This is a genomic window from Clostridium sp. AF19-22AC (assembly GCF_003479085.1).
GTDB classification, from domain to species: domain Bacteria; phylum Bacillota; class Clostridia; order Lachnospirales; family Lachnospiraceae; genus Faecalicatena_A; species Faecalicatena_A orotica.
This window is the reverse complement of sequence record NZ_QUGN01000028.1, coordinates 20,243-75,287: the sequence shown is the minus strand read 5'-3', so window position 1 is coordinate 75,287 and position 55,045 is coordinate 20,243. Positions and strand designations below refer to the sequence as shown.

Annotated in this window: 54 protein-coding genes; 7 read left to right on the top strand and 47 right to left on the bottom strand. The window is 43.0% G+C overall.

Going from position 1 to position 55,045, the window contains the following annotated elements:
• Positions 1 to 30: 30 nt before the first annotated feature.
• The 6 genes from DWX43_RS23190 to DWX43_RS23165 form a co-directional block, all read right to left on the bottom strand.
• Positions 31 to 687 carry a polysaccharide deacetylase family protein gene (locus tag DWX43_RS23190; protein ID WP_118622128.1) on the bottom strand — a complete coding sequence of 219 codons (657 nt, stop codon included), beginning with the start codon at positions 685 to 687 and terminating at the stop codon, positions 31 to 33.
• Between the two features lie 94 nt (positions 688 to 781).
• The gene (locus tag DWX43_RS23185) at positions 782 to 2,617 is read right to left on the bottom strand and encodes an alpha-amylase family protein (RefSeq protein WP_118622126.1); all 1,836 of its coding nucleotides are present in this window, start codon (positions 2,615 to 2,617) and stop codon (positions 782 to 784) included.
• Positions 2,607 to 4,856 carry an alpha-galactosidase gene (locus tag DWX43_RS23180; protein ID WP_330582314.1) on the bottom strand — a complete coding sequence of 750 codons (2,250 nt, stop codon included), beginning with the start codon at positions 4,854 to 4,856 and terminating at the stop codon, positions 2,607 to 2,609. The genes DWX43_RS23185 and DWX43_RS23180 overlap by 11 nt, the downstream gene beginning before the upstream one ends.
• A 45-nt stretch (positions 4,857 to 4,901) precedes the next feature.
• Positions 4,902 to 5,753 carry a carbohydrate ABC transporter permease gene (locus DWX43_RS23175; protein WP_109730906.1) on the bottom strand — a complete coding sequence of 284 codons (852 nt, stop codon included), beginning with the start codon at positions 5,751 to 5,753 and terminating at the stop codon, positions 4,902 to 4,904.
• Positions 5,750 to 6,607 carry a sugar ABC transporter permease gene (locus DWX43_RS23170; protein WP_347559317.1) on the bottom strand — a complete coding sequence of 286 codons (858 nt, stop codon included), beginning with the start codon at positions 6,605 to 6,607 and terminating at the stop codon, positions 5,750 to 5,752. The genes DWX43_RS23175 and DWX43_RS23170 overlap by 4 nt, the downstream gene beginning before the upstream one ends.
• A gap of 24 nt (positions 6,608 to 6,631) precedes the next feature.
• On the bottom strand, positions 6,632 to 7,924 hold the full coding sequence (locus DWX43_RS23165; protein ID WP_118622124.1) for an extracellular solute-binding protein: 1,293 nt from the start codon (positions 7,922 to 7,924) through the stop codon (positions 6,632 to 6,634).
• A 322-nt stretch (positions 7,925 to 8,246) separates the two neighbouring features.
• Here DWX43_RS23165 and DWX43_RS23155 point away from each other — a divergent pair, with 322 nt between their 5' ends.
• On the top strand, positions 8,247 to 9,113 hold the full coding sequence (locus tag DWX43_RS23155; protein ID WP_118622122.1) for an AraC family transcriptional regulator: 867 nt from the start codon (positions 8,247 to 8,249) through the stop codon (positions 9,111 to 9,113).
• 25 nt (positions 9,114 to 9,138) lie between these two features.
• On the opposite strand, the gene DWX43_RS23150 is transcribed toward DWX43_RS23155, so the two are convergent.
• Positions 9,139 to 9,708, bottom strand: coding sequence for a TetR-like C-terminal domain-containing protein (locus DWX43_RS23150; protein WP_118622120.1), 570 nt, complete (start codon positions 9,706 to 9,708; stop codon positions 9,139 to 9,141).
• A 180-nt stretch (positions 9,709 to 9,888) separates the two neighbouring features.
• Here DWX43_RS23150 and DWX43_RS23145 point away from each other — a divergent pair, with 180 nt between their 5' ends.
• Positions 9,889 to 10,920 (top strand): NAD-dependent epimerase/dehydratase family protein, encoded by a 1,032-nt coding sequence (locus DWX43_RS23145; RefSeq protein ID WP_118622118.1) that lies wholly within the window; start codon positions 9,889 to 9,891, stop codon positions 10,918 to 10,920.
• Here DWX43_RS23145 and DWX43_RS23140 read toward each other — a convergent pair.
• Positions 10,917 to 11,750, bottom strand: a complete 834-nt coding sequence (locus DWX43_RS23140) for a C39 family peptidase (RefSeq protein WP_118622116.1) — start codon at positions 11,748 to 11,750, stop codon at positions 10,917 to 10,919. The genes DWX43_RS23145 and DWX43_RS23140 overlap by 4 nt on opposite strands.
• A gap of 139 nt (positions 11,751 to 11,889) precedes the next feature.
• Between DWX43_RS23140 and DWX43_RS23135 the strand changes: the two genes are divergently transcribed.
• The gene (locus DWX43_RS23135) at positions 11,890 to 13,095 is read left to right on the top strand and encodes an MFS transporter (RefSeq protein ID WP_118622114.1); all 1,206 of its coding nucleotides are present in this window, start codon (positions 11,890 to 11,892) and stop codon (positions 13,093 to 13,095) included.
• A gap of 551 nt (positions 13,096 to 13,646) precedes the next feature.
• Here the strand turns inward: DWX43_RS23135 and DWX43_RS23130 are convergent.
• The 12 genes from DWX43_RS23130 to DWX43_RS23080 form a co-directional block, all read right to left on the bottom strand.
• A complete protein-coding gene (locus DWX43_RS23130) occupies positions 13,647 to 13,874 on the bottom strand; it encodes a hypothetical protein (RefSeq protein ID WP_118622112.1) in 228 nt (75 codons plus the stop codon).
• Between the two features lie 346 nt (positions 13,875 to 14,220).
• Complete coding sequence (locus tag DWX43_RS23125; RefSeq protein WP_118622110.1) at positions 14,221 to 14,793, bottom strand: hypothetical protein; 573 nt, start codon at positions 14,791 to 14,793, stop codon at positions 14,221 to 14,223.
• 4 nt (positions 14,794 to 14,797) lie between these two features.
• On the bottom strand, positions 14,798 to 15,433 hold the full coding sequence (locus DWX43_RS23120) for an ATP-binding cassette domain-containing protein (RefSeq protein WP_118622108.1): 636 nt from the start codon (positions 15,431 to 15,433) through the stop codon (positions 14,798 to 14,800).
• A 16-nt stretch (positions 15,434 to 15,449) separates the two neighbouring features.
• Entirely contained in the window at positions 15,450 to 16,283 is an 834-nt protein-coding gene (locus DWX43_RS23115) for a hypothetical protein (protein ID WP_118622106.1), read from the bottom strand.
• Positions 16,284 to 16,320: 37 nt separating this feature from the next.
• Complete coding sequence (locus DWX43_RS23110) at positions 16,321 to 17,124, bottom strand: hypothetical protein (RefSeq protein WP_118622104.1); 804 nt, start codon at positions 17,122 to 17,124, stop codon at positions 16,321 to 16,323.
• A 36-nt stretch (positions 17,125 to 17,160) separates the two neighbouring features.
• Positions 17,161 to 17,913 (bottom strand): hypothetical protein, encoded by a 753-nt coding sequence (locus DWX43_RS23105; protein ID WP_118622102.1) that lies wholly within the window; start codon positions 17,911 to 17,913, stop codon positions 17,161 to 17,163.
• A gap of 52 nt (positions 17,914 to 17,965) precedes the next feature.
• On the bottom strand, positions 17,966 to 18,382 hold the full coding sequence (locus tag DWX43_RS23100) for a hypothetical protein (RefSeq protein WP_118622100.1): 417 nt from the start codon (positions 18,380 to 18,382) through the stop codon (positions 17,966 to 17,968).
• Positions 18,383 to 19,061: 679 nt separating this feature from the next.
• Entirely contained in the window at positions 19,062 to 21,899 is a 2,838-nt protein-coding gene (locus DWX43_RS23095) for a type 2 lanthipeptide synthetase LanM family protein (protein ID WP_243099451.1), read from the bottom strand.
• Between the two features lie 415 nt (positions 21,900 to 22,314).
• The gene (locus DWX43_RS27120; protein WP_182440798.1) at positions 22,315 to 22,464 is read right to left on the bottom strand and encodes a hypothetical protein; all 150 of its coding nucleotides are present in this window, start codon (positions 22,462 to 22,464) and stop codon (positions 22,315 to 22,317) included.
• Positions 22,465 to 22,498: 34 nt separating this feature from the next.
• Complete coding sequence (locus tag DWX43_RS23090) at positions 22,499 to 23,821, bottom strand: sensor histidine kinase (protein ID WP_118622096.1); 1,323 nt, start codon at positions 23,819 to 23,821, stop codon at positions 22,499 to 22,501.
• Positions 23,822 to 24,541: a LytTR family DNA-binding domain-containing protein gene (locus DWX43_RS23085; protein ID WP_118622094.1), complete on the bottom strand. Its 720-nt coding sequence runs from the start codon at positions 24,539 to 24,541 to the stop codon at positions 23,822 to 23,824.
• A 9-nt stretch (positions 24,542 to 24,550) separates the two neighbouring features.
• Positions 24,551 to 25,102, bottom strand: coding sequence for a hypothetical protein (locus DWX43_RS23080; protein WP_118622092.1), 552 nt, complete (start codon positions 25,100 to 25,102; stop codon positions 24,551 to 24,553).
• A 127-nt stretch (positions 25,103 to 25,229) separates the two neighbouring features.
• On the opposite strand from DWX43_RS23080, the gene DWX43_RS23075 reads away from it, so the two are divergent.
• Positions 25,230 to 25,547, top strand: a complete 318-nt coding sequence (locus DWX43_RS23075) for a helix-turn-helix transcriptional regulator (protein ID WP_109730882.1) — start codon at positions 25,230 to 25,232, stop codon at positions 25,545 to 25,547.
• A 197-nt stretch (positions 25,548 to 25,744) separates the two neighbouring features.
• Here DWX43_RS23075 and DWX43_RS23070 read toward each other — a convergent pair whose 3' ends face one another.
• The 11 genes from DWX43_RS23070 to DWX43_RS23020 form a co-directional block, all read right to left on the bottom strand.
• On the bottom strand, positions 25,745 to 26,710 hold the full coding sequence (locus DWX43_RS23070) for a carbohydrate kinase (RefSeq protein WP_118622090.1): 966 nt from the start codon (positions 26,708 to 26,710) through the stop codon (positions 25,745 to 25,747).
• A gap of 107 nt (positions 26,711 to 26,817) precedes the next feature.
• Entirely contained in the window at positions 26,818 to 27,765 is a 948-nt protein-coding gene (locus DWX43_RS23065) for a GTP-binding protein (protein WP_118622088.1), read from the bottom strand.
• Between the two features lie 66 nt (positions 27,766 to 27,831).
• Entirely contained in the window at positions 27,832 to 29,007 is a 1,176-nt protein-coding gene (locus DWX43_RS23060; protein WP_118622086.1) for a CobW family GTP-binding protein, read from the bottom strand.
• A 33-nt stretch (positions 29,008 to 29,040) separates the two neighbouring features.
• Positions 29,041 to 29,793 carry an exodeoxyribonuclease III gene (locus DWX43_RS23055; protein ID WP_109730877.1) on the bottom strand — a complete coding sequence of 251 codons (753 nt, stop codon included), beginning with the start codon at positions 29,791 to 29,793 and terminating at the stop codon, positions 29,041 to 29,043.
• Positions 29,794 to 29,921: 128 nt separating this feature from the next.
• Positions 29,922 to 30,659: a tRNA pseudouridine(38-40) synthase TruA gene (gene truA / locus DWX43_RS23050; protein WP_118622084.1), complete on the bottom strand. Its 738-nt coding sequence runs from the start codon at positions 30,657 to 30,659 to the stop codon at positions 29,922 to 29,924.
• Positions 30,646 to 31,302 carry a dipeptide/oligopeptide/nickel ABC transporter ATP-binding protein gene (locus DWX43_RS23045; protein WP_118622082.1) on the bottom strand — a complete coding sequence of 219 codons (657 nt, stop codon included), beginning with the start codon at positions 31,300 to 31,302 and terminating at the stop codon, positions 30,646 to 30,648. The genes truA and DWX43_RS23045 overlap by 14 nt, the downstream gene beginning before the upstream one ends.
• Positions 31,295 to 32,164 (bottom strand): ABC transporter ATP-binding protein, encoded by an 870-nt coding sequence (locus tag DWX43_RS23040; protein ID WP_118622080.1) that lies wholly within the window; start codon positions 32,162 to 32,164, stop codon positions 31,295 to 31,297. Before DWX43_RS23040 ends, DWX43_RS23045 begins: the two co-directional genes overlap by 8 nt.
• Entirely contained in the window at positions 32,164 to 33,069 is a 906-nt protein-coding gene (locus DWX43_RS23035; RefSeq protein ID WP_330582313.1) for an ABC transporter permease, read from the bottom strand. Before DWX43_RS23035 ends, DWX43_RS23040 begins: the two co-directional genes overlap by 1 nt.
• Before the next feature lie 10 nt (positions 33,070 to 33,079).
• Complete coding sequence (locus tag DWX43_RS23030) at positions 33,080 to 34,018, bottom strand: ABC transporter permease (RefSeq protein ID WP_109730873.1); 939 nt, start codon at positions 34,016 to 34,018, stop codon at positions 33,080 to 33,082.
• A gap of 87 nt (positions 34,019 to 34,105) precedes the next feature.
• A complete protein-coding gene (locus tag DWX43_RS23025) occupies positions 34,106 to 35,650 on the bottom strand; it encodes an ABC transporter substrate-binding protein (RefSeq protein ID WP_118622078.1) in 1,545 nt (514 codons plus the stop codon).
• A gap of 102 nt (positions 35,651 to 35,752) precedes the next feature.
• Positions 35,753 to 36,628, bottom strand: coding sequence for a permease (locus tag DWX43_RS23020; RefSeq protein WP_118622076.1), 876 nt, complete (start codon positions 36,626 to 36,628; stop codon positions 35,753 to 35,755).
• Positions 36,629 to 36,954: 326 nt separating this feature from the next.
• Here DWX43_RS23020 and DWX43_RS23015 point away from each other — a divergent pair, with 326 nt between their 5' ends.
• A complete protein-coding gene (locus DWX43_RS23015) occupies positions 36,955 to 37,485 on the top strand; it encodes a nitroreductase family protein (protein WP_109730870.1) in 531 nt (176 codons plus the stop codon).
• The gene (locus tag DWX43_RS23010) at positions 37,478 to 37,750 is read left to right on the top strand and encodes a DUF6092 family protein (protein WP_118622074.1); all 273 of its coding nucleotides are present in this window, start codon (positions 37,478 to 37,480) and stop codon (positions 37,748 to 37,750) included. Before DWX43_RS23015 ends, DWX43_RS23010 begins: the two co-directional genes overlap by 8 nt.
• A gap of 86 nt (positions 37,751 to 37,836) precedes the next feature.
• Here the strand turns inward: DWX43_RS23010 and DWX43_RS23005 are convergent, their stop codons facing one another.
• From DWX43_RS23005 to DWX43_RS22950, 12 genes are all read right to left on the bottom strand, one after another.
• A complete protein-coding gene (locus DWX43_RS23005) occupies positions 37,837 to 38,280 on the bottom strand; it encodes a hypothetical protein (RefSeq protein ID WP_118622072.1) in 444 nt (147 codons plus the stop codon).
• Positions 38,277 to 41,342, bottom strand: a complete 3,066-nt coding sequence (locus DWX43_RS23000) for a glycoside hydrolase family 3 C-terminal domain-containing protein (protein WP_118622070.1) — start codon at positions 41,340 to 41,342, stop codon at positions 38,277 to 38,279. The genes DWX43_RS23005 and DWX43_RS23000 overlap by 4 nt, the downstream gene beginning before the upstream one ends.
• Positions 41,343 to 41,581: 239 nt before the next feature.
• Positions 41,582 to 42,844 (bottom strand): ATP-binding protein, encoded by a 1,263-nt coding sequence (locus tag DWX43_RS22995; RefSeq protein WP_118622068.1) that lies wholly within the window; start codon positions 42,842 to 42,844, stop codon positions 41,582 to 41,584.
• Positions 42,844 to 43,557, bottom strand: a complete 714-nt coding sequence (locus DWX43_RS22990; RefSeq protein ID WP_118622066.1) for a LytTR family DNA-binding domain-containing protein — start codon at positions 43,555 to 43,557, stop codon at positions 42,844 to 42,846. The genes DWX43_RS22995 and DWX43_RS22990 overlap by 1 nt, the downstream gene beginning before the upstream one ends.
• 79 nt (positions 43,558 to 43,636) lie before the next feature.
• Positions 43,637 to 44,086, bottom strand: a complete 450-nt coding sequence (nrdR, locus tag DWX43_RS22985) for a transcriptional regulator NrdR (protein WP_109731108.1) — start codon at positions 44,084 to 44,086, stop codon at positions 43,637 to 43,639.
• A 116-nt stretch (positions 44,087 to 44,202) separates the two neighbouring features.
• Entirely contained in the window at positions 44,203 to 44,457 is a 255-nt protein-coding gene (locus DWX43_RS22980; RefSeq protein WP_109730864.1) for a YlmC/YmxH family sporulation protein, read from the bottom strand.
• 139 nt (positions 44,458 to 44,596) lie between these two features.
• Complete coding sequence (locus DWX43_RS22975; RefSeq protein WP_118622064.1) at positions 44,597 to 45,802, bottom strand: ABC transporter permease; 1,206 nt, start codon at positions 45,800 to 45,802, stop codon at positions 44,597 to 44,599.
• A 1-nt stretch (position 45,803) separates the two neighbouring features.
• Positions 45,804 to 46,577: an ABC transporter ATP-binding protein gene (locus tag DWX43_RS22970; RefSeq protein WP_109730862.1), complete on the bottom strand. Its 774-nt coding sequence runs from the start codon at positions 46,575 to 46,577 to the stop codon at positions 45,804 to 45,806.
• Positions 46,578 to 46,736: 159 nt separating this feature from the next.
• Complete coding sequence (locus DWX43_RS22965) at positions 46,737 to 47,216, bottom strand: hypothetical protein (protein WP_109730861.1); 480 nt, start codon at positions 47,214 to 47,216, stop codon at positions 46,737 to 46,739.
• A complete protein-coding gene (locus tag DWX43_RS22960; RefSeq protein ID WP_109730860.1) occupies positions 47,213 to 47,422 on the bottom strand; it encodes a helix-turn-helix transcriptional regulator in 210 nt (69 codons plus the stop codon). The genes DWX43_RS22965 and DWX43_RS22960 overlap by 4 nt, the downstream gene beginning before the upstream one ends.
• Before the next feature lie 47 nt (positions 47,423 to 47,469).
• Positions 47,470 to 47,676 carry a hypothetical protein gene (locus DWX43_RS22955; RefSeq protein ID WP_118622062.1) on the bottom strand — a complete coding sequence of 69 codons (207 nt, stop codon included), beginning with the start codon at positions 47,674 to 47,676 and terminating at the stop codon, positions 47,470 to 47,472.
• Between the two features lie 222 nt (positions 47,677 to 47,898).
• Positions 47,899 to 48,816, bottom strand: a complete 918-nt coding sequence (locus DWX43_RS22950) for a class II fructose-bisphosphate aldolase (protein ID WP_118622060.1) — start codon at positions 48,814 to 48,816, stop codon at positions 47,899 to 47,901.
• 236 nt (positions 48,817 to 49,052) lie between these two features.
• On the opposite strand from DWX43_RS22950, the gene DWX43_RS22945 reads away from it, so the two are divergent.
• Positions 49,053 to 49,901: a PocR ligand-binding domain-containing protein gene (locus DWX43_RS22945; RefSeq protein WP_118622058.1), complete on the top strand. Its 849-nt coding sequence runs from the start codon at positions 49,053 to 49,055 to the stop codon at positions 49,899 to 49,901.
• 60 nt (positions 49,902 to 49,961) lie between these two features.
• Here DWX43_RS22945 and DWX43_RS22940 read toward each other — a convergent pair whose 3' ends face one another.
• From DWX43_RS22940 to DWX43_RS22925, 4 genes are all read right to left on the bottom strand, one after another.
• Entirely contained in the window at positions 49,962 to 51,029 is a 1,068-nt protein-coding gene (locus DWX43_RS22940; protein WP_118622056.1) for an alcohol dehydrogenase catalytic domain-containing protein, read from the bottom strand.
• An 11-nt stretch (positions 51,030 to 51,040) separates the two neighbouring features.
• Complete coding sequence (locus tag DWX43_RS22935; RefSeq protein ID WP_118622054.1) at positions 51,041 to 52,009, bottom strand: ABC transporter permease; 969 nt, start codon at positions 52,007 to 52,009, stop codon at positions 51,041 to 51,043.
• A complete protein-coding gene (locus DWX43_RS22930; RefSeq protein WP_118622052.1) occupies positions 52,010 to 53,509 on the bottom strand; it encodes a sugar ABC transporter ATP-binding protein in 1,500 nt (499 codons plus the stop codon).
• Positions 53,510 to 53,585: 76 nt separating this feature from the next.
• Entirely contained in the window at positions 53,586 to 54,707 is a 1,122-nt protein-coding gene (locus DWX43_RS22925; RefSeq protein ID WP_182440797.1) for a substrate-binding domain-containing protein, read from the bottom strand.
• Between the last annotated feature and the right edge of the window lie 338 nt (positions 54,708 to 55,045).

Below are 55,045 nucleotides of genomic sequence, written 5' to 3'. Positions count from 1 at the left end.
GCAATTTTTTCATTTAACTATTGACATTTATTAGCTGGACTCCAGTGCTTCTGCCGTGTATTTTGCCCCATTGTGGCACAGAATAATGGAGCCATTTTGGAGCGCTTTATTGCCAAGTATTGTATCAATGACGCTCTGTCTGCCATAATCCTTCCAGTCAAGACTGTCCACATCCCACTGAATCGGATAATACCCGCATTCCTGCACCGTCTTAATGACAGTATTATCATAATCCCCGTACGGAGGCCGGAAAAGTTTCATTTCATATCCTGTAAGTTCTTTCACCTTATTATGTACTGTCATAATTTCCTTTTTCTGTTCCTCCTTTGACAACTGGCTCATATTCTTATGGCTCTCACTGTGATTGCCCAGATCATGTCCTGCTGCCAGTATAGCCTTCACATCATCCGGATACTGCTCCACCCAGCCGCCGGTTGCGAAAAACGTGACATGGATCTTCTCCTTTTCCAGAATATCCAGAATCTTCTGCGTGTCCTCATTTCCCCATGCTGCATCAAATGTCAGAGCCGCCTTCTTTTCATTCGTCTCTACAGAATAAATAGGGAGTTCCCTGCCGCTGACATTGCTGGATACCGTTACATAGCCGGAAAGATACTTAAATGAACAGCCCAGCAGCATAACCGCCAGAAAAGTTCCCAGACTTACTTTAAAAAATCTTCTTCTCATAAAAACTCCTGAGCATATATCGTTAGTACAGTATATGCGAAAGAGCAAAGGGGTCAGACCCCTTTGCTCTCCATTTTCAGAATTTTCTCAAGTTTTATTCGACTAACTTTGTCCAGACAAACCCGCTTCCGGGCAGTCTGACATCCTGAAGTCCCATGATTTTCCCGTTTAGCAGGTTTCTGTAGGTTCCGGGCAAGATAATATGAACTGTTTTCTCGGTATCATGAAAATTGAAAATTCCAATGATTGTGTCTCTTCCTTTTGTTCTTTGTATACACAATACGGAATCGTCTCCTGTTTCTATCACCTGCATTTCTGCATCTGCACCGAATACGTTTTCTTGTCTGCGTATATGTTCGAGCCTGCTCAGTCCCTGAAATATTTTTCCCTGTATGGTGTCTGTATCCCCGCAGTTTTCCACAAGCTCCCAGTGGAATTTCCCACGGTGTATGTAGCGGGAGTCTTCTCTTTTTGCGGGATCTTCTTTATAGGTGTAGTCGTTGACCTGCCCGATTTCGTCACCGCTGTAAAGCATAGGAATGCCGGACTGCATGAACATATAGGCATGAAGCATCAGGTCTTTTCTGACAGCCTGCTCCATTTTTCCCTCATTCCCCTCGAAACCGGCGCTTTCTATCCCGCACATGGATGCTGTTGTTCCGCAGAATCTTGCATCACCTGTCACAAGGTCTTCGTTATACAATTCCCCCCTGCTTACACTGCCCTCAGTTCTTCCTGTAAAGTAGTCATTCAGGAACTTTTTATGCGGCACCTCTCTCATACCCCAGTATTTTAATGTATCATAGTCCAGCCCCCAGCCTATATCATCGTGGCATCTGAGATAGTTCAGGAAGGTATATTCTTTCGGGAGCCGGCTAATCGTATTTAACTGCATTTTCAGGAGCCTGACATCCCGCGTGGCCACTGAGTTCCAGGTTGTCGCCATTGTCGTTACATTGTACAGCATATGGCATTCCGGCTTATCCACGGTGCCGAAGTAAGGAACCACTTTTTCTGGCTCCATCACGACTTCCCCTAAGAGCACGACACCCGGGCAGACGATCTCGCTTATCATCCGCATCATACGGACAATTGTATGGACCTGCGGCAGATTCCGGCATGATGTCCCAAGTGATTTCCAGATGTACGGCACCGCATCAATCCGTATCACATCCATCCCCCGGTTTGCCAGATACAGGAAATTGTACATCATCTCATTAAACACACGTGGGTTGGAGTAATTCAGGTCCCACTGATACGGATAAAACGTTGTCAGCACATGATGTCCCGTTTCGGGCAGATATGTAAAATTCCCCGGAGCTGTCACCGGAAATACCTGCGGCACTGTCTTTTCATATTCTCGCGGAATCACATAATTATCATAAAAGAAATACCGGCTCATATATTCCCCGTCACCAGAGCGTGCGCGCTGCGCCCAGATATGGTCCTCTGATGTATGGTTCATAACAAAGTCCATGCAAAGGCTTATCTGGTTCTTATGGCACTCATCGGCCAGAATCTCCAGATCTTCCATCGTACCAAGCGATGGTTTTACCCTGCGGAAATCTGCCACTGCATAGCCGCCGTCAGACCTCCCCTCGGGGGAATCCAGAAATGGCATAAGGTGGACACAGCTGACATTACATTCCTTCAGGTAATCCAGCTTCTCCCCCACCCCTTTCAGGTTCCCGGCAAACTGGTCAATATACAGCATCATGCCAAGCATGTCATTTCCCCTATACCAGGAAGGATTGTTTTCCCTCTTCCTGTCGAGCCTTTTCAGGCTTTGCCTCCGGCCCTGGTAAAAGCTGTACATCTGGCTGCATAATTCAAAAAACATATCATCGTTTCCATATAGCTCCATATAAAGCCATTTCAATTCATCATGGTGTCTGTCCATCCGTTGTCTGTATCTTTCATCAACTGTCATGTCCTGCTTCCTCCCGAACCAGATGTATCTGATAAGCTAAATATTCCCCCAATTCCACCGGTAATGGCATCCCGGCTTCTGTCAAGGCGCTTCCACTGTACACTGCCCCGCTGTTTTCGTCTTTGTACATGGCTCCTTCATCCAGCCCGCGCAGCCGTACATAATTGACTGTCATATTGCCGTGTTTCGCCAGCATGACGACATTTACGAGCACCTCACCCTTGTCCTCTGCCAGAAATTCCCATGCCCCAGCCTCTTCTTCGAACGGATTGCTCAGTCTGTAGTATGTTCCATTCTGGATCAATTCTGCATATTTGTGATAATCTTTTATCTGTTCTCTGACTTCCTCTTTTTCTGTTTCCGTCAGTCTGCACAGGTCCAGTTCATAACCGAAGGTTCCGGCCATTGCCGTGACGGCCCTCGTCTTCATGGAAGTATGCCTTCCTGTCTGGTGGTTTGGGCATGCGGATACGTGTGAGCCCACGGCGGATACCGGGTACCCGAATGAGGTTCCGTACTGGATCCTTACTCTGTCAATGGCATCGGTATTATCACTGCACCAGATCTGCGGTGTGTAGTACAGCATTCCTGCGTCAAAACGTCCGCCCCCTCCGCTGCATCCCTCGATCAGAATATCCGGGTACCGGGTGGACAGCCTTTCAAGGAAATCATACAGTCCGAGTATATAGTCATACATTACCTTCCCCTGGTTTTCTGCCGCCGCGGAATAAACATCCGCAATGCTCCGGTTCATATCCCATTTGACATACTCAATATTTCCCTGATCCAGTATCCCGCAGATCTGCCCGTAGACTGCGTCCACGACCTCTTTTCTGGAAAAATCCAGTACCAGCTGGTTTCTGGACCTCTGCGGCTTTCTGCCCGGTACTGTAAAGGCCCAGTCAGGGTGGGTCCTGTACAGCTCGCTGTCCTCATTGACCATCTCCGGCTCGATCCAAATACCAAACTTGACACCCAGCGCGTTTATTTTCCCAATTAACTCTCCCAGCGTGCCGCCAAGCTTATCCTCGTTCACCTTCCAGTCGCCAAGCCCCCTGTTGTCGTCATCACGGCTGCCAAACCAGCCGTCATCCATGACAAGCAGTTCAATTCCCACATCGGCCGCATGTTTTGCCAGCTCACAGATCGTATCGCCGTTAAAATCAAAATACGCTGCCTCCCAGCTGTTTACCAGAACAGGCCGCACCGCATCTCTGTATTTCCCGCGGCAGATATGTTTTCGGATGCAGGTGTGCAGATTCTGCGACAAACGATTCAGTCCGCTGCCGCTGTATGTCAGGATCACCTCAGGCGCGTAAAATACTTCTCCCGGCTCCAGCGGGTAGGAAAACTGTTCGCCCTGAAGCCCCAGAACTGCACGGGTCTGGTTATACTGGTCTTTCTCAACCTCACCCTGAAAGCCCCCGCTGTATACAAAAGACATCGCATAGCAGTTTCCGGAATCTTCCGTGGCTTCCTTATCTGCCAGAATCATCATCGGATTATACTGATGGCTCGATGTGCCTCTCCGGCTTCCGATCATCTGGCTCCCATGAGCGACCGGAACCCTCTGGAAATTCCGTTCCATTGCATGCCGCCCGTAAAAACTGATAAAATCATAATTTCCGGTCACAAAATCCAGACAGGCCGACTGCACCTTCTCCAGAAAAATCGTTTCCGGCACACCGTTTTCACCACACCCATGATTACAAATCACCACGCTCCTCGTGATAATATCCGGCTCCGGCAGCACCCCGTACAGCAGTGTTACCGCAATCCCCTGATTCTGGTCCTCCAGCTCAATCTTTAGTGTCTCAGCCTCGTCTTCGCCCGCGTAAACAGCCGGAAGCCCTTTCAGGCCATACTTTCCCTTCGAAATCTGGTATCTCTTATAGCGAAGATCACAGCCATAAGTCCCTGCCCTGTTTTTCAAAATCAGGGCAGGCGTCCGGTAGTCCCCATTCCCGGCACAGGGGAACTCCTGCGGCAGCGCATCCATCGAATATGTCCTGTCATTTCCCGCATCATAGGGATTCCCGGAGAATCCCCTGTCATAATATGTCAGAAGATAATCCATGCACCCCTGTACCTTTTTTCCATAGTAAAGATGAAGTAAAAAACCATATTTATCAACCTGCATCTGATACATCGCAGATTTTGTATGCAGTGTAAACGTCTTATTCTTTTCGTCAAATGTAATTCCCATGATGCCGCTCCTTTTCCCGTTACAGTTTTTCATTCTACATTTCCTTCTGCATCCATACAATTCCTGGTTTTACAGTATCTACTTCACAGCCCCGTTTACAACACCATTCAGAATCTGCTTCTGGCAGATGATATAAAAGATCAGGATTGGCAGCAATGCCAGCAGATAGGATGCAAATGCCAGATTGTAATTCGTACCGAACTGCGTCTGGAAATTCAGCTGTGCCAGTGGCAGTGTATTCTTTCCGCTTCCCGACATAATAACAAGAGGTGTCATAACGTCATTCCATGTTCCCAGCGCCGTGAGTACAGCCACTGTTGCATGCATAGGCTTCATGATCGGGAAAATGATCTTCCAGTAGGTTCTCCATGTACTCGCCCCGTCCACACGTGCCGCTTCCTCGAGTGCAACCGGGATATTTTTCAGGTATCCGGTATACAGAAGCACATTCATAGGCATATAGAACACTACATAGAGAATAATAACACCAAACCAATTCGCGATTCTAAGCTGCGCCGTCTGCTTTACTAGGGGCATCATCAGTATCGCAAACGGTACGAACATTCCGCTGACAATATATAAATACGCAAAATTATAAAATTTACTGTGTGTCTTGTTTCTACCAATCGCATACCCGATCAGAGAATGAATCACAATAGATATAAGTACAGTAGCCAGTGTAATCAGGATACTGTTTCCAAGGGAATGCCAGAAGTCTGTGACCCGCATTGCCTCGGCAAAATTAGCAAAACTCCATGATTTCGGCAGGGATAAGATTCCCGAGATACTGTTCGTCATTTCCGAAGGCTGCTTGAATGCAATTACGATCGTTAAGTACATCGGAAATGCAACTGTAATCAGGCCCACGATCAGCATAATCGTAACCGGCCAGTTCGTTTTTTCTTTTACTTTTACCTTAGCGCCCATCATAACTGCTCCTCCTTCTTTCCTAAGAAATTCATCTGGAATACGGAAATAAATACGATCACAATAAAGAAAATTACTGCATTCGCACTCTGGAATCCAAACTGCCCGCCGCTCATACCGTTGTTGTAAATCAGGTAGGAGATAGATTCTGTACTCTGTGCAGGCCCGCCTTTTGTCAATGACATGATCTGGTCAAATACCATCAGGAAATCTTTCATACAGAGGACCATGTTAATCGTAAAAAATGGAAGAATCAGGGGGAATGTCAGGCTTTTGAACTTCTGGAAACCTGTTGCCCCGTCAATCGCGCCCGCCTCGTACACATCTTCCGGCACCGTCTGCAGGCCCGAAATATAAATAATCGTGTTCATCGCAATCGCCTGCCATGCACAGACAATCATAATTGCAACCCATGCCCATTTCGTGCTTGACAGCATGCTTGCCCCGTTTCCCGTAAGAGCCTTTGCTATGACAGGAAGGATATATGTAAAAAAGTAATTGAAAATGTAACCTACAACCAGTGCCCCTAAAATCTTCGGTATAAAATACAGACCGCGCAGTGCACTCTTTCCCTTGATCTTGCTGTTTAGTCCAAGTGCCAGCAGAAGACTGATAATATTGACCACGATAGTCGTTACAATCGCCAGCTTAAACGTGAACAGGTATGATTTACCAACCCTCACGTCCTGGAACAGATCGACATAGTTTCGAATCCCTACCCAGTCATAGGCGCCATAACCTTTATAATTTGTAAAACTGTAAATAACACCCTTTATCAAAGGCAGTGTGTTAAAACAGAAAAACAGTGCCAGGATGGGTATTGTAATCAGCAGAAATGTCAGCTTCCTGTTATTCATTTTCCTCATAGTTCCCTCTCCTCCCTATTTTGAAGAACCCTTGTTTGCTTCATAATCTTCTACCTTACGGATGATATCCCTGTTATATCTCAGCCAGTCCGTATCAAACTTCTTCAGGAACGCATCTGTATCCTGTTTGAGCAGGAACGTTTGTATCTGTGCATCGACCGCCATTTCACTCGGGTAATAGTGATCCTGGTAATCTGTCATCCTGCCTTCCTCTATGAAGGACTTTACCCCGTCCAGCATCGGAGCCAGATCGAAATCGCCCTCTTTACACGGAACCGCGTTCTGCTCGTCGAGATATTTCTGCACATTTTCATCCTTCAAAAGAAAGTCAAGAACCTCATACGCCGCTTCTTTATTTTCACTGTCTTCCATCACACAGAATTGTAAATCCACACCTGAATTCAGCACATTCTCGTCTGCCTCGCTGCTCCCCGGCATCACGAAGGAATCAATATCCATATCCGGGTTCACTGATTTAATCTGCGGCACTGCATAACTCCCGATCGTGTACATCGCAGACTCTCCATTTGCGAACGCGGTACATGCATCGTTATATCCATATGCGAACGGGTCCTCCGGACCGTAATCCAGAAGTTCCAGCATTTTCTCAGAAACCTCCCGGTACTCATCCTTAAATTTCGTTTCCCCTTTGTTGACCTGACTGCACACATCTGCCGGAGCCAGATCCACTGCCAATGCATTCCACGGTGCCAGACAAGTCCACGTGTCCTTAAAACCAAAGGAAAGCGGGCGGATTCCGGCTGCTTCTATCTCTTCACACAGGGCCGTGAATTCTTCCCAGTTTTCCGGGATCTCCCATCCGTGTTCCTCAAACATCTCCCTGTTATAAAGCACTCCGGCGGCATTTGCCACATAAGGGACTCCGTAAACACCTTCCTCCGGTACAAACTCGAGGGCTTTCAGAATGTCCTGATAAGCAGGCTTGATATCGCTTAGCCCTTCATAATCCGAGATATCTGCCAGCATATCGGAATCCAGAAAATAGGAATAATTAATATCCCCTCCGATGCCGATAATATCAGGAATGTCTTCCCTTACGAATCTGGTCTTCAGAATTGTCATTGCTTCATTTGGCGAATCAATCGTCAGATGGATATCATCATGTGATGCATTGAATTCTTCCTCAAGCTCCTTAAAAACCTCTACGGCTTCCGGTTTGTACTGTACCAGTTCAATTTCTACTTTTCCGCTGTTTTTCTCACCGGACTGGCATCCGGTAAGGGCAAGGGCCGCCAGCATAGCACCCGCCGTGAGCAGGCTTAATCGTCTTACACTTCTTCTTTTCATCTGCCACTACTCCTTTCAAAGATAACCCACTTATGTGTTTCCAGTTCCTGACATACCGACCTTTTCCTCAGTACAACTGTTTTCATGTTCTCCTTTTTCTCTTCCCTTTCATATCTTTTTGCATGGTTTAAATACTGCCGGCACCCTTCAAACCATCCTTTTTTTGGATTAACTATATTATAACATCTCATTATGCGTCTATAAATATCCATATATTTGCGTTTTTATACCTTTATGCAATATTTAGGAAAATAATTTGAAGTCACCTTGCATTATGGTATATAATGAAAAAAACATCCCATCCCAAAAGGAGCCAGGTATCATGAGTGATCTTTTATTTTCTGTATTTCCGAATGAAAATTTCATAGACTTAAGCCTCTACCAGTTCGGCTGGGAACACTGCGCCCCGGCACATTCTTACGGACCGGCTGCCCGCAACCATTTTCTGTTCCACTATGTCATCTCGGGAACCGGTACACTGATGGCAGATGATGCGAAAGGTATGACACAGACTTATCAGGTAAAAAGCGGTCAGGGGTTCATGATCTTTCCGCAGCAGATCAACACCTATATATCCGATGCAGAATATCCCTGGGAATATGTCTGGCTTGAATTTGACGGGCTCCGTGTGAAGGAAGCCATAGAAATCGCAGGACTTGGCCGTGATAATCCTGTCTACCACGCGCATTCAAAGGACCTGCGTCAGGATATGATGAACGAAATGCTATACATTGCCCAGCACGGAGACGCGGCTCCGTTTCATCTGATCGGGCACTTATTTCTGTTTCTGGACTTTCTGACCCGCTCGGCCGCCTCCATGCACCTCAATCAGGGCGGGCGGCTGCGTGACTTTTATATACGCGAAGCACTCGCTTTTATCGAGCAGAACTTCCAGAATGACATCTCCGTCGAGGATATTGCTACAACATGCGGCCTGAACAGGAGCTATTTCGGAAAGATCTTCAAAGATACAGTAGGAAAATCCCCTCAGGAATTCCTGCTGAACTACCGCATGGCAAAAGCAGCTGAACTGCTGAAGCTCACCACACTTTCTATCGGTGATATCAGCAATGCGGTTGGCTACGCAAATCAGCTGCATTTCTCAAGGGCTTTCAAAAATGTATACGGGCTCTCTCCGCGAAGCTGGAGAAACCAGAACCAGTTAATCCGGCAGGATTCCAGTCAATGACACCTTGCCCCGCTCATGGCACAGCCTATGTTTCCATCCCCTTTACGCATGACCGGAACATCTGTGCCATAAACCGGGCCATATCCTCAGGCTCTGCCTGAAATCCGCTCTCTGCCCACTTCTGTATGGTGCCTGCACAGCCGTTGACGATAAATCCATACAGCCATTCCAGTTTCTCCTCCCCTATATCCGGATACAGCTTTTTCCAGTCCCCCAATGAATCCTCCTCCGCAAAATACATCAGCTTCCGTAAGAACTCCTTATCCCCGTATTTTCCGAACATCGCCCTGCAGAGTTCTTCATTTTCCCTGATCTTCTTAAGAATCTCTATAGGCAGTATTCCCGTATAGTCCTCCTGCACCATATTGCTGGCAGAATCCTGCACATCTTGGTAAAACTCCTCCTCGATCTTGTCCAGCAGATCATATACATCCTCATAATGGGCATAGAAAGTCGCCCGGTTAATATCTGCCATCCCACAGATCTCTTTCACAGTAATCTTCCCCAGCGGTTTTTCCGACAGAAGCTTAAGAAAACTGTGCCGTATCATATTCCTCGTGTACCTGACACGCCTGTCCAAATCTGAATTTTTCATAAACAATCAACACTTCTTTCTAATCTGTTGTCTAACTTACGTTTCACAAAAATCTGATGGTTGTCAACTTCCCCTGCCTTTATTATATTTTAAGTAAGAACAGAAAGCAACGCCGTGTTGTATATCTGTAAACATCTGTAAACAAAACTCCATTTATTCAGAACCAAGGAGGCGCTGATCATGAAACACACACAATATATCGTAACCGGAGCTGCCGGACACCTCGGCAGCCATATAGCAGCCGGACTTTTGAAACAGGGATATCCCGTCCTGGGCCTCATCCTGCCGGATGAATTGCAGGATGTACCGGACCCTTCCCCCGGACTTTCCTATATCGCAGGGGATGTCCGTGATCCGGAAACAATGGAAATGCTGTTTACTGCGGCATCAGAAAATCTGCATGAAGCCTCCACCGGGAAGCCCGGTGTCGTGCTGATCCACTGTGCAGGCCTCATTTCCATCTACGGCGGCCCGACCCCTGCCGTGTATTCCGTAAATGTGGGCGGAACGAAGAATGTCGTAGACGCCTGTATCCGCCACCATGTAAAGCGTCTGGTCTATGTCAGCAGTGTCCACGCTATCCCCGAAACACCGGACCAGAAAATTATATCCGAAATCAGGACTTTCTCCCCTGACGACGTAACGGGCTACTATGCCAAGACAAAAGCAGAAGCAACCCAATACGTTTTGGACAGTACAAAACGCGGACTTGATGCCGTGGTGGTACATCCGTCCGGCATTATCGGACCTGCCAGACACCCTTACGGCAGCATGCTTCACATGATCGCCCATTATACACAGAAGGGGATGCCTGTAGCCGTACGCGGCGGATATGATTTTGTCGACGTGCGCGATGTCGCATCCGGAGTAATCAAGGCCTCCCAAAAAGGAAGATCTGGAGAGTGCTACATCCTCTGTAACCGGTTCGTTACACTAAAGGAACTCTTCGGTGAACTCTCTGCAGCCACCGGACAGAAAAGGCCACGGATCTTCCTCCCCGCATGGATCGCCAAATGTGCGGCGCCTTTTGCACAGCTGCACTACAAATGCTGGAAAAAAACACCTGTTTTCACACCATATGCCATGTATACACTAACATCCAACGGGAACTTTTCACACGAAAAAGCAAGCAGAGAGCTGGGATATCATCCCCGCCCCCTGCACCAGACCATAGCCGACATGATCCGGCAGATGAAGAAAGAGAAACGTTAACTCCCGGGCAGCACAGCCAGCGCCTGGCTGCCCATCTCCCAGTAACGCTCTTCTACTAACGCTTTCTCATATCTGGTCCCCCCGGACTTTTCCAGTGGGTCATTAAAATAATAGTACTCACGATCCACACCGACAAGCAGGAGACAGTGTTCTTCTGCCGGCCAGATATACTCTTTTCCGGTCTCCAGAATGGTCCAGCTGCGTCCTTCATAGCTCGGCTGCATACCAATCGTGGCCCAGAGGATCACAGGGATTCCATTGCCGATATATTCTCTGCATATATTCTGCAGTGTCATCCCTGTCAGGTCCTTCACCCGTTCTCCTCCCGCCGCCTCCACAAGCGCATCATGTATCACCGGGGCAAAGCAGCCAAAACCATTTCCCCTCGGATCACCGATAAAATAATAATAAGGACTGTTCCCGTAATATTGCCCGTCCTTCCAGTAATATTTCCCAATCCTCAGATACTGGTCTATAAATTCATCCACAGTAATGTCAACCCCTGCATACGACAGAGCCATCACCGAAGTCACGCTCTCACATCCTGTCGGGTAGTCGTCCTGATTCATAAAAGGAACCGTTATTATCCTGTCTGTCTCCCCCGTCCCGGAAGAAGCACCCTTTTTCCCACCGTCCATATAACTGCCTCCTGCACCAGATTGATCATTTTCTTCCTCCCCGCCGTTTCCTGCCGCCGCAATCCGTGATTGTGCATGTTTATCCATATGAACCGCCTTCGTGTAAAAAATACTGAGCACCGCAATACTTATATAAAAAGCGAGTCTGACCAGCTGCATCCTGTGCCCGCCGTCTCTCCTGAATTCTGACATATGCACTCTGATTTTTGCTTCTTATAACTATTATAATCGGCAGGGGTTGTACTCTATGCAGGCTTATTTTATAATCAGGTTATTACACGGGCATTGCCAGATGGAAAAATAATGGCTCAGAGAAGGGGGAATTGTCTGTATGAGCAAGAAAAGAGTATGCGATAGATATATTATTCTCGAAACATTATTTTACTTACATTCTGGAATCATTGGGGCAACTTATATTTTATACTTTTATGATTTGGGTTATAGTAAATTTGTTACAAATATTATTACAAGCGTATTTAATATATTTGTATTTATATTTGAAATACCAAGTGGCTCACTCAGTGATAACAGAGGAAATAAAAGTGCATTAATTATATCAGGTATAGCATTATCGTCTTCAATGGCACTTTTTTTGTATGCTGGTAATATTTCAATACTAATATTGGGGCAGATTTTCTGGGGGATTAGCTATGCTATGCAATCGGGCGCCTTAGAAGCCTGGGTAGTTAATACGGCAGATTTGGATGATAACGAATTGGATGCAGTTTTTTCTAAAAGTGCTAAAATTCGAAATTTTGTTATGATATTAGGAGGGGTTATAGGAACTTTTATTGCAAAAGCTGGCTTAAGGTATATTTGGATTATCCCTTTGATAACAGCTATAATTTATACACTATTGGTTTTACGATGGGTAAGAAACCAACAGTTGAACCAAAGTAAGTTTCATACTTATAATTTCAAAATGAATGTCCGGTCGGAGCTAAAGGAGAGTTTTATTACAATATATGATACGATTCGAAAGGGAGACTCGATTAAAACGATTCTACTTTTAAATATGGGCGTAGCATTTGTAATCTCACCATTATTTACATACTGGTCACCTTATATTCTCCAATTAGGAGGAGGAGAGTTAGGCGTTTTGGCATGGATGTGGATATTCATTAAAATTAGTATGACCGCCGGAAATGCGTTATGGGAACATCTGCACAAAAAATATAATAGAATACAGGCATTGTTTGTAATATGTATATTATTTGGCTCAATATTTATAATTGCAGCTATCAATAGTAATCTTTTAGTGGGATTTGCGGTGATTATAGGGATGGAAATATTGCTTGGAGTGCTTGACCCTATTCAAAAAGCTCTGATAAATAAATATATTGACTCGGATAATAGGGCAACAATGCTATCTGTGAACTCAATGGCAGAAAGGGTTGGAGGGTGGATATCCCTCGTTTTAATGGGAATTTTAGGTGATGTATTTTCAATTGGTATTACTTGGATAATAGCTGGAGTAACTATGCTGTTTCTATGTATATTTATATCTAGGCTAAAAAGAAATCCAAAAATCCTCTGATGCCCGGAGTCAGTGGAAACTGCTGCGCTTGAATTCAGACATCAGAGGAATGGAGAAAATTGAGGTTTTTTTAATTTACTGCAAAACACACTACCTTATAGCAATAGTATCAACAACACCCCCTATTTCCTTATCTTTTAATTATTCGAATTCACTAATAACTCGTTTGACACATTCAAAATCCTTTTCATCTACGTATAAAGAAATAATCCCGCTATTTCGTTCTGTACCAACTACTAAAACATTATAAAAAAACAAATTAAAAAGTCACTCAATATATTTGAAGTTTTTCGTCGAACTTCAAACTTTATGTTTAAGTCCGTCAATATTTGCTGGATTTCTATCGCTTCTTGAGGACGGTTTGTCTGAAATACCTTTCTCATATCCTTCTCCTCCTAAATTATAGTAATTACAAGTTTCTCAAATCTATTGTATTAAACTTTACATACATATATGAGACGTTAACAGATTCATCCTATAAACCGTTGTACAAATAGCCAGCTTAACGCTGGCTATTTGTGGTCTACAATCTTCTTTTTTGTTTTACATCATCAGTTTGTTTTCCTCTGAAAGAATGTAGAAACTACAACAATCACACCAATTCCTACTAATGCGCCAGCCAAAACCTGAACCCACGACTGTGAAATTAGCGCAATACCTAAACCAGCCACTACTGAAGCATTTGCACTTGGATTGCTGTCAATTATTTGTCCTCTTATTAGATAGATAAAAATACTTGCAGCTACTAACATAATCATTTTTAAATACTCTTTTCTCATTTTTGTGCCTCCCTACCTATATTTACTGCATATTAGTCCTCCTAGTGAAAAAGTAGCTTATATAATTATTTTCCATAATTTCTCCTTTTCTTCTATGCTTAAAGCATCATAGTACAGCCCCTTCAAATGATCTGAAAAATTATGAAGTATCGGAAAATTTATTATACTTATTACTGTTATGAATCAATGTAATAATCAACCATTTCAATTCATTTGTTTATTTAAACATAACATTATCTGATAATATATGTAATTTTAATTTTATAATTTATATGTTTTTTCTTTATAATCTTTTTTCTCCTGAATATCTTTTTGTAAATTTATATTTTCTTGATTTTGTTAAAAATTAAGGAGAAGTAATTATGCTCTTTTTAATGGGATATAAGGAATAGATCAATCCAAAACTTCTGGAATCCACTGATTTCCAATCAGAATCATTAAACATCGTTTCTACCATAGAAAACGGTAGAATAACATCAATATAATTATTATATGCCACCTCTTCATGTACCATAGAAATGCCGTTATTCAGCTTCATAAACAACTCGCCATCTAATCCATTTGACCATGCTCCAGACTCACAAAGGATTTTTGTGAAATTATATGTATCTTCACATTCTTGCGTTTTCTTAATACGTACATTAGCCAGAAGTATACGTATGGACCTACCTTCATATGGAGTACCATCTGAATGTCGTGCGATAACTGTATTTGGTGCTAACTTTTCTAGCTCATTTCCTTCAATCAACGCTGAACTCTGTAGTGTAACTGTAAAACTCCCATCCTCAATTGCTTCTCCAATTCCAACAGTTTCATTTACAGGATTTGGATATTTCTGTTGTAATGTTTGATAACGATAAAAATACAGAAAAAGAAAAACGCCTATTGTAATAATGGACAGTGCCCTTACAATCTTCATTATATCACCTCTCTAAGTATACAGCGCCATTCTCTAGCTTAAAAATAACATCTGATAGATATTCCAGTTCCTCAGCATCATGACAGGCAACAACAATTATTTTTCCCTGATCCCTTAAATGAATCAAAAGAGTTTTTACCAATTCTACTCCTTTTTCATCCAATGCATTCAATGGTTCATCAAGTAAAATTAAATCTGGTGACCCCATTAGTGCACAAGCAATACCTAATCTCTGTTTCATTCCAAGAGAATATTTTCGATACTTCCTTTTATCATATGCATCAAGTCCTACTGCATCAATCATACTTCTAATATCTTCATCCGAAAAATGACCTTTAAGAAGACCTAGCATTTTTAAATTTTGAAAACCAGTATATCCGCTTAGAAACGATGGATTTTCAATTAATACTCCTGCCGAAGGCGGAAAATCTATATCTTTTCCAAGACAAAGACCATCAATGATAATTTTTCCTTCGCTTGGTTTAATCAGTCCACATAACGCTCGTAATAGCATTGTTTTTCCCGAACCATTTTTTCCCCGCAGACCATAAATATTTCCACCTGTCAAAGAAAGTTTAATATTCTGAAGTATGACTGTCCCTTTTATAATTTTTGTTAAGTTTTGAACCTCAAGTTCCATTAATATCTCCCTCCGGTTAATCCAACTCGTTTCCCTTAGCCAAAATATCCGCTTTTCTAATCAATATACATCCAATATAGAAAAGAAATATGTATACGCCCAAACAAGTAATTACACCCTCCCTCAATCCTATGTTTGATTCCGGAACAAAAAATCGGTTTCGCAGCATCATCATATAATTACCAATTAATAGTGGATTCAATTTGTACGCGGATACAATAATAATTGCCTCTGAAATTACATATCCATAAATTGGTTTTAAAAATATACCAATAAACGTCTGTATCATTCCCAACGTTTCTGAAACAAGGAATGGCAGCAAAACGACATTCAATAGCATTTGGACTCTATTTCTGTCAGCTGTTATAAATATAGATGAACTGTCTAAACTAAGAAAAATTATGTTTTTTTCCTGTACTAAAACAAGTATTGCAAGTATTAGCATTAGCAAAACATAAAACAGAAGAATATTGGAAGATACCCATACACACTTACTAAACCACCATTTTCTCCTGGATGTATACAAGAATTCATATTTTCCATATCCCTGCATTTCTCTTCTGGGATAACTGCCAACTAAAAACAACATTAATGTCTGTGTAAACACAATTAACACCGGCAATTTAAATTCCGATGTCCGCCCTTTTATATATATAGGCACCCCTTCCCATAATTCAGTATACATATCCCAAAACTGCAGATGCCGCCCTGTTTGATGCGCATGATAGATTAAGAGTCCAATTATAAACATCAGCAGTATAGAAGTGAAGATGTATCGATATATCGTTAACTTACTTCCTATTTTAAATTCGTAAGCCAACAACTTGCATAGGGATTGTTTCCTTTTCATGCTCGTTCCCCTTTTTAACTTTCGTTAGACTATATCCCTAAAGAATTTCCCTCTTTTGTCCCATATACTCATAAAAACCACCAATAACCGCTAATACAAACAGTTCAGCAAATATGGCTCCGGGTCGGGCCGCACATGGCTGACATGGCTGAAGGAAATAAAATGGTGCTAACATCGTATAATCCGAAATCCAGGTAATGCTATATAGTACCATATATACTAAAAAGGGGGTTACCATTGCAACATACATATAATTTGTCAAAAAGAAGACTGCCATACTCAGTGTTGCCAACAGCCCCCAAAATACAATATCCAAAATCAACCACACCCCCAAATACACATAAGGGTGTAAATAAAAGAGGTCTCCCAGCATTGAGGTTGCATTAATAGGGTAAAAACCTGTGCACGCTTGAGGAAGCATGGCCGGAAAAACTAATGATGTAAGTAAAAAATTAAAAATCAGTGGCAGAACTGAAAGTATTCCTGTAGTAAATGCAACAATATATTTCACTCTAAAATACTCTTTTTGTTTTGTCCTAATACAAACATTTTTAATATATCCACTTCTGATATCTTCCTGTAATGTCCCACCATAAGGAATTGCTGACAGCAGTGGAGCTAATAGAAAATAGATCGTTGGAAAAATACTAGCTGTTTCACCACCTATCCATTTTTCAAACACAGTGAGCGGATATCCCGGAATGTTTTCATTTGTATTCCAATAAGGTAAGCTTTCAAACGCAAATTGCAAAGACACTATCATTAGGTTGACAGCCAAAACAATATATGTCACTCTATTTCGAAACAGCCTATAATACTCCATTTTGAGTAATTGTTTCATCGTTATTCTCCCATCCAAACCTAATTTTTACATTATTTAATTTAACTTCACTATGTACTCATTTTCCCTTGGCTCATTTGGTGACATGAATTCAGATATAAAATAACCTAATTTCTTATCTAAAACACGGTCTGGAGTAAAAAATCCAAGTGAAACCTCTGTGCTAACCCCCTTCGAAAAAGTTTTATAGAAAATATCTTTTGAATAATTTTCTGTTTCTTGTATACCGTCAAAGAAAAATAAATATGGACCTATATCCTGATATAATGTCAAGTCATCATTAATTGCAACAATTATAAACTGTAATGGATTCCAGCTTTGCTCCTTTTCCAATGCTTTTACATCCACCTTCATCCATATGTAAGAGTAGTCATTCAAAATAGTACCCTGTGCGTCATATTCAACACCATAAGCATCTAAACTGTTTTTTTCAAGTTCTCCAATCTGCCTCCCTTGAAGCTGCTTACTGAATTCTACTGATTCCACAGTAAAATCAATTTTATTATTTTGCTTATCCTCAAACAATATAGTATCGCCGATGCTTTTTATGTTGTCTTGTGCAATGGCGCTGTATTCCATTTCAGGATAGTTCTGTGTTTGGTCTTTATTGTCTCCCCTTTGTTTTTTAGGTTCACTTTTGGTGCCGGTATCTTCTATAGGTTCTGGATTTGTATTTTCAGACTGCTGATTCTGGTTTATTCTATCTTCCATCGCATTACTTGAACATGCAGTTAAAGTGAGAATAAACACAATACATATTACGAACAAAATTCTTTTCTCCTTTTTCATCAATCTGCTCCTTTTAATTAGGCAACACTAAAAAGTAGTGTTGCCGCAAGTTTTATTCTGGTATGCTGTCTGGACTCCATTGACCATTTGCATTATAAGAATATCCAAAATTTCTGGTGGCATAAATTGCACCCTCTCGATACCCTGTTTCCCATACACTATTTATCATAAAATGTTTAGATCCGGTATTAAATTGATAAGTGTGGCCATAAGAGCAATCTACATTTGCCCCCGTCTGTGTCGATCTGGAAATTACATGTGCTGTATATGCTCTTTGAGCATACTCACAGCGCATATAACTGCTGCTATCATCTTGTTTGGGTCTGAATGCAGTCTGGTTAGATGCTGTATTAAACGTAAAATTATAGGGCGAATCTGGATAGTTGTTTGCATAAGCTGTCATTGACCCTAACGCCGCCACTGTGATAGCACTTAGTATAAATGATGTTATTTTTATTCTTTTTCTCATGTTTTACTTCACTCCTTCTATAAGTCACTTTGTTATCCTAATGTAACTTCAAATATTTTCAAACTGATATGGCACAGTAAAAATAATATTCATTACCATTTCGTATTTATTGGATAAAGCCCATTCCTTGGCATATGCCTATACTTGTACTCTTAATTCATGAAAAAACTAAATAACCATTGGTATCCTCTCCTTTCTAAAGCTCCCGTATTATTATCTGTTATTTCATTTCATTTTCCATTTGTGCTTCTAAATTTAAAATTAATCATACTACTTTCCAATAATATATACAATTAATTGTCCTTTAATAGTATTTTTTCTGTCCCTAATCGGTTTTTATATTGGAGCATTAATTCTTTCTATAGGAAACTGTGTCATTCCTGTCAACGCCAAAATTTAGAATAGACAGTACCCGCCTTTTCTATAAAAAACGCAGATACTGTCTATTCTAAGTTTGCTCCTATATCACTGCTGAATCATAATGATTCTTTTCCTTCAGGCTCTTTTTATAAAATCCACCTCCCCCATTCCTTAAAATATATAGTAATGAGCAAAATGCATACCTTAGATTTGTAAACGATTTAGGGCGGGACTATTTGCTCATTTCTATTCAACTTCATTATAAAAATTGAATCCCTTCAACGCAACACTTTGTCCCCCAATGGTATGATATGTGTCCTCAAAATCTCTGTAAAAGTCTGTAAAGAATCCCACCATAGCCATTCATAAATCCGGGATTCATCCTTTCTTGTGGCAGTAAAGTTATTTTTCTTAAAATCTGTTCTTCTTTCTCTCGTTCAATGTAAGATTCCATCCCAAATTCATCCATCTTCCTTCCTGCGATGTCCATTATCCAAAGATTTCCTAATATCCCATGACAGAGGCAATAACTGTCACGCAGCCAATAACCACTCAATTTAGAATAGGCCCGTCTTATATCTGTTTCTATCCGCTTTTTCCACACATCATCTTCAACCATTTCATAACAGAAAATACGTGAGAGTAAAATCCCACCTGCACCATGACACCATGCAACAGAGCCGATGCGGTCTACTTTTTCACTCTCTTTATGGCTACGCAGATCTTCCCAGTTATTCATCACGGAATTGTATAATGAATCCTCATACTTCCAAATATCTTCTGCCAATACACGGTACCGTTCCTTCTTTGTATACTTCCATAGTGCAATCACAGGCATCAGAATCCCGCTATTCCCATGTGCAAGACCTGACATAGGCATTTCGCCTTGTTCCACGATCCATCCTAAGCCACATGACTGTCTCTCTGCCCTCTGATCCAGCCTGGCTATACTGCGTTCGGCCAAATGAATATATTTTGAATCCTTTGTTATTTCATACAGCAATATCATAATCCAGGCTGCGCCGGCATTGCCAGATAGCAGGTCATAACGAATATCCTGATCAATAAGTTTCTCCACAATCCCGGCATGTTTCATGGCATATTCCAGAAACTCTTCATTCCCGCCCTGCCTGTAAAGCATGATGTACATATAAATAATCGAGCTTTCCCCATCGTAGGCCCCTGTATTATGGGAGTCTAAACCGTCAAGGGATTTCATTCCCTGATCCGTATATAAGAAAAGCATTCTTTTCAGTGTTCTGTAAATATCCGTTATGTTCTTGTCTGTATTTTTCTTTTTTAATTCAGAAAAAACAAGCAGCATCCCAGATAAACCGTCATACAGATAATGGTTCATCGGCTTTATATCCCAATTCATCTTTCCAAAAGAGGAAAGCTGCACAGTATACCAGCTTACTTCCGTTCTTTTCTGATTCCAAACTACATATTTCAAAATCCGGTCCGTCAGATCTTCCGCAGTATACCTCACACGCTCTTTGTTCGCCTGCTCCATCAGCATACTGTCAGTCACTCGATAAACACGATTCATATAACCATCATTTTTATCAGGCATCAGCTCCAGCGACAAGCGAATATACTCACTCTGTATTTCTAAATCTATTTCGCTCAGCGCTCTTATTCTTGCATGAGCAAATGCTATGGGCTCTTCTGGAAGATCATTCTGCCCGATTACTTTTTGTTCGCTGAATAATTCCTTCTGACTCAAAACATTATAAAAATAAGGGATATCCCCATCCAGCATAGCTGCCACTTCAATATCCACAAGCTCCATATCCTGTTCTTCTCTGCCACTCAGCATGGAATATAAAAAAATCTCCCGTTCCGCCCCCTCTCTCAACAGGCTTGGATGATAAGAACTTGAAATCATCATGCTGTATCTCTGTGTATCTGCCATAAGTACCCTGGTTTTTATGTCTTTAGAATCTTTTAATTGATCGAAAAAGTCCTCCTTATTGTTTATAACCTGCCTGTATGCCTGGGTAAATCCCTCTGTCATTTCTTTTTTATAGTGGTATGGTTCGTAAAACGTTCCTTCCAGTGTCGCTAAGTTTTGTACATTCCGGGAAACCGGAGACTGATATTCAATTCTCATGTCAGATGTTCCTTCATTCACTACCACAGGCACCCTGAATGGATACTTCTGCCCTCCCACACCATTGACAGCACTCTGGTTAATTCCTTCCCCATTCTTATTCCAGTGATAAAACGGAAGCATTCCGGAAAAAAGAACGGAATCAGACAGGCGGCCGTTAATTTCCTGCCGGACAGTCTCCCATCCTCTTTGATCTGTGATGCTCATCAGCACTTCCAAATCAATTAAAACCGGATATTCCCCCGAAGCTATGATGTTCTCACAATGCAGATCCTTTGTACCTAAGGTATAGGCTAAAAACAACTGGACCCCCAAGCGCAGGTAATAATCTTTCAGCTGCTGTTCTGTCCTGCATGAACAGTACTCCACACAGGACGACCAGCTATAAGTATCTTTAGGAATAAAAGGATATACAAATTGTTTTAGCCCTGTTTTAGCCCCCAGCCAACCCAGCAATTTATAAAATACCCTTTCATTCTCCATTGAATGCGGCTTATATAAGATCTCAGCTGTATCATCTAACTGCATTCTAAGTACTTGTTTTCCCCCGTGATGTGTATCCGAAAAGTCCCCCTTTATCCCAGTAATTTTTCCAATAGCTTTTCCTGCAAATATTTCATTCTGTATTTCAGACCGGTCACAGCTATAACATATCAACACTTCTGCATAATATTCTACTAATTGTTCACATTTCTGAACGATGCAGCGGTATAACACCGGATATGTGTCAAATAATTCTCTGTAAAACTCTGCTTTACCTAAATACTGCGTACAATAAAATTCATACTCGTCACTGGAATTTTCTCCCTGAAGAAGTCCTTTTTGTTTATAGAAATGCATTTGGGCAATTAACGTCCTTGTACATATATTCTGTAGCTGCCCTGCTAAATGGATAGAAAAATCTTTATAAATATTTTCATCAAAATATTGTTTTAAATTATTTATCCTCAAATTTAATTCCTCTGCATAGTACAGTAATATTTTAAAATAGAACTCCGGAAAAACAATTTTCTCTTTTATGGATTCTAAACAGCTTAACTTCATCTTACTTTCATTATCCTGCGTAAGATATTGAAACAACTCATCTGAAATAGATTTTAAATCTGCCTTAAAATCTGCTGTATTTAAATAAAAAGCAAAATTTTTATTCTTCTTTAAAAGAAGTTCAAAATTCTGCTCCCCCAATAACTTTTTCCAATAGCTTAATTTTTCGCAACTCCAATCGAAGTCCTGACTACATTCCCTATACTTACGTTCCAATAAATAACTCATCCTCAAATCCATATGCTTCATCCTTATTTTATTGTCTGTTGGAGTCCTATGAAGTTGTTATCCCGAGAAGAATAAAGGGCCGCCACAGATGTACTATTTAAATCAGATATAACCTCTGGAATACTGATTACAAAATCTCTTAAATAATAATCCATCTTATAGCAGCCCCTCTATCATTTTCTGGATCTTAGCAGCAATAAATTGTAAAAAATGTGGAACATGTAACTGTATGAGAATTAACTATTTCTGCAATATCCCCCTCAGGTATAATTCTGCTTATTTCATCAACCTCCTCTAATAAATCTCCTGCAAACCTCAAACACGTCTCCTCTTTCATCTGCGTTCTCCTTTCCTATTATTTATATGAAAGATTATTCTATATCAAAAAAAGAAATTCTTACTACAAATGTATTATTCTCGATTTGATATAAAATATCTCCCTCATACTCATCCACAATACGCTGGACACTTTTTAGTCCATAACCATGTAATTCTTTATTTATTTTAGATGTCAGGAACCCTTTTTCACATTTTTGTGGTATTTCATTAATTGTATTTATAATCTGTATAAAGAATAGATGATTTTGCTTTTCTATTTTTACGTTAATCCATTTTGTTCCAACGACTTTATCACAAGCTTCGATAGCATTATCTAGCAAATTGCCAAATAATGTACATAGCTCTCTCTCTTTAAAAGGTAACTTTGATATTGGCATAACCCGCAAAATGAATGTAATCTTCTTTTGCTCAGATAACATTTTTTTCTGGCTTAATATCAAGTCTACCACATAGTTTCCAGTAAATATCTGGGGATTAACTTTGATAAAATCGCTTTTTAATTCTTCAACATATTCATGAAGCTTTTTATATTCACCTTTGCTCTCATATTCGCTAATAACAAGATAATGATTTTTGATGTCATGTACCAATTCTCTATTCTTTTCTAGAGCAGTGTTCAATTCTTTATATTTTTGCTGTTCTAGTTCTTCTTTTAATATCAGGAAATCATACTCAGCCTTTATCATCCTATTTTTTGATAATATCATTCCTACAAAAGTAATAATTGCAATTATTGTTGCTAGGGATAATATTCCATCTGTACCATCTTTTGCTCTTTCTCCAAAAACCATAGAAGTCAAATATAATTGATACCCTCTAACCAGAATTACAAATAAAATGCCAATTGCGAATACTATTTTCCGTAATTCAAATATATCTTTTCTCAAATCATTTTTTCTAATAATCATAACTAAAAATGTTACGATCCCTCTTGAAAAAAGATAGACCATTATTTTTTGAACACTTAGACCATTATAATAAATGATCTCATTAAACTTATCATTCAGGAAATTCATTCCCAGAAAGGCAAACCAGAAATCCAAAAGACACACAAATCCATAATAGACAAGAACAATGCCGACTATTAAAAATGTCTTTTTTTTAATAATTAAACAACTGAAAAACATCAACAATGCTAATGTATAAAAAAATACTGTATCTGAAAAAAACAACAATTTACGATTAACAGCCAAAGATACACCAATTATAACAATACTGAGCCATAAAATTAACATTTGTCTCTTTTGCAGGTACTTTCTCTCTATTAGAACTCCGAAAACTAACTGATAATAAAGCCAAACTTCATATAATGATATTACAAGCAGAATCCCCCTTAGAACCGATTCTTCTTTCATTTAATTCCCCCAATATAAATTAATCTCCTTCTTAACCTCTGCCAGTTTTGCCCTGCTGATCTTTACCTGACAATTATCTTCCAGATATATGGTATCACCCAATACTTTGTATATATGCTTCATATTTACAATATAACCACGCTCTACCATTACAAACATCTTACTCCCCAGTTCCTCGTATACCTGACGCAATGTTATTCTTTCCCGATACTCGCCGGCGCTTGTCCTATAGGTGACATATTTACCGCCTTTCGCTTTATATATGTATATAATATCTTTATAATATAGCTTTATTTGCCCTTCACCTATTTTTATCATCCTGTACTGCCTGCTGTCGAGACTGATTTTATCAATCAGCCGGCGTGCCACATCCGGCAGACGGTATTCCATATCCTGTTTTAAAATATACTGATACGCTTCAATCATATAGCTCTCAACCGCATACTCGGCATAAGAAGTAATAAAAACAATATACATCTTAGAATGTGCTTCCCGTATCTTTTTCCCCAGCTCCATGCCATCCATCTCTGACATCTGGATATCTGTAAACAGGATATCAAACAGCTCTCCATTTTTTACCCGCTCTAAAAATGATTCACCGCTTGGATATTCCAGAATCTCAACGCTCTCTTTCTCATCCTCTTGAATTGTCTGCTTAATACATTTGCATACCATGTCCCGCATGGCTTTTTCGTCATCGACAACTGCAATTCTAATCATAAGTCTCCCTCAAAATGTATAATACTTCTTACTATTCACGTCATAAAGTATTGCCTCATCTGATTGTATATACAGTTTAAATGTTTTATCCCACAAGGTCTTGTCCCCATCCTGAGCCAGAACTTTCCCTGAATAATATGTATAGACCCCTTCCCTCTTTTCAGTAATATTTTTCATAATATCCTGAACTGCATCTGCAATTTTCATGGAGTGCAGGTTGGGGCTCCATTTTCCTAATATATTCCTTATAACAGATTTATTTAATGGCATAGCTTTATACAGCCATTTTTCATCCGGAAATACATCTTTTTTATTTAAATGCAGATAATCTAATATTATATGGAATTCTTCTTCTACATCGCAAAAAGGATGTCCCAGTTCCATATAGGCATAAATATGCCACATTGCTTTTTTTAGATAACCTGCTTCTTGGAATTTTTCGAAATCACTGCTTAGATACTTTATACTCTTTAATAAGACCTGTTTACTCGATATGCCCAGACTTTCAATACCGGCCACAGACATTTTTATGCCTGCAACTTCAACACCATCGTAGAACATTGTACTATATCCTCCTTTTTTTATATAGTACGTCATTATTTACTATTTGTAAATATATTGCATATGAGTAAATTCTCTTTCTTCATCAGTCTTGCTAAAATAAAAGAAAGATTATTAGGAGGCACTTATGACAATAGGAGAACGAATCCGGTATGTACGTAACTCAAAAAATATAACACAGAGCGCTCTTGCTGATTCTATACACATATCTCCAAGTTTCATGAACCGTATAGAAAGTGGGTCTTCTATGCCTTCTATTGATACTGTCTGCGCGATTGCAGATGCTTTACATTCATCTCCCCAGGAACTCCTTTGTGATATCTTCGTGTATCCCGATGATACATCTGTTTCCGAGAGAATTAAAAATATCGTAGAACAGCTTCCCGCTGAAAAGCAGCAGTTAGTTTTAGAAACGCTGGAATTTTTGCTGCCACGTCTTATTTAAGATTATAGCAGAATTATTGTCATTTCATATACTTTGACCCTGAATGGTAGTGTTTCTGTCCCTGAATGGTATAAAAATACCCGGCTGTTAATGTGTTGACTCACATCTCAGCCGGGTATTCTCCTATTCCGGGCAGTCTCTCTGTCCGATCAACACTTGTTTTCCTCTAAACGCACTGTTTCCCACTATGATATCTCTTACGCCTGCTCTCCAATGACACTCATTACCTCTTCCTTCTCAGGCATCGCACGTATAGCCCCCTTGCGGGTTGTGATAACGGCGGCTGCTGCATTGGCAAATGTGAGCATCTCGCCAAGTTCTTCTTCTGTCAGATTATCGATACCGTGCTCCAGTATATAATTCAGAGAGCTTCCGCAGAAGGTATCTCCTGCACCGGTTGTCTCGATTGTGTTCATGGTAAATCCGCTTCTCTCGACACGCATGCCTTTATAGTATGCACGGCTTCCGTCTTTTCCAAGGGTCAGCAGGATCAGCGGGATGTGGTATTTCTCCTGAAGGTACTGGATTCCCTCGTCATAGTCCTCTTTCCCGGATACAAACTGGATCTCGTTATCTGATATCTTCAGGATATCGCAGAACTGGAAACCATATTCCATCTGCTCTTTTGCCAGCTCGAGTGAACTCCAGAGCGGCGGGCGCAGGTTCGGATCGAAGGAAATAAGAAGGCCATTCTCTTTTGCCGTATCCAGAGCCTTTTCTGTTGCCTTACGGACACCCTCATGTGTCATCGACAGCGTACCGAAGTGGAATAATCTTGCCTTGTTCAGGAATTCCGGATCTACATCGTCCTCTGTCAGCATCATGTCAGCTCCGGGATTACGGTAGAATGAGAATTCGCGGTCCCCATCGGGGAATGTATGTACGAAGGCCAATGTTGTGTTCACATCGGCATCCATTTTTAAATTAGAGGTGTCAATTCCTGTTTGATCCAGTGTATTTTTAAGCAGAACTCCGAACTGGTCTTTTCCCACTTTCCCAAGAAATGCTGTCTTCTTGCCCAGCTTGTTCAGCATTGCAAGCACATTGCACGGAGCGCCGCCCGGGCATGCCTCAAACAGGCCGTTTCCCTGTTCACTCTGTCCGTTCATTGTAAAATCAATTAAGAGTTCCCCCATTGCGATTACGTCAAATTGCTTTTCCATAGACTCTCTCCTTCTTATTTCACTCTATTTGATATAATTTTAACGCACTTTGTATCTTTATGCAATCCTTAAAAATACAGTCCAAATATTATATTTAAATATTACTTTTAGTTAAAATATACCAGTTCCTCTATCGGTTCCGCAGATTCAATATGCTCTGCCTCCAGAACCGGGCCGACACCGCGGTAAACAGACACGCGTCCGAAGCTGATCTTTGCACGCACAGTCACCCACTGCCCCGGTTTTAATTTCGGTGCATAGGAACTCTTGCATATATATCCCAGAAACGTCGTATCATCCGCACAGCAGGTCATGGCCATACGTCCCGGCAGGAATACTTTGGAAGGAAATCCTTTCGGCTTCAGAACTCTGGCCGTAAACTCTACCGTTTTCCCTTTATATCTGTCCGGGTTGTCCATCACATCTACATACCAGATTCCATAGTCCTCCCGGCGCACTTCGATAACAGGGGCATTCAGGTCATACGGGACATCGTCCTCAAAAATATTTTCCACTTCCCCCTGCTCATCCTCAAAAATCACTTCCGCCTGAGGGCTTACAACCTTTACACTCCGGCGGTATCCTGCCAGCGGTTTTTTATCTGTGCAGCGGTTAAATAATACCATTTCTGAATTTCTGACCATTTCTACAAACAAAGGCTTCAGATTAGTCAGATACATCTGAAAAGTACTGGCATCCACTGTTGTAAGCTTCTGCTCAATCCCCCAGCCCTTTGGAAGTTCCAGCGCTTCAAAGTCGCTGACCTTCCACATTCCGTTATACTCGACTACAACACGCTCGGGACTATATTTCTCATTCATTTCCTCCAGCCATTGTGCCGTCAGTTCTTCCTGATCTTCCACATGCTCAATGACCACATTATATTTTTTCATTTCCTGCGGATCATACTCCTCTTCCCCCTCTTCACAAAGGATGAGCAGAGTTGTCCCCTCTATCTGGAAATATTCCTGCTCCAGCGTGAACTTCAGAAACTGTGTCTTTCCGCTGTCCAGAAATCCGGTCATCAGATAAACCATTACATCTGGTTCTGCCATTTTAAATCTCTCCAATCATGCTTTTATATCTGCATGCAGCTGTTCGTATGTTTTAAACAGTTACATCTATTTTATACCAAATAATTCTGCAAGTCTGTCTTCCTTGAGTTCAGAACCAATCACACAGATTCTGCCAGTATATTCAGCTGAACCGCTGCGCACGTCATGTTCCTGGGGAACCATATCGAAATAAATCCATTCTCCCTCCCCGGCAACCATCCCTTTCGCACGCAGGATTGTACCAAGTGTGTCGTCGGACTCCAGTGTTTCAAGAATACTGCTGATCTCCGCTTTCGTATAGGTTTTGATGGTCTCACATCCCCAGCTCGTAAATACTTCATCGGCATGGTGGTGGCCGTGATCGTGGTGATGGTCGTGGCCGCAGCCACAGTGGTCATCGTGATCGTGGCTTTCATGGTCATGCGGGTGTCCGGCGTGATCATGGCTGTGCCCTTCATGGCCGTGGTTTTCGTGATGATGTCCAGCATGGTCGTTGTCTTCGTGATGATGTCCAGCATGGTCATGTTCTTCATGGTGGTGCCCGTGGTCCGCATGGTCATGGCCGCAGCCGCATGTTTCCCCGTGCTCATGATGCCCGCCGCATTCAGGGCAGGTAATCTCTGCCAGCAGTTCTTCTTCCAGAGACTTGCTGTGTTCCATTGTTTCCAGCAGTTTTTCACCGGAAAGCTCCGCGATCGGAGTTGTAATGATCGGTGCTTTCTCATTCAGTTCGCGCAGAAGCTGATAGCTTTCTTCCACCTTTTCCGGTTTTGCTTTGTCTGTACGGCTTAATATGATTGCCCCCGCATACTCGACCTGATTGCTGAAGAATTCACCAAAATTCTTTCTGTACAGACGACACTTCATTGCATCTACCACAGTGGTAAAACTGTTCAGTACCGCATCAATCTCTCCCTGGACATCCTGCACTGCTTTGATGACATCGGAGAGTTTCCCGACTCCAGAAGGTTCGATCAGGATCCGGTCCGGGTGGTACTTATCCACTACTTCTTTCAGTGACTTTCCGAAATCCCCGACTAAAGAACAGCAGATGCATCCTGAATTCATCTCGCGGATTTCGATCCCGGAATCTTTCAAAAATCCTCCGTCAATCCCAATCTCGCCAAATTCATTTTCAATCAGAACCACCTGTTCTCCCTGAAATGCCTCCTGAAGCATTTTTTTGATAAATGTTGTTTTTCCGGCTCCGAGAAAACCGGAAATGATATCAATCTTTGTCATGCTGACTGCCTCCTGTTTCTATATTTAAATTATTTACTCCATCTCGAGTACGACGGGACAATGGTCTGAACCGAGCACCTCCGTCAGGATGCCTGCCCCTTTGAGTCTGTCTTTTAACGACTCTGATACGCAGAAATAGTCGATACGCCACCCTGCATTCTTTTCGCGGGCCCGGAAACGGTAAGACCACCAGGAATAGATGCCTTCCTGATCCGGATAAAAATAACGGAATGTATCGATGAATCCTGCATCCAGAAGATCCGTAAATTTCTGGCGTTCTTCATCCGTAAAACCTGCATTCCTGCGGTTTGTTTTTGGATTTTTCAGGTCGATTTCCTGATGTGCCACGTTCATGTCGCCTGTCACAACAACTGGCTTGTTCTCATCCAGTTTCTTCAGATATGCCCGGAAATCATCTTCCCACTTCATCCGGTAATCCAGTCTGGCGAGTTCATTCTGGGAATTTGGTGTGTAGACAGTTACAAAGTAAAAGTCTTCAAATTCCAGCGTGATGACACGCCCTTCCTGATCGTGTTCTTCGATACCAATCCCATAAGCCACGGACAGGGGCTCTTTTTTTGTAAATACTGCTGTCCCGGAGTATCCTTTTTTTACCGCATAGTTCCAGTACTGGTGATATCCCTCCAGATCCAGTTCCAACTGTCCCTCCTGCATTTTTGTTTCCTGAATGCAGAAAATATCTGCGTCCGCCCCGCGGAAAAATTCCACGAATCCTTTCTGCACACATGCGCGTATGCCGTTCACATTCCATGATATAAATTTCATTTAGGCCTCCTTATCTTTTCATCTGATTCTAAAGTAAATCAGGAGCCGGCTGCCGGGAATCGCATGAATATGAGCAGAATCTGCTCTACATCCTTTTCTTCCCCGCATTCCGGCTCCCCTGCATCCTCTTAAGTATAGTAGACTTCTTTTAAAAACAATCCTCTGGCAGGTGCCAGAAAGCCTGCATATTCACGCTTTCCCGCCTCCAGAATGGAGATGGCCTCATCCGGCTTTTTCTCTCCTGTGCCTACCTCCAGAAGAGTTCCTGTCAGAATACGGACCATATGGTACAGAAAGCCCGTCCCATAATATTCGATCCGTATCTTGCTGTCCTGTTTCTCAATGATTATATCATAAATTGTCCGAATTGTGGACTTTTCGTCTTTTTTATCTGTAAATCCTGAAAAATCATGTTTCCCGATCAGATAACCGGCCGCCTCTTCCATCGCCGCAATGTTCAGTCCATAAGGATAGTGACAGCAATATTTTCTTGCAAATACATCCGGCTTTTCCCGGGTATCTATGAAATATTCGTACCGCTTCCCTTTTGCATTCTGCCGGGCGTGAAAACCGTTTTTCACAAGGAGCATTTCCTTTACCCGGATGTCTTCGGGGAGTACTTTGTTCAGTTCTTCACGGAATGTTGTTTCATCCACTCTGCCGGACAGGGTTATGCTTGCAGTCTGTCCTTTTGCATGCACACCGCCGTCTGTCCTGCCGGAACCATTTACTTCCACCGGATAACCGGCTATTTTCCCGATGGACGCCTCCAGGATACCCTGAATTGTCTGATCCGTATTTTTCTGCCTCTGCCAGCCCTGGTACCTCGTTCCATCGTATATAATTGTCATTTTATAAGTCCGCATATTCCATCACTTTCCTGTCTTTTAAAAAGAGAACCCGGCTGCATAGCATACTGACCACATCCAGATCATGGGATACGAACAGGTAACAGATTTTTTCACTTTCCTGCAGCTCCTTTAAAAGAGCGATGATCTGGGCCTGAACCGTCACGTCCAGTGCGGACAGAGGTTCATCTGCCAGAATAAATTTTGTGCCTGTAATTAAAGTCAGGGCGATGCTCACCCTCTGCCTCTGTCCGCCGCTTAGTTCTCTCGGATAACGACCATATAGTTCCACCGGAAGATGTACGCGTTTTAACATCTCTTCCGCCTTTTCCCGGCGCTGCTCTTTCGTGCACCCGCCCTGTACTTTTAATGGTTCCTCGAGAATCCAGCCGATCGATTTCTTTGGGTTCAGGGAGCGGAACGGGTCCTGAAAGATCATCTGGGGGGATTTTGTATAATGAATGATCTCTCCATCATATTCTTTCAGGAGGCCGAGCACGCATTTGCACAATGTAGACTTGCCGCTTCCGCTGGCTCCAACCAGCCCCGTGATTTCGCCCTCATACAAGGTAAACGAAACGTCTTCGAGAACTTGTTTCTTCTGTTTTCCTTCCTTATAATATGCGTTTACTCCCTTTAACTCTAGTACTTTCTCAGGCATTTTCTTCACCTGCCTTTACATCCGAATCTGCAAATCCTTCCTCACTGGCTCTTGCTTTCAGGAGTTCATAGAATCTGCTTCCTTTTGTCCGGGTCGGGATCGCGGCGATTAGTTCCTTTGTATACTCTGTCTGCGGATGCTCAAAAATCTGCACTGCCTGTCCTTCCTCCAGCGCCCGGCCGTCTTTCATGACGAGGACCCTGCTGCAGAGTTCATTTACCACTCTCAGGTTATGGGATATAAAGAGGATTCCCATATTGTATTTTTTATTCAATTTCTTTAATAATTTCAGAATACTCTCCTGCGTCCCCACATCCAGCGCAGTTGTCGGCTCGTCAGCGATTAGAAGTTTGGGCCGGCATACGATTGCCGCGGCGATCATGACGCGCTGTCGCATTCCTCCGGATAATTCATAAGGGTATTTGCGGCACAGCTTTTCAGGCTGAGTCAATTCCACATCTTCCAGAGCTTTGATGACCTTTTTCCTGCGTTCTTCCTTTGAAAGACCTGTGTGCAGGATTAGTGCCTCCTCTACTTGTTTTCCAATCCTCATCGTCGGATTGAGTGCGGTCATCGGTTCCTGAAAAATCATACTGATATCTTTTCCCTGAATTGAGCGCATTTCCTTTTCCGACAGGGAAAGCAGGTTTACGCCGTCCAGCCGGATACTTCCGCTATCCAATATGGCATTGTTTTTCAAAAGCCCTGCGATCGTCAGAGCCGTCATTGTTTTCCCCGAGCCTGATTCACCCACGATTCCTAAGATTTCTCCGTCCTGAATTTCGAAGGATACGTCCCGCACGACTTCCTGGCTGGCTCCGCGCTCTTCGAAGTGAATCGACAGATTTTCCACTTTCAGCATTATCTTCCACCTCCGAATCTGTCCAGAATCCCTTCACCCAGCATTCCGACTCCCAGAATCAGCAGGACCAGAAAGAGTCCGGGAAAGACTGCACACCACGGTCCGCTTGCCAGATATGTCTGGGATTCAGAAAGCATCCGGCCAAGGCTGGCGTCCGGCGGCTGCACACCGATCCCTAGATAGCTCATGCCAGCCTCTTGAATGACGGCATTATTGAACCCGATCGTCAGGGAAGATAAGAGTGCCGGAAGGATATTCGGCAGTATATGGACAAACAAAATCCGTGGCGTGGATACCCCGATCAGTCTGGCACTTGTGACGTAATCTTCTTCCCGGCAGCGCATAAATTCACCGCGCACAATCCTTGCAAAACTCGGGATAAAAGCGATTCCGAGAGCCAGCATGACCTTATATTTCCCGCTTCCCCATATGCTGATAATCACCAGTGCCAGAAGTACACTGGGAAATGCTGCCAGCACATCGTTGATCCGCATCAGCCCTTCATCCAGCCAGCCCCCGAAATACCCGGTCACGGCCCCGATCAGAATGCCGATACCGCCCCCGATCAGAATCGTCCCCCCGGCAATCGCCAGCGTGCTGCCTGCGCCGGAAAGAACCCGGCTGAACACATCCCTGCCGAACTGGTCTGTCCCAAAAATATGGGCAAGAGACGGGGCATTTAATTTTACCGACCCCTGCATCGCTTCCGTATCATACGGCACCCAGAAAAATCCCAGCACGATCAGTCCCAGCATAACCACCGTAAGTACCGCCCCAAATGTGAAATTATAACTTCTCAGCCCGCCCCCGGCCGCCTTCTGCCCGGACAGCTTTTGGGGCCTGCCGGAAAATAGGTTATTGGAAGTTTTTCCCTTTTTCATCCCATTTATACTTAATCTGCTCAAATCAGTACCTCTATATCTCAATCCGTTTGTCCAGTTTCCGATACAGTAAATCCACAATTACATTAATCACCAGAATCACCACTGCAATCAGAACAATCACAGCCTCCACCACGGGATAATCCCGTTTGGATATCGACGAGATCAGCGTCCTCCCGAGTCCCGGGATTCCGAACACCTGCTCGATCACAATACTATTTGCAATCATATCCGCAATCGCCATTCCGAGAAAAGTAATCACCGGAAGAATCCCATTCTTCAGCGCATGATGCACAAGCACTCTCCACGGGGCGTTCCCCCTGCTCATCGCCGTACGCACATAATCCTGCCTCATCTCCGTAATCAGCGAACTGCGGAACAGCTTCGTAGTCATAGCCGCCTTTGGCAGCGCGATGGCGATCGACGGAAGAATCAGATATCCCAGAAATCCGGTAAGACTCTCCGTATAAGAAACATATCCCCCCGGCGTGAACAACTTAAATACCAATCCGAATAACACCGTGAAAATAATCCCGACAAAAAACGGCGGAACAGACATCGTAACCTGATTCAGAATCAAAAAGAACTGATCCACAAACCGATTCTCATACCTCACACTCAAAAGACTCACCGGTATAGAAAACAACAAAATAAAGAAAAAACCCATCAGAGTCAGCGTAATCGTAATAGGAATCTTATCCCCGATCATCTCCCTGACCGGGACCTGATAAGAATAAGACATCCCCATATCCCCTGCCGCAAAATCCTTCAGCCACAGTCCATACCGCTGCGGCAGGGGACGGTTCAATCCCATCTCCTCCCGCAGAGCCTGGACCTTCGCCTCAGTCGCCTCCGTGCCGAGAATTGACCTCGCCGGGTCCCCGGGAATCACCTCAAACGCAAGGAAGGCAAGCATACTGACAATTAATAATGCGATTATAAGACCTGATAATTTCCTAAAAACAAACTTCATACCTGCCTCCTTGGGGACGTAATCTTTTTCAACTTTACTACGTCCCAAACTGCGTTTAGTGGTGTACCTTTTTGAAGGTTTTTTGGTTTATTCAACCATATATATTGTTGACATATCCTGTACATACAACGGGTAGAATGTATATCCGTCGTATTTATTGCTGACTGCTACCAGATTTGCCAGATCCTGAATGTAGACGTTTGCGGCTTTTTCTGCTAATATTCCTTCTGCCTGTTTGTATAGTTTGATCTGTTCTGTTTCGTCTGTTGCTGCGATTGCTTCTTTGAAGACTTTATCGTACTCGTCGTCTTTGAAGTTGATAAAGTTTCCGGATGCGTCGGATGTGAAGCGTTCCAGCATTGCGCGTGCTGACAGGTTGGATGCGTCTACACCAACTACGGTTGACTGGTAGTCGCGTTTTGCGTAGACATCTTCCAGCCATGCTTCCCATTCGATCGGTTTGATTGTGACATTGACGCCGATGTTTTTGAGTTCTTCTGCAATCACCTGTGCAGTGTCTACGTGTGGCTGGTCTGCGGAGCTTACGGTTATCTCCAGGTCAAATCCATCCGGATATCCGGCTTCTTTGAGCAGTTCTTTTGCTTTTTCAAAATCTTGTGCGTAATAATCCGCGTATTCTTCATCGTAGTACTTCTTTAATCCCGGATACATACTTGTCCCGATGCGGACGCCCTTGCCGTCTGCCATCATATCCATGATTTCATCTGGATTGACTGCGTAGCAGAGTGCCTGTCTGACCTTTTCGTTGTTCAGTGGCTCCACATCATTGTTCAGGTATAATGCCTGTACAAGATTCATGGTTCCTTCTTCTATATGGAAGCCGTCTGTCAGCTCCGCGGCCTGACTTGAAGTAAGTCGCATCGCCATGTCGATGGAACCTCCTTTCAAATTCGTGACCAGCATATCCGCGTCTGCTACAATTTTGAATTCCACCTTATCAAGATGTGCTTTTTCTCCCCAGTAGTCTTCATTCTTCTCCAGAATAACATTTTCCTGCGGGCTGCGTGATACATACTTAAACGGACCTGTCCCGACTGGTTCTGTGTCCAGCTTGTCATAATCTTTCGGGATAATCGCAGTCGTCATATAGGCAAGGAACTCGGTATTGGATTCCGTGAGGCGGATTTCAACCGTCTTCTCATCCAGAATATTCACACTCTCAATAATAGAATACGCTGATACCAATGGTTCCCCATTAGAAGTATCAGCGCATCTGTCTATTGAATATTTCACATCTTCTGCCGTCACAGCATTCCCGTTATGGAACTTCACCCCATCACGCAAGGTAAATGTATATACCTTTGCATCATCAGAAACTGAATAGCTGCTGGCTACGGCTTCGACTAAATTACCATCTTTATCCGGCTTTACTAGGCCTTCATAAATGTTAAATAAAACCTCTTTTGTTCCTGCCGCAACTGCTTTGTGTGGGTCAAGACTGTCCAAATCCTGGGAAATACCTACCTTGATACTTCCGCCCTCGACTGGGTTTCCTGAAAGTTTATTCTCCGTCGTTGACTTCTGCTCTCCCTTATCACCTGAACATCCGCTCAGTGCAATAGTTACAGCCATCGTAAGCATTACAAGAATACTCATTGTTCTTCTTTTCATGTCTGTCTCCTTCTTCAAATAACCTTCATTATTAAATTGTCGACTTCATTGTATAGGATTTGGCACCGTTTGGCAAGTATTTATCAAAAATGAATCCCATTCCTACTCGGCATTTTTCCTTGCATCTTTAAAAAACATGACAGCAGTATACAGCATTACTACTATAATAATCCATGTCAGTATTTCCAGCGGAAGCGATCGTACGATGCAAAATGCAATAAAAATCCCTACCGCCCCGCCGATTGTCAGCCATGCAGCCGCAGCCCTGTCATAAGTTCCTTTTTTAATAAATGCAAATCCGCAGGAAGGCATCAGGAAGGCACAAGAACCGAACATAACCGGAAAGGCGATCTTTACATTCAGTCCCAGTGCGCTGCAAAGAGCGATGCATGGGGTGTACAGCCCGACACCTATAGTCATTAGCGCACCCAGCAAAAAATTTACACCGACAGCCACGGCAAGTTTCCACCCTGCAAGTCCTGTTGCCATCCCGGCTGTACCGAACGGGCCGATCTCCATCAGCCTGCAGCCCATCATGACTGCCAGAAATACCAGTGCACCTCCCAAAGCATATCTTACGACCTTAACGGACCATTTGGATACAACATTTGCCCCAATAAGTGAACCTATAATCGCCCCCACAATCATAGAGATCAGTGTCAGTGGAGCCACCTCTACCAGTCCGAGAAACAGAAGAAACTCCGTCATGACCGGAATACAGTCCCCAACGTTCAGAGTTCCCGGCATAATCTTATCCGAACTTGATTTTGTCAGTTTAAAGACCGCCTGTGTTGTCGCAAAGCTTCCGATTCCCAGTGTATCGAAAAAATTGGTAACCGCCCCGATGATAAACAGGGTAACATGTCTCCGCCCCTTAAAATCCTCCTTATGGTTCAGACAGTCTCTGATAAATACTACCGCAAATATGAGGGCATATCCTATGATAGCCACGCGCAGTCCTAACGTTACAATATTCAATTTGTTTTCTCCTTTCTTATCCTTTGTAATTTCAACGGTTCCGCGAGCTTTACTAGACTAAAGTCTATACTTTATTCTATACTTTATTCTCGTAAAGTTCAGTTGATTTTATTATGAAATTTTCATCTCCGAATGTCAATATTTTTTTGAAAATAAATACAAATCTGTCCTACAACACTAAACTGTGTTTTCAAAAGTAAGTGACACATTTTATTAGATGAGATATAATAATTTTATCCGCGATCCCCGTAAATATCCGGGGAAAATATATGCCTGTACCGGAAATGTTTAGTGAATGATACTCCACGAAAGAGAGGTATGAATCTATGAATGTTACTGAAGCAATCCAGTCCCGCAGAAGTATACGAAAATTTCAGGATAAGCCCGTACCCACGGAACTCCTCCTGAAGCTTGCAGATGCCGGCCGGTCCGCCCCGAGCGCCAGTAATCTCCAGGCATGGAAGTTTATCTTTGTCACGCTTCCCGAACTAGTAAGTAAAGTCGATCTGTTCAGTCCCGGTTTGAGCGGCAAACCGCCTGTCATTCTGGTCATTTGTTCGGATATGGACTATGCCCTGAAACATGGTTCACGCAATTCTGAAATCTACGGCTGCATGATGGATGCCTCTATGGCTGCCGAAAACATTATGCTTGCCGCGCTTGAAGAAGGCCTCGGGACCTGTGCTGTCAAATCTTATAACGACGCAGCTGTCAGGAAGCTTCTGAATCTGCCCGATACCTACCGCATTGAAATGCTTATGTCCATAGGCTGGCCGGACGGAGAACCCAGAGAGTCCAGACGGAAATCTCTGGAGGATGTCCTGATTTTTAACCGATGGGAGGAAAAACATGAATAACAAAGAAGCATATATGGAACTTTTAATTTATATGATAACCAGTGCCGCCGGCTTAGAAAACGAACCGCATATCTATGGCCCTCTCAGAATGATAGAGGCGTCCCAGAGGCTGTGCGGACTGATGCAGGAGGAAGAACCGGATAATGAAGATCTCAAAGAGCTGATCCGGATCATAGAGAATGGAAAACAAAAGAGCACATCCGACGAGGAAGCCTTTTATCAGATGCTGCAGGATGCGGCCGCAAAGCTTGTAGACCTTTTATAAGCTGCTCCTTTACCACAAAAATGAAGCCATACTGTCACCGTACCATGCAGAAGCGGTACAATGTCAGTATGGCTTTACTTCTCTTCTTAACCAGATACTTTATCTGTTAATTTTACTGATGGGACTTTCGGCTCCCTGCTCATAAAGCAGGATACAATCTCAGCCAGCAGGGCCACTGCAAGTAGAATCAGAAGAACGACAATATACCCGATATCTCCGGATGATCCAAACATGGAGATACCATTCAGCGCGTCGGCAAATGTATTTATACTGCCGATTGCAAATGTCCCTATTCCCATCGTAAGGAATACAACAGCGACCAGATTTGCGATATCCAGAAACTTATGATCAACGCTGAAATATACAGCGCAGCATATTACAGCAAGAAGCAGATATATCACTACATTCTTATTGAATTCTCCTGCTTTATTTGACAGAACCGCATAAGCGATCATAATAATGAAAGTAAATACTGCATTCACAAGATTGATCAGGCCGCTGATTCTTTTTTGTACTAATAATCCTTTCATGACTGCTTCCCTCCCAGTTCTTTTTTACTCCAGACAAATGCCTCCAGATAGTATAGTCCGATAAACAATGCTGTCAGCAGGATGAATACAACATTCAGTGCTTTCAGAGCAGTCTGCCACCACGGTGTAATGTGTTCTACTTTTGCATTGCTGTCAAGTCCGTTGATCAGAATGGATCTGGACTGGGCATAGACGGTATGCTTTGTTGCATTACGCAATGCTTCCAGCATATAACCATCGCCATCCTCAATTGCCTTTAACACTTTGTCTTTACTGAGGTTGGATGCCGTCGTCTCCTCTGATGCTCCGAATCCGGCCATATCCCAGCAGAAATAGTCGACGCCTGCTGTGATATTCGACGTATAATGCGTCTTATAATCCATTGCAACAACCGCATCTGTTGTCACATGCCCTTTAAAGCCCCATTCACCGCGCAGCACCTGTGTCAGAAGAGGCGCAGAGCTTCCACAGTAGGTACATCCGATACGGTTAAACGCTGTCATTGTCCCCAGGGCGCCGCCTTTCGTATAAGCGCCTTCAAATGCCCTGAGATACTGCTCTCTTAAAGCCTGTTCATTTGTAAAGGTCGCCACACTCTCCCTGTTTGCCTCCTGGTCGTTGACAACCATGTGTTTGAGCCCCAGAATAATACCGTATTTTTGGACATTTTCCCCGACAATGGCTCCGACGATATATCCCATATTACCGTCTTCTGAATAGTACGCGGATGCACGTCCGTTAAATGGTGTCCTGTGAATATTCGGCCCCCCTGACCAGATCTCGGTACAGCCCATGAAGTAAGCCTCGTTTGCTGTCAGGGCACTGCGCCTTGCCATCTCATCCTTGTTCCATGTTGAAGTCATGACCACCGTTGAAGGCCATACGATACCAGACTTTTCAGTTGCCTTAAATTTCACCTGCTCCAGACAGTCCATGTCATCCCCTCTGTATGTGGCCGGCATATTTACGCTTTCGATCATAGAAGAACCATTCTGGTCCGGAAGGATTGAACACATTTCCTCTGCCGTCAGCTGGTCTAAAAATGTATTCCATGTTTCCTCATCGTCAAACTCCACATCTTTCATGCTTACAAAGGAGAGGCCAGCATCTTTTCCCTGTGTAAAATCATCGACGGACGGAGAATCCTCTGGCTGTTCGTACAGCTCGCCGTCGAGAGTTTTCATCATATCCTCTGTCGCCGTTACAGAAACCTGTGTAACCGGATATGTGCCCTCCCAGTCACTTCTGGAAAGGTAATCAACTGTATCTGTTTCCAGATTATTCAGGTCGGCATCGTCAAACTGATTTGTCACCGTCTCGTCAGAATAACGTGACTGTCTATATGTTTCTGTATCCAGTTTCTCTTCCTTCCAAGTGTATGCCTTGTCCGCATCTCCTTCGGCCGGGCTGCCAAGTACGTCTGTCATTCCTTGCGCACCTTTTGCCGCCAGAATATTATTTAATGCATCATGCGCGTCATCACCGATTGCAAGATAATAATCTCCTTCACTCAGGATATATCCCTTTGCATTCGTATAATCATAGCTGGCCAGCAGATATTTTTCCACATCAACCTCTACAGTCTCGGATGCGCCCGGTTCCAGCATACCAGTCTTCTCAAAACCGGCCACCTGAATAGCAGACTTTTCAACTGCATTTTCTTTCTCGTAATCACCATAAGGAGTCTGCGCATAAACCTGGACAACAGATTTTCCTGCCTTATCTCCTTCATTTGTTACCGTCACCTTTACTGTATAGCTGTCTGTCTCTTCATGGTACTCTACACCATCTACCTGCTGTGTGAAGGATGTGTAAGACAATCCATATCCAAACGGATAGGCAATTTCGTTGTTATAATCCCACGCTGCATTTGTCGAAGAACCGGCGGCACCCGTAGCATTCCCGCTGCCAAGCACTGTATCCTCGTATCTTGTCTCATAATATTTATATCCCACATAAATACCCTCGGAATAGATCAGATAATTAGAAACATATTTGTCCGTATCTGAACAGAATTCCAGAACTTCATCCAGATTTTCCCACTGTGGTGTGTTTTTAGCCTGCGCATAGGTAACTGCCGGTGCTGACAGGGAGTTTTTCGCATAAGTATCCACCAGTTTTCCGGACGGGCTGACATCACCCTTCAGCACGTTTACAACGCCGGTAAAACCAACTGCACCGGGAGACCCGATCCAGAGACATGCATCCACATCATAATCTTCAAGCTCCCCAAGTTCCATCGCCCAGTTCGAGTTTACAAGTAGAATAATCTTCTTAAATGTTCCGTTTGCTTTCTCTTCCTTAAGCATTTCCAGAAGATCACGCTCATCCTGATGCAGTGCGAGCTGGCTGATCCCCTCTGAGTCCTCCAGCACAAGGTCACAGTCTTCACTTCCCTGCCTCGTCAGCATAACTACTGCCGCATCATTATATTCATTTTTCCAGCTGTTTTTCAGATCTTCAGTGTATAATCCCTTCGGTGCCTCTCCGATTTCCGGATTCTGTGCATCCTTCAGGCGCGTATAACCACTGTTCTGGTATGCTTTCACCATTGTTTCGTTTACATTATACGCTGACTGCATGGCAGATAAATACGTTACCAGTTCCTGTGTGGACCCACTTGTTGAATGATAGCTGTAAAACGGCCCGCTGACAGGTGCCGCCGCTCCAAACCCGCCGGCCGACTCGGACTTCTGGGCACTTTCTATAGAATTCTGCCCGAATAATGTGATACTGCTGCCCTCTGAGAGTGGAAGCGCATTATTATCATTTTTTAAAAGTACGGATCCTTCCTCCTGTTCAAGCACTGCCTCATCGGCACAGTCGTCTTCCAGTTCCTGAAGCTTGTCTGTATCATAAATATCTGTTCCATAATCGCTCTTATAATATGCGGTATCCTCTTCCTTTGTATCATCAGATACAATTTTCGTTGTGTTAATTCCAAGAACCGTATTGATCCTGCCTTCATACGAATCCGCAACTGGTGCGCCCAGGTTCACCGCAACTAGCATGAACGCCGAGACTGCACCTAAACCTCGTGTCAGTTCTTTCTTAATTTTCATTCCCTTTCCTCCATGATATATGATCGCGCCAGATACACTGCATCAAACTGCAGGGAACCCGACTCCCGCTGCTGCCGCCAGCCGGACATGCAAATCTGTCTGCCCGAATCGCTGCCCGCGGGAATAAAATAATTCCGTGCACATCATTATTTTTGTAAAATATATCATGAATTCACAAAATATCCACAGATATTTCGTAACAGGTCATTTCCATTTCGTACTTTGCATTTTTTTCTTTCTTACGGAATCGGAACTACAATCATCAGCCTAAATGTATTGTTTTGTATCCCCACATCCATACAGCCATCATATTTTTCCACGCTGTTTCTGATACTTTTCAGCCCGAATCCATGCCCTTCACTCTCCTTCTTCGTCGTCAGCGGCAGACCATTTTCAAAAATAAGGTCCTCATTTTCAAAATAGTTTTCCACCTGCATAAGCAGAAGTTTTCCTTTTGTCCACACTGAAACCGAAATTATCTTCTTTTCCGGATCAGAAACCATAAGTACACTTTCAATAGCATTGTCTATCGCATTTCCAAGGATTGTATAAAGATCTACCGCATGAATGAAATCCATCTTTTTCCCATCTGCCACACAAGTCAGGTCAATACCATTCTTCATACAGATCAGATTCTTTTGCGAGAGCAGAATGTCCAGCACCTTGCTGCCGGTCTCCAGTTGGGAATCATAGGACTGTATTGTTTTGCTGACTTCATTGAAATATGTCTGCCGCTCCTCTTCATTCGCAAACAGTTTAAGGGACTCCAGATGCTTCTTCAGGTCATGGCAGATCATATTGATCGTCTCCATGTCATCTTTCCTGAGCTTGTACAATTCCTTTTGTTTCATCCAGATCTGCTTTTCCATATCCTGTTCTCTCTGTTTTTTCAGCTTTTTCTTATAATCAACCTGTTCCCATAAAACAAAGACACAGCAGATCAGATCATATGCCATACAAACATAGTACATGCTGCTTCTGTCCCCAGCATAAATATTATCCGCCACAATACTGAGTACCAGTACAAGCAGTAATATAATACAGAGTGAAAACATCGAAAATTTAAGGTCAATATTAAACCTGCCGTTTTCTGGCAGCTTTCTCACGACCAAATAATAAACTGCCGCAAGTACGGCTATGGAAACCAGTATATAGCCGATAGAATAAACCGGCTGATTTCCATCCGGGCGGAACAGTATCTGGTACAGGCCGTAAGAAATGTGCTGTGTTATGTATGCACACGCAAGACAATAAACAGATTCTTTTACCGTTATATCATACAGGAGGAAGCAAAATACTGTCATTGCACAGAATTCAACAATATACGTTAAAAATCCGTGGGTGAACAGACTGGCACAGAACAGGCAGAATATAATCCCTCCGGCCAGACGGTACGGGAACCTGTCCCTTTTCTTTAAACTGGCTGAAAACAGCAAAACAATCGGAAGCATATTAATCGTAAAAAAACTCCGTAATATCAAGTCTGCAATTGTCTCTCCCATTATCTCAGCCCTCCCTTGTAATAATCTAAAAGTGCCTGCTTTAACTGCTTTTTGCGCGATCTGCTCACCTTCAGCTCATACCTGCCATCCAGTTCAACTGTTTCTTTCTCAAGTGACGTTACATATTTCAGATTGATACAAAAGCAGTGGTTACAACATGTGAAATGCTTTTCCTCAAATTTGTTTGCAAATTCTTTCAAAGTCCCCAGCATTTTATACTCCTGACTCTTTGTAATAATATGAAGCCAGTGGTCTCTTATCTCAGCATAGATAATATCATCAGACATTACCTTCCGAACTCCCGTCTCATGAGGAACAAGCAGGCTTACTGCCTCCGATTCCCGGATAGATGAAACCGCCTTCGTCAGCTTCATGGAAAAAGGAAAATATTTAACCGGCTTGAGTACATAATCCAGAGCCCCGACCTCATACCCGTTGATCGCATACTGTGCCATATTCGTTATAAAAATTATAATGACCCGGTCATCTGTCCTGCGCACCACCTTTGCCGCGTCCATTCCGTTCATTCTCGGCATTTCAATATCCATTAACAGAATATCATACACCGGCTCATAGTCTGAAACCAGTTCACTTCCATCAGAAAAACAAGAAACATCGATTTCGACATCGTTTTCCATGACATAAGTGTCTATATACTTTTTGATCCTGTTCATAAAAGCTTTATCATCCTCTACGATTGCAATACGAATCATGTTTCCCCCCCCCTTATATATGGAAAAGCACGTCCGCAGACGTGCTTTTCTTCCTGTCAAAACAGATGATATCCATCACTTATTCAAGGAACTGCTTCAGCTCTGACATAAACGTATTCACATCCTTAAATTCCCTGTAAACGGATGCAAAACGAACATAAGCTACAGGGTCCAGAGCCATCAGCTTGTCCATCACGATCTCGCCGATCTTGCTGCTCGGAATCTCTTTCTCTTCCCTGTTGAAAATCTCCAGTTCAATTTCATCTATCGTCTTCTGGATCTCAGATGCAGGAACCGGACGTTTATAACAGGCACTTAAAACACCCTGTTCTATCTTGGCACGGTCATACTGTTCCCTGTTGTTATCTTTCTTGATCACGATCAGCGGAATAGTCTCAATTTTTTCATAAGTTGTAAAACGCTTTCCGCACACATCGCAGGAACGCCTTCTGCGAATGGAATTGTTCTCTTCCGCCGGTCTTGAATCAATAACTCTCGTATCGGGGTGGCCACAATAAGGACATTTCATAATATATTCCGCCTTTCCTACCAATTCTGTCCTCATTATACACAATATCCTTTACTGTGTCCAGATGATGTTTCGCGTATTTACGGGCTTTTTTGCCCTTTTCCGGGGCGGGGTCTTTACAGCTTCTGAAGAAACTTTTCCTCCTGTATTTCTACTAATATAATATCCGGACCGATCTTCTTAATACAGCGCCACGGAATCACATATTCGCAGTCTGTCCCCAGAAACCCGCATATCTTCCCGGGGCCCGGAATTATGATCGCCTCAACCCTGCCTTCTTTGACATCGATGTCTATATCTACGACACACCCCAGCCTCTTACAGTCACATACGTTGATTACTTCCTTTTCCCGCAGTTCACATAATCTCATAGTTTCCCATCCTGAACAGTCAGCCTGCTTCATACGGACCAATTTTCTGATAACACAAAAAATACCCGCATACAGCAACAGCAGTTATTCTTACTGTTACTATATGCAGGCATTCAGAATCGGTGATACTGTGTAATGGTTAAATTGACATCACTTTCTCGCTCTCAAACGCCTTCGCGATTACACCGATCAGTACCGCTCCGAGAACCAGTGTTACTCCCAGTGTCAGTCCATACTGCATCATGGTGACCTCCTGTGTCAGGATTCCCTGCAGCGTCAGTGATGTGTTATAGATCGGTACGGCATAAAGCCATTCCTGTGGGGTCTTTGTTGTAAACATTGTTGTGATTCCGAGTACAAGTACGAGCATATACACTGGCATGATATAGGAGTTCGCTTCCTTTACAGTCTTGGCAAATACAGATACCAGAACGATGATCGCGGAATACATAAACGCAATTGCAATTAAAAGCGCCGCCAGCATCCCTATCTGTGCCGGGTTCAGCGACAGGTTCACGCCTAAATCCGAACCTCCCATGCCGCCCATCATCTGTGGCATAAAGGCTACCATAGCCCCCACATAGACAACCGAAGAGACACCGGAAATAATCATGAGTGAGAATACTTTTCCTAATACGATCGAGCTTCTTTTTATCGGAGACACGAGAAGGCTTGCCATTGTACCACGCTCCTTCTCACCGGCTACCATATCCGTCCCGATCCCCATCGCACCAGCAAATAACAGGATCGTTATAAAGTAAGGCAGCATCATACCGAGTATCTTCCCGCCGGCCTTTTCTTCATCCTGAATGACCATATCCGGATTGTCAGAATTCACCGTAAATACGGTCAGCCCCGCCATGTCTTCCACGCGGTCTGCCAGAAGTGTCTCCCTGTAATTTTCCAGCACGCCTGATGAAATCGCATCATATGCCGCACGTGAATAATCTTCCGACGGGTTATAATAGGTCTTGATCTGAGGGACAGCATCACCGGCCTTATACTCCGTAACCGCGTCCATGAAACCTTCCGGAAATTCTATCAGCAGGTCCGCATTCCCGTCTCTGATCATATCTTCCGTGCCTGCACGGTCGCTCATCTGGATAATCTCACATTCTTTATCTGATGATCTTAAAAAGTCTTCAAATCCGTCCGGGGCATTCTGGACATATACAATAGAATTATGCGCTTCCACATCATTCTGTGCACTCGTGCTCAGACTGCTGACCAGTGTCATGATCCCGACCATGATAAGGACAGGAAGCAGGAAAACGGAAAAAATCATCTTCTTATCTTTAAATACTCTGGCCAGTTCTTTCCGGCATATCTGACTGATTCCACTCATCTTACTTCCCCCCTTTTATGTCTCTGTAGAGTTCAAAGAAAGCATCTTCGAGATCCTCTGTATTCGTATCGTGGAGGATCTGCTCCAGATTCCCTTCAGCAACTTTGCATCCGTCAATGATAATCCCGATCCTGTCACAGATCTTCTCAGCCTCGGACATCACATGTGTGGAGATGATGACAAGCTTGCCGTCATCCCGCAGCTTTTTCAGATAATCCGTTACGCTTCTAGCCGTGATAACATCCAGCCCATTGGTCGGCTCATCAAATATCACAATCTCCGGATCGTGCACAAGGCAGACTGCGATAGCCGCCTTCTGTGCCATACCTGTTGACAGCTCTTTGATCTTCTTATGTGAAAAATCCTTGATCCCGAAATAAGTAAAAAGTTCTTCTTTCCGGGACTTTAACCTGTCTTCCGGTATATTATGCAGTCTTCCGAAGAAGTCAAACATATAGTCAACGGAAAACTGCGGGTCCAGCTTGATATCACCGGTCAGGAAACCGATCTTCTCCCTTACTTTTTCCGGCTCCTTCTGTACCTCGTGTCCTGCAACGAATATCTCTCCTTTTGTGGGCTTGATAATCGTAGAGATGCAGCGCAGTGTCGTCGTCTTTCCCGCCCCGTTTGGTCCTAAAAGTCCATATATCTCTCCCGGCTTTGCAGTCAGGCTCAGGTTATTAACAGCAGTCTTGACCGGATTCGTCGTCTTGGATTCCTTCATCTGCTTTTTGTTCAGCTTATAAATCTTGGTCATGCCTTTGATTTCAATCATAATCTCCCCTCCTCATATCTGTATTATTGTGTTAATACAAATATAAGTCTTTGTTATCTATTTGTCAACCAAAATATTTTACCAGTTTTATCCCTGTTTTTATATTGGGTTTTTATATTTAATTTCTCAGTCTGCTTTCCTGAAATCAGGAACCCGGAATTACAGGTTCTTCTCATAGTACTTTTTGATAACAGCCAGAAGCAGGCAGTACAATATTGTCACTGCCCATATGCACCAGAATACCATCATATTGAAGAACACGGATATCAGCATTGTCACATAACAGAGACCAAGCATAATATATCCTGTCAGGTACATCGTCTTCTGCATGATCAGGCTGTTCCTTTCATCGGACTCTTTCAGCCGTTCCGCCCTCAGACGTTTTTCATCACGCAGAAGTTTCTTTGCTTTTATATACTCCTTAATTCCCATGACAATGATAACTGCCCCGGTTCCTGAAAATAATCCGCATACAAATCCTGCATGCATGGTTTCCATACGCATCATTGCAAACAGCGCCGCAATTATGGCTGCAGCCCCCGCAAAACAAAGCAGGATATCGGCCTTACATCTGCTCTTCAACTTGTTCCTGTACTCCTCATCGGTCTTTGCACCTTTTAATAATGTTTTCACTATCATATGTTCTCCTCCTCCAGATTAAATATAAAAATCTCCTCTATACTCATTTCAAAATACTGTGCAATCTTATGGGCTAAAATCAACGATGCATTATACTTGCCGTTTTCCAGCGATATAATGGTCTGCCTTGTCACTTCAACCGCATCTGCCAGCTCATTCTGCGTAATCTTCCGCGCTTTCCTTAATTCCTGAATCCGGTTAATCAATACGCTTCCCCGCTTTCTTATGTTTTATTGTGATCCTTGTATGCGTCCTACCTGAATCTGAAAAGTTCTTTCTTCTTCGCTTTCAGTCTCTGGTACTTTTCTTCCGGCAGGAGTCCTATTAGTTCATAACATATGCCGAATCCTAACATCACACCTTTTATAAACTCAGGCACAGCAAAAAACTGTTCCATCGTTAACGTTCCTGCACACACCAATAATCCTATTTTTACTTCCTTACGTAAATCTCTTCTCATTGGAACTTCTCCTTTCTGCTACTTTGTGGATTATGAAAACCCGGAATCATATTTCCGTATTTGTCTTTCTGATTAAAGTATAGTTCGCTTTACATTAAATGTCAAGTGAGTTTTACATTTTTTGTAAAGTTTGTTTTACATTTCAAGTTTTCAGCCTCTTCGTCAGTTTATACGACAAAAAAAGAAGCCGGCTTTTTATCGGCTTCTTTCGCTTCTATACTATCATTTCATGGCAAAAACCGCCATTGCTTCAAGACAGTTTTTCTTCATGGCCTCAGTCCCCCACTGGACGATGTCATGATATAATATCGGAGTATCCCGGCTGCTTTCTACCAGAGAATAGCAGTACTTATACTGCTTCCCCTGATGTTCGACCGGAATACATCCCATGCGGAACCTATCCGCCACGGTTTCTCCTCCCGCAATCGCCATATAAGTATAATAGTTCACCTTTCTGACCCCTTTTGAGATAGCCTCCTGAAAGTCTTCCTTCTTTACTCCCGACCCGCCATGCATAACAACAGGAATATGAGCTCTCTTCCTGACCTGTTCTACCACGCAGAAATCCAGTTTTGGTTCCCTGACATAGACACCATGCGTCGTACCAAAGGAACAGGCAAGTGCATCGATACCAGTCTCCTCTACAAAACGCTGCGCCTGTGCAGGGTCTGTGTAAATCTTGTCCGGATCTTTTCCATCGCCGACTGCGGCCCCGGTTTCGCGGCGGCCCATACTTCCGATTTCTGCCTCCACAGATGCACCTGTCCGTGAAGCCATTGCAACCGCCATACGGGTATTTGCCACATTCATATCATAAGGAAGAACCGAGCCGTCATACATAACCGAAGTAAATCCCATATTGAGGGCATCATATATATAATCTAAGGTCTCACCGTGGTCCAGATGCACTCCAACCGGTACTTTGGCCTTCTTTGCCATCTCAATCATAACTGGCCCTATCGTCCTGAGCGGCATGATTGACTCATGTCCCTGTGCATGCTGGATAATTACCGGCACGTCCATCTCTTCCGCTGCCTGTATCACTGCCATAATGGCCTCAAGGTTCGGAGTATTAAACGATCCTACTGCACATTTTGAAGCTTCGCATAAATCTAAAATTTCTTTTAGTGTAACCAGCAACTTCTATCTCCCCTTTCTGTATTTGCGTTTTAATTATAACATTGCAATAATATGAAGATTTAGTTATAATAATTGTATAGACTATTTTTATGTAAATTTTATATTTTAGATCATTTCAAAAGTTAAACACAATTTTATTGCCGGATAATACTGTTATAGATACTATTCCGTATCTTTCCCCCTTAACAGAAATCGCATGAAAATACTCTTTAAACCACGAATCGGAGGAACTTGCCATGACACTTAATCTGGAACTTGAGTCATTGGAAAATATCATAAAAGACTTTTATAACGTGACCCACATCCGGGCCTCCATATATGATGGAAATTACTCCAAAATCTTGTCCTATCCTAAAGAACACAGTCCAATCTGTTCCATCATGCACAACAATGACCAGACCAAGCAATTCTGCTCCCAGAGTAACAGGAACGCCTTTGAACAGTGCAAAAAAGAAAAAAAATTGATCATATATACCTGCCATATGGGGCTCTCAGAAGTTGCGGCGCCACTCTGGGACAGTGATATTATCATTGGATACATTGTTTTCGGGCAGATTATCTGCTCGCCTGCACAGACACATTTAACAGAATCCATCCGGGAAAAATGTGAGGAATACGGTCTGGATATTCAAAATATCCATGATCTCGTTTCCCAGATCAATATCCGCAGCAAAGAAGAGATTCTTTCCATCGCCCATCTCATGGAGGCCTGTACCTGCTATATCATGTATCGTGAGATCATGAGGCTTAACCGGAACGGATTTATCCTAAAACTGGATGAGTATATTGACAGTCATATCCATGATAAAATAACATCCGAAGCTCTTTGTCAGGAATTCTATATGAGCCGCACGAAATTGTATGACACGCTCAACGACACAGTACATATGAGTATCGGCCGCTATGTAAAGCTTAAGCGCATCGACCGGGCAAAGTATCTTCTTGCCTCCACGGACATGTCAATTCTGGAAATAGTCGATCTGACCGGATTCAAAAACTACAATTATTTCTGCCAGGTATTTAAAAAAGAAGTCGGTGTTACGGCCAACCAGTACCGTTTATCTGCAACAGATAAATCATTGTAAAAAGAAAGGCTGCTGTCTGATGATTGTTGAATCTGCAGCAGCCTTGTTCTATCATTCTGATTACGGAATTAACATGACTTTAAATGCATCCGGATCTTTTTCTGCCACTTCAAATGCCTCTTTCCAATCTTCCATTTTGAATGCATGTGAGATCAGCCCTTCCGTATAAATAGAACCATCCAGTATACTTTTCATAACCGGTTCATAGCAGTACGGCCCTAAATGTGCTCCGTAGATCTCAATTTCCTTGCCGTCCCCGATATCGTTCCAGTCAATTGTAATTGCCTTGGGGAAAACGCCAAACTGTACATATCTTCCGCAAAAACGGATAGCATCCATTCCCTGAACGACACTCTTTTCACTCCCTGATGCCTCAATATATACATCGCATCCATATCCTTCTGTCAGTTTCCGGATTTCCTCACCAACGTTTACCTCCATCGGGTTGAACACGATGTCCGCCCCACATTTTAGTGCCTTATCCAGTCTCTTTTGCCGCAGGTCAAGACCTATAATCAGCCTTGGCTGCTGTTTTCTGGCAACACTGACCATCCCCAGCCCAATTGCTCCAAGTCCGCTAATTACAACAACGTCATTGTGCTGGATTTTTGCTCTTTCGACCGCATGCATTGCACATGCCAGGGGTTCGATCAGAACAGCCTGCTCCAGAGTCATCTCCTCTGGAATCTTATGATGGATCCCCTCTTTGCTAAACTTCATATACTCAGCGAAACCTCCCTGGGCTTCTTTTTTAAATCCATAGATATAATGTCTCTGACACATGGAATAATATCCTGCCTTACAGAACCTGCACTCACCACAGGGAACCATCTGCTCTGACACCATGTGGTCACCTATGTTTACTCCGGTAACATTTTTTCCAAATTGAACCACCCGTCCTACAAATTCATGTCCGCCTATAACCGGCGCTTCGATATATCTGTTTTCCGGTGCTGTTCCCCAGACTCTTACGCCACCGTGATAAGTCTTGACATCACCTGCACAGATGCCACAGCCTTCAATTTTTACAAGAATTTCATCATCATCTATCTCCGGTACCGGAACATCCTCGTATCTAAAATCATATGGTGCATGCATCCTAAGTGCTTTCATCGTTTCCTTCATCATCTATTTCTCCTTTATTTTGTATTCTTATTCGTAACTTTCTGGAGCAATACAGCGAATATTATGATAATTCCTTTAATGACATCCTGCGGATAAGATGGAACTGCAAGAAGATTCATAATATTTCCTATCAGAGCCAGTACAAGCACACCAACTACCGTTTTTACAGGGGAACCGATTCCCCCGCTTAAAGATGCTCCTCCGATCACGCAGGCTGCTATACAGTCCAGTTCAAGGCCATTTCCCACTGCCGGAGATCCAATTCCGGTACGGGAACATGCGATGATTCCTCCTATTGCCGAGCAAAACCCGGATATTGCGTACGTTGCCATTTTCACCGGAAATGTGTTAATCCCCGCCAGATGTACGGCTTCTTCGTTACTTCCAATTGCAATCGTAATTCTCCCGAAAGACAGGTAATTTATTACGAACCATGCCGCAGCTACAATTATTACCGCAATTACTGCAAGCCATGTCAGCCACGGAAATACCTTTGCGGTTCCCAGTACGCTGATGGAACCGGCAGGAGTCATAATCGGTGATCCATTGGATACCATATATGCGATTCCCCTTGCCATTGTCATCATTGCTAATGATGCTACAAACGGTGCCATGTCTGTCCGTGCAACCAGAAAACCTGTAAACAGCCCGCAGGCGGTCCCCAGTAAAAGACTGATCAGGCAGGACGGTACAACACCCCAGCCCCAGGAACTTAATGAATAAGCAGACAAAACACTTCCGATTGCTACGATAGAACCAACTGAAAGGTCGATTCCCCCAGTCAGTATTACGAACAGCATCCCGATTGATACAATTACCGTACTCGCATACTGCTGGCAGATATTTACCAGATTGCTCAGTGTCAGGAAATCTCTTGATACTATAGAACAAACGATAAATAAAACCAGCAGGATTAAATATGTATTATTTTTTAGTATAAAATTCTTTACACTAAAAGTTGATTTTCCTTTTTCTTGTGCCATTTATTTTTCTCCTCCCATCGCCGCAAAAATAATATTATCTTCACTAAATTCCGCGCGGCTTAACGTTCCGCGTATTCTGCCCTGGTGCATAACGATAATATCATCGCACATCCCCATAAGCTCAGGCATTTCAGAAGAGATCATAATAATTGCAAGACCGGACTGGGCCAGTTGGTTTATGCAATGGTAGATTTCTGTTTTTGCCCCCACGTCCACGCCTCTTGTAGGTTCATCGAAAATGATGCATCTGCAGTCTGCCGCAAGCCACTTTGCCAGTGCCACCTTCTGTTGGTTGCCCCCGCTCAGGCTGGATGCCGGATCTTCAATAGATGCATACTTTGTATTTATTTTTCCTAACAATTCTTTTACGAAGGATGTCTCCTTCTTTAAGCTGAATATTCCCTTATTCTGTGCCTTTCCCATAGCCGTAATTGAAGCATTCATCTTGATACTCTGATCAAGAAGCACTCCCTGACGTTTCCTGTCCTCCGGCAGCATTCCCAGTTTTGCTTTAACCGCCTGTTTCGGTGATTTAAAGTGAACCTGCTTTCCCAGAAAACGAATACTTCCGCTCTCCCATTTGTCTGCGCCAAAGACTGCCCGCATAGTTTCTGTCCTTCCAGCACCGACAAGTCCATAAAAGCCAAGCACCTGACCAGATTTTACGGAAAAGCTGATATCCTGTACAAGTTCTGATCCTGTCATATGCTGCACTTCCAGAACAGTTTCCCCGATTTCTGCATGTCTGTCAGGGAACATCTGGTTCAGATCTCTTCCGACCATCTTCCGGATCAGCCCTTCTTTATCTATCGAATCTGCGGGTATACAGTCTACAAATGCGCCGTCTTTCATAACTGTTATGGTATCGCATAATTCAAATATCTCTTCCAGACGATGCGATATATAAATAATACTGACACCATCTGCTTTTAGCTTTTTCAAAAGTTTAAAAAGTTTTTGAATTTCTTTCACGGTCAGAACAGCCGTCGGCTCATCCAGAACAAGAACCTTTGCATTTCTTGATATCGATTTACAAATCTCTACAACCTGCTGATATGCAACACTTAACTCTGCCACCTTCGTGCCGGGATTTATTTCATCAAATCCCATCTCAGAAAGCAGGCGTGCCGCTTCCTCTGTCAGCCGTTTCCATTTGATTATCTTTCCTTCTTTGTTTAACCTGTCAATAAATATATTTTCCGTAACCGTAAGTTCCGGAGCCAGCATGAATTCCTGATATATTGTGGCTATCCCTGCAAGCTTGCCTTCCTTCGGAGTAGAAAAGTGAACTTCCTGTCCTTCTATTTTTACGATACCGTCTTCCCTTTGAAGTGCTCCCGCAAGAACCTTCATCAAGGTAGACTTTCCCGCGCCGTTTTCGCCGATCAGTGCATGAATCTCTCCCGGTTTCACCTTAAGCTGTGCTCCGTTAAGTGCATAAATTCCGGAAAATGCTTTCTTTATGTCAAGCATTTCAATCCGATACTCTTGATTTACCATCTTTTTCCTCCCGGCTTTTGTCTGGTATCAGAGGATGCCGCTTAAGGCCGCACCCTCTGTCCGATTCCTGTTATAATTAGAATAATGCGTCCGGACTGTAGAATTCATCTACGTTGTCAGGATTAATGCAATTAGCCGGTGTTTTCGTATACTTTTCATATCCGCCCGGATCTTTTCCATTCACAAGAATATCTTCTGCGATTCCTACTGCTGTCTCTGCTACAACCTTCGGGTTATTTTCTCCTGTTGCCTTATAAGACGTCCCCTTCTTGATTAATTCATATGCCTCTTTCTGCCCGTCAGCTGCCGCTGCCAGAACAACTTTATCAGTAAGCCCTGCGTTTTCAACTGCCGTCATAGCTCCCATAACCATTGCATCATTCTCACCAAAGAGGAAGTTAATATTCGGGTTCGCTACGATCAGGTCCTCTGCCGCTGCCAGTCCGCCATTTGCATTCCAGTCTCCCCAGCCTACACCGCGGATTTCAAAGTTTGCATCATCGTTTTTAGCAGAACCATTATTTATCAACTCCGCTTCCATCTTTTCAGCGGCGTCCCATGCTTCATCTTCTGTACATCCAGAACGGGTCTCTATAACACCGCAGATCACTCCGGTCCTTCTCTCTTGTCCTGCATACACACCTTTCTGTCCAGCAATCAGTACTGCTGAGATAAGCTCGTCCTTATCGAAACAATTTGCCCCAACCCACAGTCCTACTTCGCGGCCATTTTGAAGGTTGTCAGAGAATACTGTCGTTACATTATGTGCAGATTCCCCACAACTGTTATCACAGCAGATCACCGGAATCCCTGCATCATTCGCTTTGTCGATTGCTGCCACTGCCCCCTCCGGATCGTATGGGTCCATGAAGATCAAATCATATCCCTGTGTAATGAATGTATCCATATTTTCGGCTTCTTTCAGTGTATCGGAATCTGCATTCAGTGTTGTCACTGTCCAGCCTTTCTCCTCACAGAAATCTGTAATATGTGTAGATAATGCTGTAAAATAAGCCCCATCCAGTGTTTTCATGGAAATACCGACTTTGAAATCTCCGTCCTTTTTATCTGTCTTCTCTGTCGTTTCCCCACTTTTCGGTGTACTATCCTCCGATGATGCCTTCTCTCCTCCTGAACAAGCTGCCAGTGAAATGACCATCACACCTGCTAACAAGATACCCAATAACTTCTTTTTCATATCATTCTTCTCCTCTCGAATCTCATTGAAAATTTTCCATCCAATAAGTGCAGAATATAGAACAGTCCGGCCGGAATGTACTTTTCGCTTCTTTAGTCTTAGAAGCATTAATCATGATGTAATTGTATAATACATACATTTTCCATTATATTTCAACACGTTCACCGTCATTATGTACAAAAGCAGAGAAATATGTACGTTTTTATAGTACTATTTCAACAAAGCAAAAAAAGTGTTTTCATTTTCAGATAAATTTTAGTCACCTTTCATTTTTCAATCGTCAGTTCGCCGGTTTACCCAATTAATTACTTATTAGAACCGCAGAAAACAATGAATCT

Excerpts from the sequence above, each read along its gene's own strand:
- DWX43_RS23190 (WP_118622128.1), bottom strand. The coding sequence starts at position 687 with ATGAGAAGAAGATTTTTTAAAGTAAGTCTGGGAACTTTTCTGGCGGTT.
- DWX43_RS23185 (WP_118622126.1), bottom strand. The coding sequence starts at position 2,617 with ATGACAGTTGATGAAAGATACAGACAACGGATGGACAGACACCATGAT.
- DWX43_RS23180 (WP_330582314.1), bottom strand. The coding sequence starts at position 4,856 with ATGAAAAACTGTAACGGGAAAAGGAGCGGCATCATGGGAATTACATTT.
- DWX43_RS23175 (WP_109730906.1), bottom strand. The coding sequence starts at position 5,753 with ATGATGGGCGCTAAGGTAAAAGTAAAAGAAAAAACGAACTGGCCGGTT.
- DWX43_RS23170 (WP_347559317.1), bottom strand. The coding sequence starts at position 6,607 with ATGAATAACAGGAAGCTGACATTTCTGCTGATTACAATACCCATCCTG.
- DWX43_RS23165 (WP_118622124.1), bottom strand. The coding sequence starts at position 7,924 with ATGAAAAGAAGAAGTGTAAGACGATTAAGCCTGCTCACGGCGGGTGCT.
- DWX43_RS23155 (WP_118622122.1), top strand. The coding sequence starts at position 8,247 with ATGAGTGATCTTTTATTTTCTGTATTTCCGAATGAAAATTTCATAGAC.
- DWX43_RS23150 (WP_118622120.1), bottom strand. The coding sequence starts at position 9,708 with ATGAAAAATTCAGATTTGGACAGGCGTGTCAGGTACACGAGGAATATG.
- DWX43_RS23145 (WP_118622118.1), top strand. The coding sequence starts at position 9,889 with ATGAAACACACACAATATATCGTAACCGGAGCTGCCGGACACCTCGGC.
- DWX43_RS23140 (WP_118622116.1), bottom strand. The coding sequence starts at position 11,750 with ATGTCAGAATTCAGGAGAGACGGCGGGCACAGGATGCAGCTGGTCAGA.
- DWX43_RS23135 (WP_118622114.1), top strand. The coding sequence starts at position 11,890 with ATGAGCAAGAAAAGAGTATGCGATAGATATATTATTCTCGAAACATTA.
- DWX43_RS23130 (WP_118622112.1), bottom strand. The coding sequence starts at position 13,874 with ATGAGAAAAGAGTATTTAAAAATGATTATGTTAGTAGCTGCAAGTATT.
- DWX43_RS23125 (WP_118622110.1), bottom strand. The coding sequence starts at position 14,793 with ATGAAGATTGTAAGGGCACTGTCCATTATTACAATAGGCGTTTTTCTT.
- DWX43_RS23120 (WP_118622108.1), bottom strand. The coding sequence starts at position 15,433 with ATGGAACTTGAGGTTCAAAACTTAACAAAAATTATAAAAGGGACAGTC.
- DWX43_RS23115 (WP_118622106.1), bottom strand. The coding sequence starts at position 16,283 with ATGAAAAGGAAACAATCCCTATGCAAGTTGTTGGCTTACGAATTTAAA.
- DWX43_RS23110 (WP_118622104.1), bottom strand. The coding sequence starts at position 17,124 with ATGAAACAATTACTCAAAATGGAGTATTATAGGCTGTTTCGAAATAGA.
- DWX43_RS23105 (WP_118622102.1), bottom strand. The coding sequence starts at position 17,913 with ATGAAAAAGGAGAAAAGAATTTTGTTCGTAATATGTATTGTGTTTATT.
- DWX43_RS23100 (WP_118622100.1), bottom strand. The coding sequence starts at position 18,382 with ATGAGAAAAAGAATAAAAATAACATCATTTATACTAAGTGCTATCACA.
- DWX43_RS23095 (WP_243099451.1), bottom strand. The coding sequence starts at position 21,899 with ATGAAGTTAAGCTGTTTAGAATCCATAAAAGAGAAAATTGTTTTTCCG.
- DWX43_RS27120 (WP_182440798.1), bottom strand. The coding sequence starts at position 22,464 with ATGAAAGAGGAGACGTGTTTGAGGTTTGCAGGAGATTTATTAGAGGAG.
- DWX43_RS23090 (WP_118622096.1), bottom strand. The coding sequence starts at position 23,821 with ATGAAAGAAGAATCGGTTCTAAGGGGGATTCTGCTTGTAATATCATTA.
- DWX43_RS23085 (WP_118622094.1), bottom strand. The coding sequence starts at position 24,541 with ATGATTAGAATTGCAGTTGTCGATGACGAAAAAGCCATGCGGGACATG.
- DWX43_RS23080 (WP_118622092.1), bottom strand. The coding sequence starts at position 25,102 with ATGTTCTACGATGGTGTTGAAGTTGCAGGCATAAAAATGTCTGTGGCC.
- DWX43_RS23075 (WP_109730882.1), top strand. The coding sequence starts at position 25,230 with ATGACAATAGGAGAACGAATCCGGTATGTACGTAACTCAAAAAATATA.
- DWX43_RS23070 (WP_118622090.1), bottom strand. The coding sequence starts at position 26,710 with ATGGAAAAGCAATTTGACGTAATCGCAATGGGGGAACTCTTAATTGAT.
- DWX43_RS23065 (WP_118622088.1), bottom strand. The coding sequence starts at position 27,765 with ATGGCAGAACCAGATGTAATGGTTTATCTGATGACCGGATTTCTGGAC.
- DWX43_RS23060 (WP_118622086.1), bottom strand. The coding sequence starts at position 29,007 with ATGACAAAGATTGATATCATTTCCGGTTTTCTCGGAGCCGGAAAAACA.
- DWX43_RS23055 (WP_109730877.1), bottom strand. The coding sequence starts at position 29,793 with ATGAAATTTATATCATGGAATGTGAACGGCATACGCGCATGTGTGCAG.
- truA (WP_118622084.1), bottom strand. The coding sequence starts at position 30,659 with ATGCGGACTTATAAAATGACAATTATATACGATGGAACGAGGTACCAG.
- DWX43_RS23045 (WP_118622082.1), bottom strand. The coding sequence starts at position 31,302 with ATGCCTGAGAAAGTACTAGAGTTAAAGGGAGTAAACGCATATTATAAG.
- DWX43_RS23040 (WP_118622080.1), bottom strand. The coding sequence starts at position 32,164 with ATGCTGAAAGTGGAAAATCTGTCGATTCACTTCGAAGAGCGCGGAGCC.
- DWX43_RS23030 (WP_109730873.1), bottom strand. The coding sequence starts at position 34,018 with ATGAAGTTTGTTTTTAGGAAATTATCAGGTCTTATAATCGCATTATTA.
- DWX43_RS23025 (WP_118622078.1), bottom strand. The coding sequence starts at position 35,650 with ATGAAAAGAAGAACAATGAGTATTCTTGTAATGCTTACGATGGCTGTA.
- DWX43_RS23015 (WP_109730870.1), top strand. The coding sequence starts at position 36,955 with ATGAATGTTACTGAAGCAATCCAGTCCCGCAGAAGTATACGAAAATTT.
- DWX43_RS23010 (WP_118622074.1), top strand. The coding sequence starts at position 37,478 with ATGAATAACAAAGAAGCATATATGGAACTTTTAATTTATATGATAACC.
- DWX43_RS23005 (WP_118622072.1), bottom strand. The coding sequence starts at position 38,280 with ATGAAAGGATTATTAGTACAAAAAAGAATCAGCGGCCTGATCAATCTT.
- DWX43_RS23000 (WP_118622070.1), bottom strand. The coding sequence starts at position 41,342 with ATGAAAATTAAGAAAGAACTGACACGAGGTTTAGGTGCAGTCTCGGCG.
- DWX43_RS22995 (WP_118622068.1), bottom strand. The coding sequence starts at position 42,844 with ATGGGAGAGACAATTGCAGACTTGATATTACGGAGTTTTTTTACGATT.
- DWX43_RS22990 (WP_118622066.1), bottom strand. The coding sequence starts at position 43,557 with ATGATTCGTATTGCAATCGTAGAGGATGATAAAGCTTTTATGAACAGG.
- nrdR (WP_109731108.1), bottom strand. The coding sequence starts at position 44,086 with ATGAAATGTCCTTATTGTGGCCACCCCGATACGAGAGTTATTGATTCA.
- DWX43_RS22980 (WP_109730864.1), bottom strand. The coding sequence starts at position 44,457 with ATGAGATTATGTGAACTGCGGGAAAAGGAAGTAATCAACGTATGTGAC.
- DWX43_RS22975 (WP_118622064.1), bottom strand. The coding sequence starts at position 45,802 with ATGAGTGGAATCAGTCAGATATGCCGGAAAGAACTGGCCAGAGTATTT.
- DWX43_RS22970 (WP_109730862.1), bottom strand. The coding sequence starts at position 46,577 with ATGATTGAAATCAAAGGCATGACCAAGATTTATAAGCTGAACAAAAAG.
- DWX43_RS22965 (WP_109730861.1), bottom strand. The coding sequence starts at position 47,216 with ATGATAGTGAAAACATTATTAAAAGGTGCAAAGACCGATGAGGAGTAC.
- DWX43_RS22955 (WP_118622062.1), bottom strand. The coding sequence starts at position 47,676 with ATGAGAAGAGATTTACGTAAGGAAGTAAAAATAGGATTATTGGTGTGT.
- DWX43_RS22945 (WP_118622058.1), top strand. The coding sequence starts at position 49,053 with ATGACACTTAATCTGGAACTTGAGTCATTGGAAAATATCATAAAAGAC.
- DWX43_RS22940 (WP_118622056.1), bottom strand. The coding sequence starts at position 51,029 with ATGATGAAGGAAACGATGAAAGCACTTAGGATGCATGCACCATATGAT.
- DWX43_RS22935 (WP_118622054.1), bottom strand. The coding sequence starts at position 52,009 with ATGGCACAAGAAAAAGGAAAATCAACTTTTAGTGTAAAGAATTTTATA.
- DWX43_RS22930 (WP_118622052.1), bottom strand. The coding sequence starts at position 53,509 with ATGGTAAATCAAGAGTATCGGATTGAAATGCTTGACATAAAGAAAGCA.
- DWX43_RS22925 (WP_182440797.1), bottom strand. The coding sequence starts at position 54,707 with ATGAAAAAGAAGTTATTGGGTATCTTGTTAGCAGGTGTGATGGTCATT.